Here is a 42,248-nt window from a genome sequence, read left to right as displayed (position 1 = left end):
CCTAGCTAAAAAACGTTAACCAATTGAATATTTTTTAAAACTGCGCATAACCTCGCGGTTATTTGTCGCACCATTATTCCGGCGTTTTGCAAAAATAATGATAATTTCTGTAATTTCATTTTGGAACGAAGCACTATTCCAGTTTTTATACACGTTAAACCGGTTCAATAAGTGCAACTCAAATCATGAATGAATAATTCAGGGTTTATTACATTTTGGAGAACAGAAATGATTACCATTAATATAATCAAAGGTAGTCATTCATAATCAAATGTCAACATCAAAGTCTCATAGTTAATCGACCTGATTTAGTGGTAAGTTTCTTTTGAATTTTTGAGCACGAAAGAAGACAAACACACATTCGATACGGTATCCTATAGAGTATAGGAGGTGGATCGAATGCCAGTCAAAACTCACAAGATCAGATGCTATCCCAATGCTGAAATGTGCACTATTATCGCCGAGCTGACAGACTATAATCGTTTCTGTTGGAACCAGGGTCTAACAACATGGAATGACATGTATGAAGCGTCTCTCATCATAGGTGACAAGAAAATACGGCCCAGTGAACGCAGCGTGCGCAACGAGTTAGTGTTGAACAAAGCTGACTGGCAGTATCAGCGCTCACCTCGCGTGCTTCAAACTGCTATCCACCGCTTACATCAGGCCTGGCAGAACTTCTTCAACCCCAACATGCCAGATGCCCACAAGCCTAAGTTTCACAGTAAGCGGGACCCAAAGCAAAGTTTTACAACAGATCGGGCAACAGTTCGTGGTAAGTTTCTGAGACTGGACCGCCCCCGTGAAAGCAAGCATCACTTCACTGATATCAGACTGGCTGAGACTTTACGTTTTTCTGGCGCCATCAAAACCGTGACGATAACCAAGCGCGGTGATAAGTTCTACGCCAGCATTGCTGTTTTAGTCGCAGATACCCCACGGCCAGCTTTTTACGAAAGTTGGGATATTGGTGGCATTGATCTCAATGTAGGTCATATTAGCTGGAATGGTGGCAAAGTCAGCACTTTTACACCACGGATGGCCGTGCTGCATCAACGGGTCAAGATCTATCAAAAACGCTTGGCCCGGAAACGGCGAGAGAATCCCAAGCATTTTCGGTCCAAGAACTACCAACGGACCCAGGCTAAGCTGAACCGGGCTTATCAAAAGATTAATGCTTTACAGGATGACCTGATCCACAAGTTCAGCCAGCAAATCACTCAAGCTTATGATGTGCTCTGTTTAGAGGACCTTAACGTTCGCGGCATGAAAATGGCCAAGAACAAGGTCAAAAACCTGCAGCGCAGTCTCTTTCGCCGCCTGCGAACGGCAATCGAGTATAAAGCTGCTTGGCAGCATCAGCACGTGGTGATTGCGGACCGTTTCTTTCCATCCACCCAGCGATGTTCAAACTGTGGTTTCATCAAAACTGCCGACAGTTATGGCGGTAAGATGACCCTTCGAGGCGACAGCATTTACCACGATCATGACACTTATCGCTGTTACGAGTGTGGCATGGTCATGAATCGTGATGAGAATGCCGTCCAAAATTTAATTACTTACGCGGCGGGGCTTCCGCCGGAACGGGAAACCGTTCATTGATGATTCTCCAGTCGGTCACTGTCCCAACTGACTTGTTCAGAAGGGGGAATATCGGCGTTTACGAAATCGACGAAAGACGTAGCTTAACGGTCTAAAATATGAAGTAATACCATAGACCGGATGTGATCACATTTGTATACGTTTTAGAGAGCAGGCTGTTTCATGCAAATTCGGGATTTGGAATATTTTGTAAAATTAGCGGAGCTGAAGAACTTTACCCAGGTGGCCCAGTTCTTTCAAGTGTCCCAGCCCACCATTACCTATGCCATCAAGCGGGTAGAACAAAGTGTCGATGGTAATTTGATCCACCGGGACCAGTCCCATCATTCAGTGGATTTGACCCCGGAAGGCCAGCAATTTGTCATCCACGCCCACAATATTTTAGAGGAGTTGGATTTAGCCATTCAAGAGGTAGCCCAGGATAAAATTCCTAAAATTAAATTAGGCCTGCCACCGATCATTGGCAGCCACTTCTTCCCCCGATTTGTCCCGGCATTAAACCAGGCCAACCTGATTCAAAGCTTAGTCAGTACTTCGGTGGGGTCCCAGGAATTATTGGACTTGTTGCTGGCGGGTAACTTGGACTTGGCGTTCATTGGCGCCAGTCAGCCTTTAGATAGTAGTCGGCTGCATTTGGATTTATTAGCGGCCTATGATTTTAACATCATTGCCAGTTCCGCTAATCCTTTGGGGGACAAATCGGTGGTGGATTACAAGACCTTGGTACGCCAACCCTTTGTGGTTTTCAACGAGAATTTCAGCCATGATAAAGTCTTCGCGGAAATGATCAGCCACCATCGCCACAAACCCCGGGTGATTTATCGGGCCAGTGATGTGAATATTTTAAAAAGCATGGTGGTCCAAAACGCCGGCGTGGCCTTGCTCACTAGCTTGGCTATCGACAGCAGTGACCAGTTGCAGGCTTTAACCTTAAAAGACTATGACCCGCCCAAGTTCAAGGTTTACTTGGCTTATCGCCAGGATTACTTGCTGTCAGAAGTGGAAAAGCAGTTTATTGCAATCGTCAAAGACGCTGGTCAAGTTGACTGACCGCGGGTGAATGGAGGCATTGTCGTGATTAAAATTGAGCCTTATGTATTTACCCCGGACCACTTGGCTCAGCTGGTGGATTTGATCAATTATTGCCAGAATATTGAGGCCGGGTTGGGGATGAAAATGGCCGACCAAGCTGATATTTTTGACATCGAAAACCACTACCAGCGTGCTGGGGGTCAGTTTTGGCTAGCTTTAGATCAAGGGCAAGTAGTGGGCAGTATCGGCTTAATGCCAGTGAATAGCCAGGCGGGTATTTTGAAAAAGTTCTTTACCCTACCGGCTTATCGAGGTGTTCCCCAGCACTTGGGGCGGCCTTTGATGGCGACCCTGTTGACCTTTGCCCAGACCCATGATTTTTCAGAAATCGCCCTGGATACCCCGGGGAGCCAAGTGCGAGCCCACCATTTTTATGAGAAACAAGGCTTTCAGCAGATTGCGGAAGACCAGCTGAAATTCCATTGGGATTTTCCGAAACGGGATTCATTGATTTATCTCAAAGAAATATAGCCCTTAGCTGTAGCCACGTTGACCACCAGCCCAGCTAAAAAAGCAATTCCCAATCGCGGCTGAAAATTCGAGCGTTGATGGGGAATTGCTTTTTTCAATTCAAGGTATCGCCTTTCGCTTCATTCACATAAGTGCTAAAGAGCTGTTGGTAAAGTTTTACGAAATTCAGATACATGTCTTGGTCCACGTACTCGTTGACCTTGTGGGAACTGAGATTGCCGGGGCCAAAGACGATGAAGGGAAAACTAGCTGGTTTGTCTTTTAAGAAGTTGGAAGCATCGGTGCCCCCTGCCGTGGCTTGCAGCGGGATGTCGGCTTTGGCGTAGGGTTTGCCGATGGCTACGGCTAATTGGGCCAGGCGGGAATCCTTGGGGGCCTTTACGGGTTCTAGGGACATCTCCACGGTGAGGCTCAAGCGGGCGCCTTGGTCGTTTTGGGCTTTGAGCAATTGTTGCAACAGGTCAATGACTTGCTGGTTGGTAAAAGCTGGGGTGGCCCGGACGTTGACCAGGGCATAGGCTAAGGCGGGGATGGTGTTGACTTGGTCGCCGGCATGGATCACGGTGGCGTTAAAAATCACTTTGCCCAGGGTGTCATCGGTTTGGGTCAAACTGCGAAATTCCCGGTTGGCGTTGTGTATTACTTCGATCAGCGGGTCAATGGCGTTATATCCCAGTTGGGGCCGGGAACTGTGGGCGGCTTCTCCCTTAGAAGTGATGCGGATATTCAAAGGTCCCTTGTGGGCGTAAGTAATGTTATAGCCAGAGGGTTCGCCGATTAGGAGGGCATCCACATCATCCAGGTAGCCTGCTTGATAAAGTTGGATAGCTCCAGGTTCGCCGATTTCCTCCCCGGCGGTGGCCAGCAGGCGAATGGTGCCTTTTTTCAACAAATGTTGATCTTGAATTTCAATCAGGGCAATGACCATGGCGGCTAAGCCGGACTTCATGTCTGAGGCGCCGCGACCATAGAGCTTACCGGCCTTTTCAGTCAGGGTGAAGGGGTCGGTGGCCCATTGGTCTAATTCCCCGGGAGCCACCACGTCTAGGTGCCCGGATACGGCAAAGATGGGTTTACCGGCGCCGATTTCGGCTACCAAGCTGGCGCGGCCTGGGGATAATTGCACGAGTTTAGCGGCGATGTTGTGTTTAGCTAACAGTTTCTGGAGATATTCGGCCACGGCTTGTTCCTGGTCATTGACCGAGGGAATGGCCACTAAATCCTTTAAAATTTGTAATTGTTCTGCTGTTGTGATAACTGTCATGATCGACCCTCCAATTTATTTAGGAATGTACCAATAACCTTGTTTGTTGTGATTTTTCACGTAATCTTTAAACGTCTTGGACTGATAAGCTTTCTTCACGGCTTTGGCCCAAGGTTTGTTGGCCTCACTCTTATTCACGGTAGCCACCAGGAGATATTGTTTCTGGAGTTTTTCCGTCTTCAAGGCTGATTTGGCAGGGATTTTGGCGTTATAGCTGATACTGCCAGGGATCACGGCGTAATTCACATCTTTGATGGCCCGGGGGATTTGGGCGGAACTCATTTCCACGAACTTCAAGCTATGGGGATTACTTTTAATATCATGTTGGGTCACGTTGCTGGCGGTAGCTTTAGATTTCAAAGTAATCAGCTTGGCTTGGGCTAACAGTTGATAGGCCCGGGATAGGTTGGAGGGGTCGTTGGGGATAGCCACTTTGGCGCCCTTTTTAATGTTTTTCAAAGATTTGCTGGACCCGGGGAAAATCCCAGCCGGTACTGTAGGAATTGGGGTCAAGGCCACAAAGTCCGAGTGCTTTTCTTTGTTAAAGTTCTCTAACCAGGCACTATGTTGTTCCACATTGAGGTCCACATCCCCTTGACTCAAGGCCAAGTCGGCGTGAATCAGATCAGAGAAGGATTGGGTGGTGACGGTATAGCCTTCTTTTTGCAAAATGGGTTTGACCCCATCTAAAAACAGTTGGCTGTAAGGGCCCGGGGATGTCCCTAGGCGGATAGTTTTCCCGCTTTGGGCGGCCTGGGCCGGGATACCGGGTCGTACTAAAACGAGCCCAGCCACCAGGGCGACGGCACTGAGGATCAAGGCGATGGGACGACGAAATTTGCTGTTCATTATGTAACCTCCAAGTATTTTTTTGATGCGTGTTTGCCTAATTTTGGGCAATAAAAAAGCCCCACCCCATGCACATCATGCACAGGGTGGAGCACCACTTTACCACCTGTAATTCCTTGATACCTCGCGATATCAAGCTTCATAAGTACCCGAAATTTTGAATACTTGGCGCAGATAACGGGCGCACCCGAATTCAGCAGCCGCTAGACCGCTAAATTAGCTCCGAGCTCATCTTCATGCCAGTCCCCTAGTCTTCTTCCACCACAACGAAGCTCTCTTTGGTTAGGTTCTCGGCATTACTCTTCTCATCAAAGCTTAATGCTAATTTAACCGTTTTAGGAAAGCTTGTCAAGACGGGGCCGAAATTAATTCGGCAGTAAGAGTTATTCTATTACCTTGTGATTAGGATCTAACCAATTGATTATCAAAACTAACACGATTATCACAACCACCACGAAGAACACCGTATGTAAGGCCGTTAAAATAATCGGATTGATCAAGGCTTGGTGTAAAATCGGGCCCCGATGTTTGGCACTGATGATATTATTCACTTGACCAAAGGTGACGCCGCTGTGTAAGTTGGCCCGGATCATCAGGTTAAAAATAGCCCCGTAAACGCCGGTCATCACGGTTTGCCCTAAGGACCGGCCCAGGGTTAGGACGGAAGTAGCTGACCCCACCATGTTCTCTGGCACCAGATGCTGACTTAAGATGATATTCATACTGATGATGATACCCATCCCCAAACCATTGAGCATGGCAATGACATAAAAAGTCCACACGGGGAAATTGAGTCCGGCAAATAATAGACTCACGTAAATCAATAACAACATCGTGATCAAAGTCAAGGCGATGCGTTTTGGCACGAAACGGGCAATCAGTGGGCCCACTAAAAACGACGCGGCCAACCAGACTACCGAGCTGGAGGTCACCACTAACCCGGCTTCCGTGGCGGACAATCGGTACAAGGACTGGAGCCAAATTGGGAAGTAAATTTGATAGGCCATTAAGACCCCACTTAAAATCGTGGCGGTGATAATTTGAATGGAAAAGGTATGATTGCGAAACATTTTTGGTGAAATCAAAGGATCACTGAAGCGCCGTTCCCGCCGGACCAACAACACAAAACTGATGATGGCGATGACGAACAGACCCAAGGCTAACCAAGTTTGATGGTCTAAAAATTGAATGGCCAACAATAACCCCACCAAGCCCACGGCCAGCCAAGCGATGCCGTACCAATCGGCTTGAATAGATACTTTTTCCGGCGCTTTTTCATGGTACCCAAACCAAACCAATAACAGCACTAAGATGCCCAAGGGTACATTGACGAAGAAGACCCAGTGCCAAGAAAGCTGGTCTACTAAAAAGCCCCCCAATAATGGCCCCACTAGTGCTGACAGGCCCCAGGCTGTATTGTTTAGCGCTAAGATATTGGCCCGTTGCTCAAAGTCAAAATTATCGGCAATGATGGTAAAGGTCAAAGGCATCACTGCCCCGGCCCCAATCCCTTGCAGTGCCCGGGATAAGACCAGCAGGAAAATCGTCGGGGATAAGCCGCTTAAAAAAGACCCCAAGGTAAAGACCAATACCCCCCATAAGAACACCCGGCGGCGCCCGAAGGCATCGGCCAATTTCCCATAAATCGGAGTGGTGATGGCCGTGGTCAATAAATATGCACTCATGATCCAGCTTTGATAAGCCAGGCCATGGAGCTCACTGATAATGGCCGGTAAAGCGGTGGTGACAATGGTCACTTCCACGGAGGTCATAAAGGTCGCAATAAATACAGCCGCCATCACGATCCAACGTTTGTTTTGGGGTGGCGTCTGTGACGTTTGTGCAGTAGACATGCGTTATCATTTCCTTATCTTAAAGTCTGGCAAGCGCTGATATTTAGACGCTTACAACTAAGGATAACACAAAAAGCCGCCCCGATGACGGCTCATCAAGACGACCTTGTGAATTATTTATTTTGTGGCGTGGTCATGGGCACACCAGCGGGGCCGCCGGAAACAGCGTAGAGCATCTGCAGGAACGGTGGTTGGATGCCTAATTCGGCGAGTTCTGCGTAAGAAATGGCGTAGCGAATGGACTTTTCGTCGTTTTGCTGCACTTTTTCCACCCATTGGGGTTCGCGGATGCTTTCATGACCCAAAGCCACGAAGTCAAAGCCGCTGGTTTTAACTTTTTCAGCTTCAGCTGGTGTGGCAATGCCCCCCACCACGATCAGTGGGAAAACCCCGTCGACTTGTTGTTGGATGCGTTTAGTGGTGGCCCTGGTCTCATTGCTATCCCGCATGGAGGTTTGCCACACATCCCCGGTGGAGACGTGGAGGTAGTCTAGGGGTTTGGTCTTTAAAACATCAATGAAGGCCAGTGTGTCTTCAATAGTGATCCCGGGTTGTTCCAGTTCTTCTGGAGAAATCCGGTAGCCTAGAATAAAGGGCTTTTTCGGATATTGTTCGATGATACGCTGAGCTTCATCGATAACTGCCAGTGGAAAGGTCATGCGCTTTTCCAAAGTGCCACCCCAGGCATCGGTCCGGCGGTTGGAATGGGGTGAGAAAAATTGTTGTAATAAGTAAGTGTTGGCGCCGTGGAGTTCCACCCCGTCAAAGCCGGCTTCAATGGCCCGGCGGACAGCCTGACCAAAGTCCTGGATAGTCTGTTCAATTTCGGCCTCACTTAAAGCCCGAGGCACTTCCGCATCGGGGCGTTCAGCGGCTACGGCACTGGCGCTAACGGGTTGTTGGCCCCGCAACACCGCCGAATTGCTCATCCGGCCGGCACTGAAGATTTGAATGATGGCCTTGGTGCCGTTACTTTTAATAGCTTGGGCTAGCCGGCGTAGGCCGGGGATAAAGCGGTCATCGGCAATACTGAGTTCGCCTTCAAAGCCTTTCCCCAAAGGATTCACGTTGGCCACGGCGGTGATAAACATCCCCACACCACCGCTATGTTTGGCATAATAAGCAAGCTCGTCGCTGGTGACGGAGCCATCTTCAAAAGCCATTTGTTCGGTCATTGGGGGAATAACAATGCGATTCTTAACAGTAATCGCTTTATGGGCAAACTCATATGGTTCTAAAAATTCATAGGCCATGTACATACGTCCCTTCTTAGTTGCGGTGAGCATCGTGATACGACTACAATTGTATGCCTTATTTTTCCAACCTGTCAATCGGTGGACCATCATGTTAGTCTTGCAAAAATAAAACGATGTTTCTAAAATAGCCCTTGACCTTCGAGTTGCCTCCAATGATATAACTTCACCATAAAGGAGCTGAGAAAAAATGAATATTCAACAATGTGCCAAAGCCACAGGGTGTAGTAAAGATACGCTGCGCTACTATGACCAAGAAGGGATTTTATCCCCAGAACGAGATGCTAATCAGTATCGTAATTATTCCACAGCAGATGTGACCCGCCTCAATATTATTCAGAATTTAAAATATGCCGGGCTAAGTCTGGTGGAAATCAAAATGATTACCAATTTGATGGATGCGCCTATTACTGAAGCTTGTAAGCAGGACACGATAGCTTTCTTGGCGGATAAACGCCAAATATTTCAAGCTAAAATCCAATTTTATCAAGCGCTAGATAAAATTGCGCAAGCTATTCAAACTGGCGCGGAAACACAAGATTTTGCGAATGTTAAAAATCTAATTCAAAGTATTAGCCAGTTGCCACTGCCTGATTTCGAGGTGCGGTAAGCCTATGAAAACATTGATTGTCTATGCGTATCCTAACCATACTGGCTTCAATCATGCCATTTTAACCACAGTGAAACAGCAGCTTCAACCTGATGCTGACGTTCAAGTGCTAGATCTTTACGCCGAACATTTTAACCCAGTTTTATATTTTGATAAGGCCCACCGGCGCCGTGATCTACAAAATGACCCAGAGACCGCTGCTTATCGGCAACTGATTACTTGGGCCGACCAGCTTATCTTTGTATTTCCGATTTGGTGGTCGGGGATGCCGGCGATTTTAAAGGGGTTTATTGACCGGGTCTTCGCCCTGGGTTTTGCCTACAAATATGAAGGCCGGCGCATGCTGGGTCTATTAGCTGGCAAACGGGCCTGGATTATCACTACCTGTAATTCACCGGTGATTTTCAAGCCTTTTCTAGGGGACTATGGCCATATTTTACAACGGCAAATTCTTAGACTTTGCGGCGTTAAACCAGTAAAACTCAATATCTTGTACAACGCAGAGAAGTGTTCGCTGAAAGCTAGAAATAATTTCTTAAAACGCATTGACCAACAAGCGGCACAACTCACAGAATGAATAATCAGATTATCGTTTGGTATCTCTAGCATTCATAAACTGGGCCACCAATTGACCCATATGGGCGGCGGATTCGGGCATCCCCTCAATTAACCAGCGCTGGGACATATTGATGGCCGCTCCCGCAATAAATTCACTGAAATATTTTTGGTGAACCCGGTCGTTTTGCGGGGCGTCAATAAAATCATGAGTCAATAAATAATTAAAGGCGGTTTGAAAAGCCAAAATCAAGCTCCGTTCTTGGCCCACTTGGAAAATGGTCAACTGCACGCTGCGCATGTTTTGGGCCAGTTGAAAATAGTTGCCGATAAAGGTGGCTGAATCCAGGTTTTCTTGGTGGGGCAAGTGACGCATGTAGTTCACAATGTTCAATAGGCTAGCCTGTTCAATGATATCTTCATAGGACTTAAACTTATGATAATAATAGGTCCGGGAAACCCCCGCCGCCCGGCACAAAGCGCTGACCGAAATGTCCGCCATCTTTTGGGTCTTCAGCGCTGTGATTAGCGCTTCAAAGATAGCCATCAATTTTTGATCTTGAATGTCTTTTGGTGTCATTGTTTACAAATACCCCCATTTCTGTTAACCATTTATTCCCCACTAGCAGTCACCGTGTTAGGCTACGGTTTGTCAATTAACAAATCATACCGAAAAGGTGGCTTTTATTTTGAAATCAAAACAAAAAATTATTATTTTGGCCATGGCCATTGGCATTTTCCTGTGCGTTTTGGATACCACGGTCATGAACATCGCCCTACCGGCCATTCAAACCGGCCTGCACGTGAGTTTAGATGATTTATCTTGGGCGTTAAATATTTATACCATTACTTTTGCTGTTTTTACAATCCCTTTGGGGCGCCTGGCCGATATTTTTGGTCGGCATAAACTTTACATTTTAGGTCTAGGGCTGTTCACCCTGGGGTCCGCCTTATCGGGCTTGGCGCCAAATCTAGCTCTGTTGATTGCTGGGCGGGGTATTCAAAGCCTAGGGGCTGCCACGATTTTCCCAGCGGGGATGACCATTGGTATCAGCGCCACCAGCATGGCTAACCGCACCAAGGTCGTGGCGGTTTTAGGCGTCATGCAAGGCTTGGCCGCTGCCCTGGGACCCACCATTGGGGGCATCATCACCCAATTTCTAGGCTGGCGCTGGGTCTTTATGATCAACGTCCCCGCCTGTCTGGTGATTGCCTTATTGGTGAGTCGGAGCTTAAGTTTCAAACACGAAGCCACCATCGCTGCCAAAATCGATTATCCGGGGATGGTACTGTCCATGGTGACTTTATTCACCTTGACATTAGCCTTGATCAAAGGCAACGACTGGCATTGGAACAGTCCGTTGATTCTTAGTTTGTGCGGATTGAGTTTATTAGCTTTGCTTGGTTTTATTTTGGTGGAGCGCCACAGCCAGCATCCGATGATTCCCTTAGATTTATTCAAAAACCGCCAGTTCACCGGGGCCTCGATTGCCATGATTATTACTGGTATTTTCCTAGTGGCCTTTATGGTCATCATGCCCACCTTCTTTACGAAGATCCAAGGCCATAGCGAGTTGGCGGCGGCTTTGATGATCACGCCCACGTCGGCGATGATTTTCCTATTTTCACCCATCAGTGGCTTTTTAGTGGCAAAATTGGGACCCCGCTTGGTGATTGCCAGTGGCTTTCTAGGCTTGATTGCCGGCTACTTGGTGCTTTACAACATGAACCCTAATAATTATCACCAAGTGGTCTGGGCCTGTCTGTTTATCGGGATGGGTTTTGGCATCATTGCCGGTCCCATTGTGGTACTAGGCGCCGCTGACTTTACTGGGGAATTGTTGACGGCTTCGCAAAGTGTCTTGGGACTGTTTCGCCAAATCGGCTCGGTTTTAGCGGTGGCCATCTTTGTTTCGGCCCTAACAGCCAATCTCAATACCGCTAAAGCTACGGCGACACAAACTGCCAACCAACAGATTGAACAATTGCATATCCCAAGAGCGGCTAAAACAACAATGCAACAACAAACTGATCGGCAAATCAATAATGCCAACAGTCAACCCAGTGGGACGACTACTCCTAAAAAACACGTTTCAGCTACTGAAATCAGTCAACTGATCGAAACGAATTACCAACAGGCCTTGGCTAAAATCGGCAACGCTGCCCTGTTGCCAACTGAGGTCAAAGCTCAGATCCACGCCCGAGTGGCGGCAGGCGTCCAGCGCAAAGTTCGCCAAGAAAATACCAGCATCAACCGCACGGTCAGCACCATCAAAGCTAACACCAAAGCTCAAATCACCCAGGCTTTTATGCGGCCTTACCGCCTGGCCCTGCCCTTTTTAATATTGGCTAGTTTGACTAGCTTGTTATTTTACCGAAAACAAGACTATCTACCGGCTTAATCGAGGCTAATAGTCCCGTTAAAAATTGCGGGCTTTGCTCAAGTCTATTCAAGCGAATTTTCCCAGGGAATCTGCTACAATGTGGTTGTCAAATTAGTCTTTATTTTGGGAACGCGCTTACCTATTTACTTGTAATTACTTCGTTTCGACATTGAGAAAGGAACGGGAGTTATCATGACGGGAACTAGATTAACGGGTAAAGTTGCAATTGTCACCGGCGGATCCATGGGGATTGGCCGGGCAGTCACCGAGCGCTTCGTGGCTGAAGGTGCGGAAGTTATTGTGGCTGATTTAAACGAAGAAACCGGTCGGGATTATATCGACAAACTGGCCAACGCTTATTTCTACCATCTGGATGTGGTGGATGAAACCAATTGGGAAGCGCTATTTAAATGGGCCATTGCTAAATTTGGCAAGGTTGATGTGTTGGTGAACAACGCTGGCATTGATATTATGGCCGATATTGCCCATGCCAAATTATCCGACTGGCAAAAAATCATCGGCATTGATTTGACCGGGACTTTTTTGGGCACCAAACATGCCGTTTTAAACATGACGGGCCAAAAGAGTGGTTCGATCATCAATATGTCCTCCACAGCGGGCTTGGTGGGCAATCCCATGGCCACGGCTTATTCCGCTGCCAAGGGTGGTGTGCGGATGTTAACGAAATCCGCTGCCATTTACGCCGCCCAATATAATATTCGGGTAAATTCCGTGCACCCCGGGGTCACAGCCACGCCACTGGTCAAAAGTATTGACCCGGCCAAAACTAAAAAAGCCCTGGCCAACACGCCCCTGGCCCGCATGGCTGATCCTTCAGAAGTTGCCAACTTGATTCTTTACTTGGCTTCGGATGAATCCGGGTATTCTACTGGTAGTGAATTTGTGGTGGACGGCGGGACCACGGCGCAATAATGGTTTAACGCCACTGTTTATTGAGTCACTTGGGCATAGGTTTGTTCAAATTCTGCTAAAATTTTATTTTCGTAACTCTGAAGCTGCTTCAGAGTTACTTTTTTTTTGGCTTTTTCAGTCAGTAACCCCGCCAATTGTAGGTGGAAAAACTGCCGCAGATAGTCTTCAGCCTGGGGGGTGGTCAGTGCTTGGCTTAAAACGGCTTTGAGAATAGTGTCAATGCCCATCTTTATTTCAAATAGGATAAACTTACTGTCAAAATCCGATTTTAAATAGCCCAAGTGTTGGGCTTGGGTGAGATACGTCGCCACGTGGGTAAAGTATACCGTCAGGGTGTGAGCCAGTTGCGTGGCTAATTGGGGAAAATCACTTTGCAGGTCATTTAAAAAAATATCGGTGGTGGACCCCACCAATAGGGCATAATCTAGCAAAACTTTGCCGAGACTATCTAAGGTCGGTTCCTTGGGGATGGGGTTACTTTTCACAAATTGTAAATGCCGGTCCACCACGGCAGTGACGATGTCGGCTTTGTCCTTGAAGCGCAAATACAGGCTGGCCCGGCTGATGCCCACACTTTTAGCCAGTTGGGTCATGGAAATGTTCTTAAAACCCTTGATTAAAATCACGTGATTTAAAGCGATGGCTAATTCTTTTTTATCGATCATTGCTGTTACCTCCTGGGCAAAGGATACTATATTTTTGATTTTTAGACAATATGTGCTATTATATGTCTAAATAATTAGACGAAGGGGACAGATAAATGTCTAAAAAAATCATTGTAACCGGTGGCACCGGCTTTGTGGCCAGCTGGGTCCTTTACGAATTTTTGAACCAGGGCTATGACGTCGCCACCAGCCTGCGGGACTTGACCAAACAAACCCAGGTATTGGCGGAATTAAAACCGTTATTGACCCCCGCACAGCTCAACCAGCTGACCTTTTTTGAAGCGGACTTAACCAGCGCTGAGAATTGGGCGGCCGCCATGGCCGGGGCCGTTGGGGTGATTCATGTGGCGTCGCCCTTGGGTCATGGGACTGAATCCACCGCCGAAATGGTGGCGATTGCTAAAAATGGGACCTTGAATGTGTTGCAAGCGGCCCATCGCGCGGGGGTCCAACGGGTGGTCATGACCAGCTCCCAAGCCGCTTCCACCCCCACTCGCGACAGCCGGGCTACCTTAGACGAAAGCTTTTGGAGCGACTTAAACAACCCTGATTTAGATCCCTATCGGATTTCTAAGATTGAAGCTGAAAAAGCGGCCTGGCAATTCGCGAAAACTCATGATTTAGCCTTGACCACGATTTTGCCTGGGGCTATTTTTGGTCCGGTGTTATCCCCAAAGAATTTAAGTTCCAATGGGATTTTGTTGCAATTGTTAAAGGGGATGCCACTGATTCCCCAGGTTCCCTTAGAAATCAGCGACGTCCGCAATTTAGCCACCTTGCACCGCTTGGCCTTTGAAAATCCCAAGGCCATTGGTAAACGCTACTTAGCCGCTTCGCAAACCTTGACCATGCCGGAAGTTGCCCAGATATATAAACAGGCTTTCCCAACATTAAAGCTAAAAGTTCGAAAAATGCCCAATTGGTTACCGCCGCTTCTAGCAAAATTTATCCCAGCTATGCGCTCATTGGTGCCCATGTTAAATCGGCAGTACCACCACACGACCCAGGCCGCCGCCACGGACTTGGGTTTGACCCAATATCCCCCTGAGACAACCGTCTTAGATGCGGCTGAGAAATTGCTGGCTTATCACCTGGTATCTTAAGTGCACGCGCTGGGCGTACAGTCAGTTATCAAGGCCAGTTGCGGGGAAATTTTAAACCAACTACTTTGAAAAACACTTGGGACTACTTTTTGGCGTATTTAGAAATAGAACGAATTGAAAGGAAGATTATATGCCAACGCCTAATATCAAAGTAGTTTCTTATCAAGTCCGCCAAGTGATTGCTGATGATTTCGGAGAAACCTTCACCGAAATTGAAACTCGGTATCGCGTGGTGGATGCTGACACCGGTGAAGTGTTAGACGATGCCCAGGGTTACGGCTACACCTCCGCCCAAAAGGCACACCGGGGTTTTGCTTACAAACAGAAACATCATCCCACTGGTCGAAAAAATGCGAACATCAAGCGGCGCAATCAACGTATCCGCGCCTGGCTCAAGACCCATATCGACATTGATTGGGACCAATTTTCCTTGACTTTAGCTAAAGACAACCCGGATTTATCCCCACAGGCCATCCGCCAATTAGCCACCACGCAACTGCAGTTGGCCCTGGCCCAATTGCCAGCTGATGACCAGCCCAAATGGGACCTAAAAACAATGATTACCGCCCTGGGTTTTTAGCGTTGCCACGGCGTTTGAAGCTAGGCTGGTTAGACATTGTAGCTGGAATATCAATTTTTTAGATGTAAATAAAAAAATTATTTTTGCTCATAATATAACTTGTTATTTATCGCTAGTACGCTATACTTAGGGTGTAGTGGTCGTAACCGTTTACAGGAATGTAAACCGCAAATAAGCAACAACCCCATTGGCAACCGGTCGTTACTTTTCTCAATAAATCACGACGTTAATTTTAAAATTTAAATTTTTTTATGAAAGCAGGTAATTTTTTATGGATCGTCTTAAAAACAAAGTCGCTTTAATTACAGGCGGCGTGGCTGGTATTGGCTTAGGAATCGCAAGATGCTTTATCCGTGAAGGTGCCAAAGTGGTGGTCACCGCCGATAAGAACGTGAATGGCGGTAAAAAGGCCGTTGCAGAATTTGGGGATGACAAAGCATTATTCGTCCAAATGAGCGTTAGCCAAGAAGCCGATTGGCAAAAAACCATCGATGCCACCATCGCGAAATTTGGCAAATTAGACATCTTAGTCAACAACGCTGGTGTGGGCGGTAGCGGTACGCCGGTGGATAAGATGAAATTAGAAGACTGGCATAAAACCATTGATATCAACTTAACCGGGACTTTTCTGGGTGAAAAATATGGTATCCAGGCCATGAAAGCCCACAATGATAATAATGGTTCCATCATCAACGTGTCTTCTGTAGCCGGCTTAGTGGGCTTACCCATGAGTCCGGATTATTCTGCCAGTAAAGGTGGTTCGCGCCTGTTGACCCATGCCACGGCCTTGTCTCTGGCTCGGGAAGGCAGCCATATTCGGGTCAACAGTGTTCACCCTGGCTGGGTCGATACTGGTATCATCCCTGATGCCTATAAGGAACAGATCATCAAGACGATTCCAGTGGGCCATTTAGGCAAACCGCAAGATATCGGGGAAATCTGTGTTTATTTAGGTAGTGATGAATCTACCTTCGCGGTTGGCGCCGAATTCGTTGTGGATGGCGGCCAGCGGGCTTAATAACTCCAATTAATCGCCTATTTTTAAAGGACAAAGTCAGTAATTTGGCTTTGTTTTTTTTGCGTCCAGCCTTTTCATTAACCGCTGGCTGCAACTTTCAAAACTGAGTATTTGTCTACAATCTGCAGCACCTATATAAGATAACTTAATGTATTACTACTTGCGGTTCCTAATAAAACTGGTACGCTTAGGTTATTAGAAATAATCATTTACGAATTCTGCTTGGGAGGCTTTTTTATGAAACGTAAGTATCTATTTTCAATTTTGTTACCTCTAATTGCCTTATTTAGTTTATGTGCATCTAATCAGAAGGTCAAAGCTGCAACTTTTAAAAATTATGATCAATTTTATGCCTATGACTCCGTAACCACCATCGATGGAACTTGGGGTGCCAATCTTTTTATTAATAATGACAGCAACAAACAATTTGACAAAATTCTGCCCAAAGATTCTCAGTGGCAGATTTACGGCTACACCAAACGTAAAGATGGCTTTTATTATTGGGCTGGCGGTGACCAATGGATTCAGGCCAATCAAGCTAGGGTACCTGTTGGTAATGAGTCGGATGCCGTTTTGAACGTCGTTGCCAAATTTGGCGAAGATGATAATCCAAAGACTTATTGGATACCTGTTCACATCTTTCCAGAGGCTAAAAATGGCTATCGTGGCGGTTATTGGGGCACAGATTACTGGTGGGTCAGAGATGCAGGCCCTGAATTTGGTTCATACAGAGATTCCTATATCATCTATCCAGATGGCAATACGACAAAACTTAAGATTGGTGATCCCACGGTTGGATGAAGTAGCTTAAGAATATCATTTGACTATCCTGCTTAGGAGGCATTCAAATGAAGCATAAACATCTATTTTTACTGTTGCTGCCCTTGACTATCCTGTTTGGCTTTTTATTGGTTAGTCAGACAGCTAAAGCTGAACCTTATAAAAATTACGATCAATTTTATGATTACAGCGCCGTAGCGACGATCAAGGGTACTTGGGGCGCCAATCTTTTCATTAACAATGACCACAACAAACAATTTGACAAAATTCTGCCCAAAGATTCTCAGTGGCAGATTTACGGCTACACCAAACGTAAAGATGGCTTTTATTATTGGGCTGGCGGTGACCAATGGATTCAGGCCAATCAAGCGATGGTACCCGTCGACAATGCGTCCGATGCCATCTTAAATGCCATTGCCCAATACAAAGACAGTGGTGATCCGGATACTTATTGGGTCCCAATCCATATTGTTGCAGATTATGGCAACGACTATCGCGGCGGTTACTGGGGTACGGATTACTGGTGGGTCAGAGACGAAGGCCCCAGAGCTGCTTCATTCAAACAATCCTTTGTTGTCTATCCAAACGGCAATGCCTTTAAACTCCCGGCCGGGGGGCCATATTAATAAAAGTAGTCTAAGGTCGAGAAACTTGTTTCAATATATTAATTATTAAAAAATAGGTATTCAACTGTGCGTTATCAGCGGTTGAATACCTATTTTTAATGTAACCTGTACTTATGCTTTAATTTAGAAAGTTAACTAGTTTCTCTAGTTTTCAAACCACTTAGTTTTAAGTCAGACCACACTGCCTTAAACTGAATCATTTTGATGTCGTTTCTTTAGATCAGCAATGATCATCGCATACTTGCTTTCTGTAATCGGGTAAAACAACATCAAACCCACCGTAAGTGCGGCCATCGCCACTGGATAAAGAAAAGTTATCCCACGGATTTCCATCAAAGCTTCGCCGGTTTGCTCATGGTTAGGCACATAGCCGACCATTGCCAGCTCAGACTGCAACAATCACCCCTTAATTGTTGCTGTATATGGCATAATTATGAACAGTAAACAGTTATCTTGTGATATTTCTTGGTATCTCATATACTTGCTATGTAGTGGTTAAAGCGTTTTCTAAATCGCAACGAACAAATCTTGTCCCTCATTGACAATCGGTCGTTACTTTCCCAAAAATCGTCACCCAATTTTTAAGAAGGTAGGTAATTTTTTATGGATCGTCTCAAAGATAAAGTTGCTCTAATTACCGGCGGTGTCGCTGGTATCGGCCTGGGCATCGCTAAAAGTTTTGTCAGAGAAGGCGCCAAAGTGGTGGTCACCGCTGATCGTAATATCGAAGGTGGTAAAAAGGCTGTCGCAGAATTCGGTGCGGATAAGGCGTTATTCGTGCAAATGAGTGTCACTAAAGAAGCTGATTGGCAAACTACCATTCAACAAGTTATCGATAAATTTGGCAAATTGGATATTTTAGTCAACAATGCCGGTATTTGGGGCAGTGGTGTGCCCGTGGATAAGATGGATCTAGCGGTTTGGCAAAAAACCATGGATATCAACTTAACTGGGACTTTCCTAGGTGAAAAATATGGCATCCAGGCCATGAAAGCCCACAATGATAATAACGGCTCCATCATTAACATTTCTTCTGTTGCTGGGTTAGTCGGTCTGCCTCTGAGCCCGGATTATTCCGCCAGTAAAGGTGGTACCCGCTTATTGACCCATGCCACAGCCTTGTCCTTGGCCCGGGAAGGCAGCCACATTCGGGTCAACAGTGTTCACCCTGGCTGGGTCGATACTGGTATCATCCCTGATGCCTATAAGGAACAGATCATCAAGACGATTCCAGTGGGCCATTTAGGCAAACCGCAAGATATCGGGGAAATCTGTGTTTATTTAGGTAGTGATGAATCTACCTTCGCGGTTGGCGCCGAATTCGTTGTGGATGGCGGCCAGCGGGCTTAATAACTCCAATTAATCGCCTATTTTTAAAGGACAAAGTCAGTAATTTGGCTTTGTTTTTTTTGCTGGCTTCAACACGCCGTGATTGTGCTATAGTGAGTTCTTGAAGGAAGGGATTTGAAAATGGTTAGAAATGTTAACTTGAAACGACTTATCTATAGCTTGTTGGGCTTATGCGCGGTGCTCCTATTGACGTTGACTGCCCCGCAAACCAGCCACGCTGATGATCAACGACCGACTTTTAGCTTTAAACCCATCAATACCTACAACGACTATGACGCCATGGCCACCGTTGATGGCACTTGGGGGGCTAATGTTTTTGAAGGCAATGACAGTCAAAAAGTCTTCAAGTGGATCCTGCCCCAGGGTTCCCAATGGCAAGTTTATGGTTATACCAAGCGCAGTGACGGATATTATTTTTATGCGGGTCATGACCTTTGGATTCAAGGCACACAGGTCAAAGTACCAGTCAACGATGCAAATGACGCCTTTTTAGATTATGTTATTAAGTATCCAGACAAAGATACCAGCAGTACCGATGAACAGGCCATCTCAAGATTGGCCATGGCTGATCTTCCTCACCTATTAACCGCTTACCATGAGTCAAGTAATTCAGGCTATTGGGGCGAAGACTATTATCATATCTACGAAGGCACACCAGATATTGGCCCAAATGGTACTGGCCTTTATTGGCGAGCTATTGACCTCGGCTATGTTGTCTACCCTGACGGCACCGTACTGCCTGCATCAACTAACCGGATTTAACTCCCAATTATTTTCCCAATTTATCCCTAAATGGGTTATAATAATTAGAATAAACTTAGAAAGTAGGTAGAATTTTGCGAAAAGATTTTAATGAAGTGGTCCAAAAGATTGCGGTATCCGACATTCGGCAATTCGACAACGAAGTCAGCCAAATCCCTGGCATGGTTAAATTAACCTTAGGAGAACCTGATTTCAATACCCCTGAACACGTGAAACAAGCCGCTATCAAGGCGATCAATGACGACCAATCCCATTACACCCCAAACCCTGGGATTCCGGCATTGCGCCAAGCTGCAGCTACATATTACAATGAAAAATTTGATTGGCACTACGAAGCTAAAAACGTAGTCACCACCGTTGGGGCCACGGAAGGTATCGCGGCGGCCTTGCAGGCAATTTTAAATCCCGACGATGTGGTCATCGTACCCACACCAATCTTCCCTATTTACATCCCTGATACGTTCTTAAGTCACGGCAAGGTGGTCTTCATTGATACCAGCGCCGACGGCTTTATCTTGACGCCGGAAAAATTGGCCGCTACTATGGCTGAATATCCCAATGCTAACTTCAAGGCCATCGTCTTGAACTACCCCAACAACCCCACTGGTGTCACTTATAACCACGAGGAATTGGCCGGCTTGGCCAAGGTCATCCAAAAAGAACAATTATGGGTGGTCAGCGACGAAGTTTACGCAGAATTGTCTTACAGTGAACCCCATGAATCCTTGGCCAACTTCATCCCCGACCAGGTCATCGTCATCAATGGCTTATCCAAGTCCCATGCCATGACTGGCTGGCGGGTAGGCTTCATCTTGGCCCCAGATGCTGTGATCGACCAAGTGGTGAAGACCCATCAATATATGGTCACAGCCCCAACCACTTTCGTGCAGTTCGCTGCTTTAGAAGCTTTGACCAATGGGAAAGAAGATAGCCAAGTAATGGCTAAAGAATACATTGAACGGCGGGATTACTTGATCGATGCCTTGAAACCATTAGGCTTTGAAATGGCCCGCCCCGATGGTGCCTTTTATCTCTTCGCGAAAATCCCCGCTAATTGTCCGCAAAATTCTTGGACCTTTGTCCGGGAATTAGCCCAAACTCAAAAATTAGCCCTCATCCCTGGTATTTCCTTTGGTCTAGGTGGCGAAGGTTACGTGCGCATCAGTTATGCGGCCAGTATGGACAACTTGCACAAGGCCGTTGAGCGCTTAAGTGCTTACGTTCAAAGTTATCAATAAACCAATTTAACCAAGCAAGCTGAAATTTAGGCTTGCTTTTTTATTTTGATTAACCTAATCTGTAGATGGAACCAATTAACAAGGCGGTACCAGATCAGGCAATGACCGGGTATAATCAAAGGAAGGGACTGTCAGGTTATGGATTTAATCACTATTTTGGTTTTCTGCGTATTAGGTATTTGTATTGGGCTGTTGGTGGAGACGTACACGTATTGCGTTGAACCCATGTTGCGGCTCCTTAAAAGCCGAGCGACTCACAGTGCTGAAGACGTGGCCAATCGAATGAATGATCATCTACATTATTAATTTTGAGTCACTTTTTGAGGTGACCAAACATATAGCACCGCCAGTTTTAGCACCCGCAAAACACGCCAATTTCGCTTTTAAAAGTTGAATTGGCGTGTTTTTTGGCCTATTTTTAAAGACTGATAAAGCGTATAATGGTTTTGTTAGGAATACCTAATATATTACTTAGAATTTTGAAACAATTACAGAACTTGGAGGTTTTTTATGTATACGCGCGCTGATATTTTGCAACTGGCAAAGAAACAAGCCATTGAATACTTACGAATGACCTTTACCGATTTGACTGGAACTTTAAAGAATGTGGAAATCCCTATTGAATTGTTGGATGAAGCTTTAAACAATCACATCAAAATCGATGGGTCCTCCATTACTGGCTTCACCGCCATTGAAAATTCGGATATGTATCTGCACCCTGATTTAGATTCCTGGACGGTTTATCCCTGGCTGACCCCCGCTGGTAAAACCGCGGCTTTAATTTGTGATGTCTATAATAATGATGGGACGCCCTTTGCTGGGGATCCCCGGGGGGTCTTGAAACATCTAGTGGCCCAACTGGCTGACCTGGGTGATGGGCAATTACAAGTGGGCGCTGAAATGGAATATTTTTTGTTTAAAGCCGACGAAAATGGTAAGCCAACTAAAATTTTAAATGATTCGGGGTCTTATTTTGACGCCTTTCCCAGTGACGCCTGTGAAAGCTGTCGCCGGGACACGGTAAATACCTTGGCAAAAATGGGTTTTCACATCGAAGCCAATCACCATGAGGTCGCCCCCGGGCAATGTGAAATCGATTTTCGCTATGATGACGCGGTGTTAACCGCCGATCGGGTGCAGTTATTAAAACTCACCACCCGTACCATTGCGGAGAAACATGGGCTGTGTGCCACTTTTATGCCCAAACCCATGACTGGGGTGAATGGGTCGGGGATGCATTTAAATATGTCCTTGTTTAAAGACGGGCAAAATCTCTTTGACGATCCTAAAGCCAGTAACGGCCTGTCCAGCACCGCCACCGCCTACTTAGCTGGGGTCTTGGCCCATGCCCAAGGCTTTACGGCCCTCACCAATCCCACCATCAACAGTTTCAAACGCTTAGTTGCTGGCTACGAAGCCCCCACTTATGTGGCCTGGGCCATGGCTAACCGCACCGCTTTGGTCCGGGTCCCTGATGGCCGTGGGGCCGCCACCCGTTTAGAATTGCGCAGTGGTGATACATCGGCCAATCCTTATCTGGCCATGGCAGCAGTTTTAGCGGCCGGGCTCGCTGGCTTACAGCACCAGTTGACCCCACCGGCAAACATTGAAGCCGATATTTTCAAAATGACCCCTGTTCAAAGAAAAGCCCAACACATCACTGAACTGCCCCGCTCTCTGGCCCAAGCCCTGGTCAATTTGCAAAATGACCCCGTGCTTGTTGCCGGCCTAGATGGCATTGTCCCGAAGTTTGTGGCTTATAAACAACGGGAATTAACCGATTATCAAATCAGTGTCACGGATTGGGAAAATAAGACTTATTTCAATGTTTAACCGTTAATACGCAAAATACCCATTTTCAGAAAATTACATTCTGGCAATGGGTATTTTTTTACAAAAAAATGAGACCAGGGTGTACTGGCCTCACTTACTTGCGGATTAAATTTAAATTGTTTAGCGAATAACAAAGACGGAGATTGGTGCGTATTTAGCCATGTAAGCGGCTTGGCTCCCGAAGTGACGGGCAAAACCCTTCTTAGACCGGGAACCGATGATTAACACATCGGCGTCCACATGGGGGATCACATTTTTAACAATGGTTTCCCCGGCTTCCCCTTCATCGATAACAGCGCGAACTTTTTCAATCCCGAAATTCATCGCTAATTTCACATAATCTTGAATATGTTTTTCCAGATCTGAACGTTGACCGTGGACATAGTCTTTGCTGAGTGCTTGATAGATATTCATTTCCTGGGATTCTAAGATTGAGCAGATGATCAAGGTTGCTTGATCTTCTTTAGCCCGATTTAACGCGTAACGAAAGGCTAACTGCGAATCGTCGGAATCATCTACGGCGACTAAAACACGGCTAAAATGTTTTACTTTGCTTGGTTGTGTATCACTCATTGGCTTTATCATTCCCATCCATCATAATTGTTGGTACTTTCAGTATGGCAAAATTCACCGGAAAACTCAATTAATCGCCGAGTTTGGCTGCCTCAAGTTTGTCAGCAGCGACTTTTTCTTCCAGCCGCTTGTTGCCCCGATGTAATTCTATGATCGTCCAAACTAACAGGGCCAAGACAGCGGCAATCAAAATGTAAGCAATGATATCAGCTGTTAGTGTTTGGCTCTTAGTGGGGTTATCCCCGAAGAAGCCTTCGATAGAATCTGGGAGACCCTTCATGTTTAAGAAGGTCAAACTAATAACTGAAACCCAACCAAAGAACTTCACTAAGATATTATTCTTGAAACGCTTACCCATTTCCAGCCGACTGTCAGTGAACATTAACAGCGGTAACATGGAGAATGGTAAGGCGAAAGCCAAGAATACCTGGGAATTGTTCATTAAATTATTTAACGCCTCATGTTGCTGGATTGCGGATTGCCCACTGGTTAGTGCCACACAAATCAAAACAGGGACAACGGAAATCAAACGAGTTACTAAGCGCCGGGCCCATAGTGGCATGCGCATGTGAATGAACCCTTCCATGATAACCTGCCCGGTTAACGTCCCAGTGATGGTGGAGTTTTGGCCTGATGCCAGTAAAGCAACGGCAAACAGGACAGACAATACCCCAGACTTGGCAACACTGATCAAGACGGGGTTGCTTAATGTTGACGTGTTAGACAAGGCATCAAACAAACCAAAGAATGATGGATCTTTGACGGCGCCGGTCTTGAAGACGGCCACACCCATGATCAACAGCAAAGAGTTGACCACAAAGGCAAAGGTCAATTGAATGTTGGAGTCCCAAGTGGTGAACCGGACAGTTTGGGCAACTGATTCTTCGTCATCATGATCGATGGCCCGGGTTTGGGATACGGCAGAGTGTAAGTACAAGTTATGGGGCATAACTGTGGCCCCAATGATTCCTAAAGCCCCGTTTAAAGGCGTCATGCCATTCACAGAATGGGCCCCGGAGAAAGTTTCCCCATTTGGAATCAAGCCCTTGAAAATCCCAGACCAACTAGGGTTAGATAAAGCAACTTGATAAACAAAGACTAACAAAATAACTAAAATTAAACACACAACGATGGCTTCGATTTTACGGAAACCAATTCGCGTTAATAAGAGCAGTAACAAAACATCAAATACGGTAATAAAGACTGCAATAACCAGGGGTATGTGGAATAATAAGTATAGTGCAATAGCTGCCCCAATAACTTCGGCGATATCTGTCGCCATAATAGCAAGTTCTGTCAATATCCAAAGTACAATTCCTAGCGTCTTACCGGTGCGGGCCCGAATCGCCTGCGCCAAGTCCATTCGAGTGACGATGCCGAGCTTAGCTGCCATATATTGCAATAACATGGCAATTAAGCTAGACATCAAGATTACGGACATTAAAAGATATTGAAAATTTTGACCACCGGTGATTGATGTAGACCAATTACCTGGATCCATGTAACCCACGGCTACTAACGCACCTGGGCCAGAGTAGGCAAACAAGGTCCGGAAGAACCCTTTGCCCTTTGGCACCTCTACTGTGCCGTTAATTTCTTCAAGCGAAGGGCCATTGGCATACTCTATAAGCTTATGGCGCTTAGGTTTTTCTTCTGACATGAAACTTTCATCTCCCATTTTTATTGATTCCAGAAAACACTATACACCCTTTCTTAGCTTTAGTAAAATAGTTTTTAAGGCTCGCCTAACTTATTAAAAATAAGTCTTTTCTATTTTCAATCCCATTAAAACTTGCTATGATAACCCTAATTATATTAATGATTTTTCCGGAGGCAGTTATTTTGTATATTTTCCGTAAGAGCCAACCCCGTGATTTAAAAGCTGTTATGGCCATCATTAACGGCGCTAAGTCGTTATTAAATGAACGCCACATTCCCCAATGGCAAAATGGGGATGGTCCCAGTGCGGCCATTATTGCCACCGATATCGCCCAAGGCCGCCATTATGTATTAGTAAAAAATCAGGAAATTTTAGCCATTGGCACTTTGATTGCTGACTTGGATCCAGCTTATGAAGCCATTGATGGCGCTTGGAGTCCTGCCAGCACAAAGCCTTATATGGCCATTCATCGCCTGGCCGTTTTACCCAATACTAAAAATCACGGCATCGCCACTATCATGCTGCAACATTTAATAGACCAATCGCTAAAATTGGGTTTTAAAGATATTCGCATTGATACCCATCGGGCTAATTTAGCCATGCAACACGTTATCGCCAAGACAAATTTCACCTATTGTGGCATCGTACACTTGGCAGTGGCCAACGGCGAGCGGTTGGCCTATCAACAAATTATGGCTTAATTTTTACAAACTTATGATGAGCCTTCGCTATTTGTAAAAGGAGGTTGAAGCCATCATGGATAAACAAGATTTACTCGATCCCAAAGCGGCTTTTGATGTGCATATGCTGGAGTGGATTTTTCACAAGCATGGGACGATTGCCAAATCAGAATTAATCACCAATTTGGATACCACCCCCCGAATGCTGTCGGACCACGTGGCGGCGTTAAACGACAATTTAAAGATTATTTGTGCTGACGACAACATTGAGTTGACGGAAAACCGCACCACGGTAGCCCTGAAGATGAAACCGGAATTAATCCTTGAAGAAATCACCAACCGCATCATCCGTAACTCTTTGGCTTACAAGATTTTATCCTACGTTTTTTGGCACAATAATTTCACCATGCAAAAAATGCAGCAGGACCTATTGATCAGCGAATCCACCTTGTTTCGGGCGATGAATCGTATCAATAACCTGCTGTCAGAATTTCAAATCTCTATCCGGAATAATCGCATCAATGGCAGTGAAATTAATATTCGCCATTTTTACTACAAACTCTATTTGACGCTAAACGCCCGCTCCTTGCGGCTGAACACTTTAGCAGAACCCCATGCTCAACAATTCTTAAAAGACTATGAAGCCTTGGTGGGCAGCCCCCTATCTGAAAAGAACCATACGGCTTTACGCATCTACTGGAACATGGTATTTCAACGGCTTAAAACCAAAGACCTGAAATACGAGTTTGATATTGTGAATATTCAGACTGTCAAAAACAAACCTTTTGGCCGCGAATTGATTCGTATTTTTGAAAAGAATTTTAATTTCTTTTTTCAATCCCAACTCAAGTCCGAAATTTTAGCTTTTATCATTTTTGTATCCTTCGAAAATACCGTTCCCATGGACAGCCCTTTTTTCAAGTTCTTATTTAGTTCGGAGTTTCCTTACATTCGCAATCTCCGTCAGGTGATTTCCGAGGTATTGGACGTCTTAAATGTGAAATTCCATTTTGGTACCCACTATCATTCCCTGCGTTATTCGCTATATCTGGAATTAGGCAGTATCATGTATATCCCTGGGGTCATGGGCAGTCGCTATCAACTGATCTATACAGCCATGCGGGGCGTTTATTGGCGGCCCAACAGTGGTCAGATCTTGTATCGTGATTATTTGATTAAGCGCTTGCAGATGATGAACCCAGTCTTTTCCCAGCCCACAGTAGTCCACTTTCTCGAGGGTTATTTGACGATGATTTTATTAATGCTTTTGAATAATACGGAAAAAACCTTTCAGATTGGCTTTTATGATATTCATGAACCTTCCACCAATTATTATTTAATTCAAGCTTTTAATGCCCAAATTGCGGCTAATTTCAATGTTAATGTCACTCCCTTTATTCGAGATACCCACTATGATTTAGTCTTGACCACCAATACCGCCCATTCGGTCATGGTCAATCGGGCGGTGGCTAGTCCGGACAATGTGATCAAGGTCAAAGACTTTGGAACTCCCAATGACTTCAGTAGCATTTTCGTCGTCTTAGATCGACTGGTCTCCGAATATCTCAAAGAAGGTTTAGATGAATTTATCTGAAGTTTCACTTTGATCGGCGCTGGCGGCGTAACCAGATTGCCCATCCCACAATGACCGCCATGACCCCCAGGATAATCCCAGCGATCCATTTCAACAGGCCACTGGCTTGTTGCACATCTAGCTTGTTGGCTTGCTGGTTAGCCGCTTTAGGGTAAGGAACGCGGCGACCAAAAACTAACAGGCGATGGGAGTTCACCATATAAGGCGTACAGGTCATCAACGTGACCAGATCTTTTTGGGGCTGAATTTGTAATTGCTCCACTTGATCTGGGGTAATGACTTGTTTTTTGAATACTTGATAGGCTAGCTTGTCCCCATTCGTATGGATGTAGAAAAGCTGGCCTTTTTTGACTTTTGGTAAATCAGAAAACAATTTAGCTTCTAACAAGCCCCGATGGGCGGAAATCACGGCGTGGGTATCTTGACCCCCACCAATCTTAGAGGTGCCAGGTAATACCGTGGCTCCTTGTTGTAGTAATAAGTCATTGGTCTTGCCAAAGACTGGCATACTGGCTTTAATGCTGGGTAAATAAAGGGTTCCCACCGTATTTTTCTCGTAATACGACAGCTTTCGAGGTGGTAGTTTGGTAGTGGTTTGTCGAGCTAAGGTATCTTTACCGGGATTATTGCCTTTTTTGGCTAATTTGGCATTGGCTTTTTTGATGGCCGCCCGCCGTTTGGCCATTTCAACAGCATGGGCTTGATCACTTTGGCGCTGATAATAATTGACTAACTGTTGATTCAAACTGCGATTGAGGGCGTCTTTGAAAAAGGGATAACTGAGACCAAAGATACCAGCCAACAATAACAGCACCATAATCCCGTCTAGTATGCGTCGGCGAATTTTCTTGGTGGTTGGCACCGGCCGTTGTCTTGTCCCCATTTTCAACGCCTCCTTTATTTTTATGTAGATCAAGGCTGGCTTGCGCCAGCCTGATTACTTAGGCCCGACGTTTCTTAAAGTACATTAATGCGCCGCCAACACCTAAGACACTGACAACAATTAAGCCAATGATTCCCAAGCCCCCGGTAATAGGTAGGCTGGATTTAGAGCCATTCTCGATTTTTTTCGGTTCCGTTTTCGTCGTGGTGAAACTGTCTTGGGTCACCTTAAATTCAGTTAACGCCCCGTCACCAGTGGGTAAGATATAACCATCCGGCGCTTGGGTTTCTTGGAGGGTATAATCGCCGGTAGCTAAGCCCTGAACACTGAGCTGGCCATCTTTATCAGAGGTATATTCATAAGCATTATCCATGGTTTCTACCCAATCCCATAAATTGGTTTTGTCATCAAAACTGCGGTACAGTTTCTGGCCATCGACCGTCTTATAAACCACAAACTTTGCCCCAGGTAAGACTTTGTCATTATGGGAATCGACTTTTAAGAAGTTATAACCATGGGTAGTCACAATTTCTTTATCAGTTTGGTTGGTAAAATTATTGTTAAAATCCACTCGGTTTTCAATATTGGTATCTAAGTCTGCCTCGGCTTTAATTTTCATTTTGAAATCAACCCGCAGCATTTTGCCAGGATGGGCTAGTAGGACTTCTTTGTCGCCAATTAAATCAAATTTGAAGCCGCCATCATCTGTGGCTGTGGCCGTAGCGTCTAAGGTAGCTACGACGTTATTCCCGTCTAACACCTGAACTTTCAACGTATCTAAGGCGCTTAATAACTGTAATCTGTTATCCGGCGTATCGATCAATTCAAATTGGGTGTAGCTGGTCATATCTAGGGGAATTGGCACTTCAATTTGGAAAGGAATTTCTTGGTTATAGTCAAAATCGGCCTTATCGCCATCAATTTTTTTGTCAACTTCTGGCACATCGTAGTTATAAACTTTGGCAGCGGTTTGCCCATTTTGGGGTTTCCCGGCTAAGTCGTAGTAATCGTAAGTAACAGTTTTGCCATCGACCGTGACCTTGACCATAGTGCCATCTTGGCCCCAGTTCACCATATGGAAGGGATCCACACTGGCGATTTCTCGGAATTGATATTCCCCATTTGGCAAGGCGATATTTTCAATTTGAACCAGCCCTTTGGCATCGGAGGTAAAGACGAATTGCTTAGCCGCATCGTTGGCGAAGACTGGGTGGCCATCTTTATCCAGGCCGGTGTAGTATTCCGTTGTGCCATCCACGCTTCTAGTTAGACTAAAGGTTGCTCCGGCTAATTCCTTGGTTGCCTTGTCGTGATGGGTATAAGCATATTTGGTAAATTCAATATTCTTGGTGGGCATGTAATTTTTTGGATACAAGTGCACGTTTTCCAGGGGCGTGGTGCCGGTGCCGGTAAAAGGCAGGCCAATGATAATTGGCACTGAAGTACTGTCAATGCCGGCTGGTGTTTTGGTTTCGGCAATCAGGTAAACCGCGTTCTTGTTGTTATTGTCAGCAGATTTGGTTGGTAAATCGGTGCTGGTGACCCCGTCGGCATCGGTAGCTTTAAACTTAAAACTCTTTTTATTTTGGTAATCTTCAGGTGCCGTCCCTTGCAGGGCAGTGAAGATTTGATCTGCCGTCCAAGTGGGATGCTGTTTTTTCAAAGCTACGAATAAGTCGGTGACATCGTAGGCCATAAATTCCACATCCGCCAGGGGTTTACCCGGTGCATTAGGTAGGATATTCCCATCGTTGGTGATACTGCCAGCTTCTGTTAACAAACGTTTATGCAGGGTCAAGGTTTGACTGGGTGGGGCCTCAGCGCCTTGGACGACACTGGCTTGAAATAGCCCCATAAATAATGGGAGACACAGCATTAGGGCCATTAAGAACTGGCCAATCTTGCGGTTGGTTGTGGCAATCATGATTATTTCCTCCTCTTATTTTTAACGTTTTGCAGTCTTGACTTTGCGATATACTGCCCAAGCTATTAATAATATCCCCACCAGGATCAGGCCATTTAACATGGCATTCCCCGTTTGAGGTAAAAAACCACCTAATTTAGGACTATCTTTGCCACTGGCTGTCTTCGTGGCCCCGGGGCCGTTGGTACTGCTGGTACCACTGCCACCGCCGCTGATAAGGTCTAGCAGGCTCTTTTTGGCGTTCACCACTTTTTGCGGGGTGCCGGCATAGCTGCTGCTATCGGCGATAAAGGTCACGGGGTTTTCATTTAATTGATAGCCATCTGGCGCTTTGATTTCCCGCAGGCGATAGGTGCCGGCTTCAAGATCTTTGACAGCGAAGTTACCCGCCGCATCACTGGTCAAAACGGTCAGGTCGGCCTTTTGCAACGCCTTGACATCATCAGCCACCGTCACCCAATTATTTTGACCCGCTTTTTGTTGCAAGTACTTACCGTCCGGATTTTCAATGACGAATTGGGCCCCGCTTAATTTTTGGTCGTGGTTATTGACAGCCACCTTTTGGAACTTCTTCCCCACCACATCGGGATTTTCTTTTAAGTTATAAACTAAGGGGACAAATTCATCCCCAATTTCCGGATTCTCTGGTTCCGGTTCCTTTAAAGGCTGGCCGTTAACTAATACCGGCTCTTCCCAGCTTCTGGGGACTTCGACTTTGACCTTTTGGGCGTTGGCATGGATGACATAGCCCGGGATACTGGCCATTTCTTCAAAGTAATAGGTCCCAGAGGCCAATAGGCGCCCTTCCATGGTCACTAACCCGTTTTTCTGGGACGTGAAAACCGTCACCCGCTGATCTTCTAAGGGACTACCCTGTAATTGGGACTGGGGGATCCATTTATTCTGCAGGGCACTTTCATAACTCATATCCAGGTACTGCTTTTCCCCATCAATTTCTTGCCACAAGACGAATTTAGCGCCCTGCAAGGGGATGGCATCACTGTCCGGGGCCTCTAGGGTATTTTTCCCAACCTTTAGGAAATAAGGGTCCCGGGCATACCCAATATTTTTGGGGTAAAGGTGTAGCGTGTCTTTGAAATTTAACCCCGTATCGGGATCAATCACGGGGAAAGTCAATACCATGTAGCGGGCCAGGCGTTCGTAATCGATGTTATCCGTCAAACCCACATCGATCTCACAGATCATGTACTTCGCCGGACGACTGACGCCATCAATGGTTACCGTCTTGGGTAAATCAAAGGCCAATAGTCCATCTTCGGAGTACTGTTGGCCATCACTACCGTTGAAATTCCCGGACTTGGTGACCCCTTGAAAAACAGTTTTGACTTGCCCGTTTTTATCTAGGAGAAAGGCATACTTAGCATCGTTTTTCACAGTATCGTGCCTCGGGTCGGTACGGTCCACCAAGGCTCTTAAATCCTTACGGGCTAAGTGAAGTTTGTTGAAATAAGTGGCCACCATCTTGTCATAACTGAGCCCATCGTTGGCCAATTCATCGTATTTCTCAGTGACGTCAAAGACCACGAAGGTGGCTTTGTTCAGGCCAAAAGTGGTTTGCATGAAGTCACTTTGTGTATCGGTAATGGCTTGGCCGGTGTTTTGAAATTGGTAGTCCTCCGATACATCCAAATCACGAAAGATCCGTTTATGCAACAAGATGTCTTGCGTGTCAGCGGCTTGGGCGGTGTTTGCTGGCAGCCAGGTGGCTAAACCACCCACCAGACAAACCAACACGGCGATTATCTTAGTTATCTTTACAAACATGTCAGCCCCCACCCTTTCTATTTTTGAAATAACGTAATGCTAGATAACAGCCACTCATGATGGCCATGGCTAAAGCCGAAGCCGTGATGATGTGTCGAACCTGTCCACCGGTGACAGGTAGGGCGTGTTTTTCCCGGTTTTCCAAATCAAAGCTGATTTGATTGGCTTGCTCGCCTTTGCCTAAGACCACCTGCAATGACTTCACGGCACCGTGTTCAATTTGAACTTGGCCTTGATCATTGATTTGAATAGTCACTGGTTCACTGAGGCCCAAGTAATTCCCTGGGGTCTTCAATTCCGTGAGGGTATATTGCCCAGGCTTTAAGCCTTCAAACTTAAATTCGCTTAGGGGATGGGCGGCGGTGCTGGTGATAATAACTTCATAATCATCAGGTCCGGTAAGTTTGAAACTGGCCCCGGTGAGTTTGTTGTCATATTCATCCTTTTTAGTGAGCAACAGTTCAAAATCCTTTAAGATATTGTCAAAAATCTTACCTGCAAAATCTGGGGTCACCACCAATTGACCGTCAACATCTTGAATGTCAAAGTCATGATCGGCAATTGCTTGATACCCTGCTGGTCGTTGGGTTTCCTTAAGACGATACTTACCCACCGGTAGATTTTTAAAACTGATGGTGCCGTTTTCAATATCGGTCATCTGATGGGCCACTTGCTCGTATTGATCCGACCCAGGATTCTGGCGATAGAGGGTAAACATGGCTTGTTTGCCAGTGTCGGCCCGGCCACTGAAGTGTTTGGTAAATTCAATCGCCGTGGTGAGCAGTTGATTGGTCACGCCTAATTGACTGCCATGATCCGTACTGGTCGGGTCATAAGCTGGTGGGGCATAGCCGGGCAAACGGTTTTCCGTGACTCGGTAGCTGACGGGCTGGCCGTCAATGACTTTGGGCAGGCCTTGGAAGACGTGGTTCCAATTGGTGGCATCCTTGGCAAAGGTCACCTGCTGATCGGACACATCCACCCAGGGACTATCTGGCCCAACTTGTTGTTGTAATTGCAAGGTCACGTCTTGGCGCAGGTGCCAATGGTTGTCCCGGTCATCCCAGTGTTTTTGCACCGGGATATCCACAGTTTCTGGGACAGTGCCCTTGTTGTTTTGAAACAGGAGTTGTTGGGTTTCGTGTTTGATAATGGGGATTTTGTGGGACTGATTCTCCGGGTAGACATCCCCATTGATGGTGGTTTCAAAGTCTTGCCCATTGGTCTCTTGAACCTGGGCATTAATTTCTTCAGGCAAGTCAATCACAATATGTTGACCATGTTTCAAGGTGAAGGTGGCCACCCCATCTTTAAAGGCCAAGCGATTATTCTCAACATTATGCTGGCCACTGACTTTGAAGGCTGCTGTCAGGGGGCGATCCAGGGTCACTTTAAACTCAAATAACCTGTCTTGGTCGGCGGGGTCTTGACTGCTGACATTTTTAGCCACCCACAGTTGGCCAATGGCTTTGGGGTGATAGGTCCAACTGTGGGTCTCAGCTCTGGAACCTTCGTAAATCTTAGCAATCAGGTTGCCTTCAAAGGCATGGCTGGCCCGCAGGCGTAACGTTGGTGCTAAAATGGCCCCGAAAAATTTGTGCTGCAGATTATAAACCAACTTATTCTCCGGATCATCTTGGACAGGGACAATGTTCCACAAAATCGGATTGCCAGGATAATAGGTTCCCTTGTTTTCCGAGTCCGGCACGATTTCGATGCCGTCCACGAAGACTTTGGTGCGCATGTTGGTTTCTTTCCCAATATTCACCACCCCATTCACCGGGGGACTGGGCAAGACGTTAAAAATCAACTGCTGGGTACTATTGGTCTTAATAATCAGGCCCTTATTTTGAAAGCGATTGGATAAAAAATCCGCCTGGGTGATATTCAAGTAAAATACCCCATTGGGATCCGCATCCACCCCGGTCAAGTCTAATATCACATCCCCGTTGGTCTCTGTCACATAAGGACTGCTGAAAAAGTCCACGGCTTCATGATTTTGATAGCTCTTTGACTGCTCATACAATTGGGCCAGGGTGGCCGTGATAGTAACATAGTCATCATTGATGGCTGCGCCTTGTTGCCTGCCTTTATCATAGTTGTAAATCAGCTGCTTGCCGTTAGGATTGGTAACTCGGCGTTGATTACCATCACCACTCAACACATGATCTAAGCCATAAATCGTGGCCCAGGCTTTCATGTGGCCATTTAAACTATCGCTAAAGGCCCGCACATAAGAGGTGCGTTGCCAGTCTGCGGGCCGATATTCATTCCCAAATTCCGCGTTGGTATTCAAAAAATTCGTGGCCACATTGCCCGCAGTATGGGCATTGCCGTAACTTTGATTAAATTCTTCGGTAAAAATATGAAAGTTAGCGGCTTCCAATAAAGGATTGGCACTGCGATCCGGTAATTTCGGAATAGTGATGTCATTTTTTGATTGTACCGGCGTATCTTGGGCAACTTCTTGGTGGTCTACGCCAATGGCCAGCTCAAAACGTTGAAATATCAGCACACTGAGGCTGAGGACAAATACAAAAATTAACAAGACCTGCATTTTATTCTGCCGCATAATTAGTCCTCCCTTCTCAAAAACTAGCTTTATCCTACAAATCCATCATAAAGAATTGCCGCAATTATTTATAATAATCATAAGTTTTTATAAACAGCACTTGTGAAATCGCCAACAATGCTTGAACTAATAGGCTTTCAAAGTAACCCAAAATCCTAAACGCTATGTTGGATTAAATAACTAGCTCTATTTTTCAATTTTGAGCCAAAAAAAAAGCATTCATGCCAACAACTGGCACAAACACTTCCATGTAAATCCTACTTATTCTTGATAAACCCCAATATCCACCGGTAATACTTCGCCAGCATAGGTAATGCCGTCATTTTCAGTTTGGCCGACTTTCTTGTAGGCCATGGTCACCGTGATATCGGCTTTAAAGGCTACCCCTAAAATGTCGCCGGTATCCGCATGAATGCCACTGGGCATATCCACGGCAAACTTTTCAGCTTGGGCATCATTGAGTTGGGTAATAACTTGGGCCAATTCGCCAGTGATGGGCCGGGATAAGCCGATGCCAAAAATAGCATCGACAATCATGGTAAACTCGGCCAAATTAGGTAACTTATCAAACACCGGAATTTCGTAATAGTTCACAATTTTTAATTGGGTTTTAGTTTGAGCAGAGGCCTTGTCAGGATCGCCCAATAAGACGGCAGTGACGTCATAGCCGGCCAAATACAATAAACGGGTCACGGCCAAGCCGTCGCCACCATTATTCCCGGTGCCACAGACCACTAATATTTTGTGGCCATCAGCGTGTTCTTGAATCACTTCGGCAGTTTTTAAAGCTGCCCGCTCCATCAATACCAGGGATGGTATCCCAATCACCTCAATGGTATGTTGATCACAGGCCGCCATTTGGGCCGCGGTTAATATTTTTTCGTTCATTTCATTCACCTCAAGTTCATTTTAGCCCACCCAACCTGATTTGAAAATGATAATTGTCTGAGAGTTTCTTAACAATCACCTAAAATAGGGACTATAATAGGTATTAGAGTCCAGTCGGATATCTTGAAAACGATTAGGCTATCTAGGAAGGGCTGATTATAGTGATTGATAAACCTGTTTCGACAGATTACCTGGCAATCTCTAAGGCATTATCTGCAGTATTTCCAAAGTATACAAATACAATCTTGTGGCATGAGGACAGTCGTCTGCAAGAACTGGACGTCAGTGGCTACTATGGCCTGCAAATTAACCGCCTCATCAATGACTTACCGGTTACTTTGTTCTTGTACCAAAAACCAATTGATGCCAGCTATGTGCTGACAGATCTGGGGTCGTTGATATTTACCAATGATATTATTGAACCCTTGGCTAAACGCCGGGAATTTCGGAATAATCTGCGTTATGAAGATTATGATATGTTTGCGTCAAATATGGTGCGGACCAAACGCTTCCAGCGCTTATTGGCCAGTTTCAATTTAAGTTTGAGCAACTCTATTGATATTACCCGCCAATTTCATGGCTTAACCGACTTGCCTAAAGCTTTAAAGTCCTTTAACAAATTATTTGATGATCTGAACACTACCGCTGAAGTTTCTGTTCAGGCTTAAACATTCGTACCAGCACAAAAAAGCAATAACGTTTGGAAACGATGGTCGTCGTGTCTAAACGTTATTGCTTTTTCATTTGCGAAAATTGCTGATTTTTAAAGTGCTAACCCCACATAATAGTGAATGATCATGGTAATGATCCCCACAATGACGTTACGAATGATAGCCCGTTTAGGAAAACCATGGCCAACTTTCGCACTCAAAAATCCTGTTAGTGCCACTGAGAAAGTCACTGCTAAAATCGTGCCCGGCCACTTAAAGGCCTCAGGTAAAAGCGTCATGGCGGCTAGTGGAAAAATACCCCCACTGGCTGCGGAAAACATGGAAGAAAAAGCAGCTGCCCAAGGATTCATGTAATGATTCAAGGCTAAATCATACTTGACTTGCACCACTGTAGCTAACGGTTTTTTAGCCATTAAATCCGCCGCAATCGCCTCTGACGTATGATGGGAAACGCCCTTATTAACATAATAAGCAACGACCGCATCGACTTCAGCTTGGAAATTGGTTTTTAATAGGGCTTGTTCTTTAGCAACCACCGCTTTTTCGGTATCCTTTTGGGAACTGACAGAGGCATACTCACCAGCGGCCATGGAAAAGGCACAGGCTAATAAGTCAGCTAACCCCGCAATGAAAATCGTAAAAGCATTGGTCGTGGCAACGGCCACTGAGAACAAAACCCCAACAACGGTTAAGATACCATCGTTGGATCCTAAAACGCCAGCTCTTAGGGTATTAGAGCGCTCTTGAATGGTCATATCTGATTTTTTGCGCGTTGATTTTGCATTAATCATGGTAAGCTCCTCCCCTTATCTGGCAAACAAACTGCCGATGAAGTACGTAATCAACATGGTTAAAGAACCGGAGATCACGTTACGAATCACTGCTTTGACCCGATTGGCATTGCCTAACACAGCAGCAGCATAACCGGTTAAGGACAAAGCGACAATCACTGCAATCACCGTGGCAATGACGCGAATCCCCCGGGGCATCAAGGTGATGGCCACCAAAGGTAAAATAGACCCAGTTGGAAAAGAAATCATGGATGCAATGGCTGCGGCCACAGCACTGGTGTGTTCCTTGGGATCAAAGCCGAAGCGTTCTCTAACCACAGTTTCCAAGGCATCTTTGGTCATCATTTCTTCAACGGCTTTTTTGGCTAATTCAGGTTTTAACCCAGTTTTTAAGTATTTTTTAGTTACAAAGTCAACTTCGTCATCATAATGATCATCCAATAGTTCAAGTTCTTCTTGCACGGCCCGACGTTCCATATCCCGTTGTGAATTCACGGAAACATATTCCCCCATGGCCATAGAGACCGTCCCGGCTAACATCCCGGCAATCCCGGCTAAGAAGATGGCATAACTATTACTTGTGGCCCCGGCAACCCCAATAACGATCCCGGCAATGGAAAGAATCCCATCATTGGCCCCCATCACGGAGGCCCGTAGGACATTAATTTTTTCGGCTAATGAGGATTTTTTGTGTCGGATCAATTTTGAAGCTTTTACTTTCTCCATAGTATCGCCTACTTAGTTTAGAATTATTACAATCTACCTCCACAAACCATTATAGTCGCTAACGATTATTAGGTCAACCTAAACATTATTTTGGTTTAAAGCTTCCACCAGCCAAATCTCGCTTCCTATTTTCATGATAAGCCTAACACTTCTCGTGAAAAAGTGAACATTTATTTTCAGCAATAACGCCGCAACCACAGTCACGGCGCCATAAAAATATTTTATTTATTAAGCCAGCCTAATATTTAGGTTGGGCTGGGGTCGAGTGTTTTGGTCATGTCCACACACTCGACCCCATCTTCGAGATAAGGTTTCGAACTGATTTTGTAACCATTTCTTTGATAGAACCCAATGGCGCTGTGTTCGGCGTGGATCAGAACATGGTACTTCTCAGCAGCAATACTGGCTTGTTCCATTTGGCGTAGTAATTGGGACCCTAAGTGGGCCTGGCGCTGAGTCTTCACCACACAGATGCGAGTGAAGCGGGCGAATTCTTCGGTGAAGAACAGGCGACTGGTGGCCACAGGTTCTTTGCCATCAAAAATCACCACATATTCAGCATTGGGAAATTGGTCGTCTTCAAACTCGTCAGCAATTGCGATACCCCGTTCTAACACGAACACTTGCATGCGTACATACATGCTGGCGGCTTTTTCCCAGGGTAAGTGGCCAAAGAATAAATCCATCAAATCAATCCCTTCTTAAGACGCTTTGATCAAACGGACCCGGGTAACGGTTGGGATCTGCTTGAGTTTGTCTAACAAGTAATATTGCTGATCTTGACTCATATCATTGGCATCTACCATGGTATAGGCAAAGCCATCTTTGGCCCGGTTAGCCAGGTTTTCAATATTGACCCCTTCGCCGGCAATAATGGTAGAGATTTGCCCTAACATGTTGGGCACATTTTTATGAATCAAGGTGAACCGATATTGGCTTTGGAAAGGTGAAATAATGTTGGGCATATTCACTGAGTTTTCAATATTGCCGGTTTCTAAGAAAGTCTGGACTTCTTGGGCGGCAATTCTGGCACAATTGATTTCGGCTTCAACGGTTGACCCGCCAATATGGGGCATCAAGATCACATTATCTTGGCCAATGAGTTCATCAGAACTAAAGTCAGTGATGTATTTGCGCAAAGTCCCCTTTTGCAAAAATTGCACGGCAGCAGCGTTATCCACAATACCTAAGCGGGAGAAGTTTAATAAGACGGCTTTGGGTTTCATGGCTTGGATGACATCCGCATTGATCAAGCCAATGGTTTCTTCGTTCTTCGGCACATGGACCGTGACAAAGTCGGCTTTGGCGATGGCATCTTCTAAGGTGCGAGCCCGTTTGACTTTGTCAGAGATGTGCCAAGCGGCATCAGCGCTTAAATAAGGATCGTAGCCAGTGACCCGCATGCCTAAATCTAACCCAGCGTTGGCTACCAAAGATCCCACGTGGCCTAAACCGATAACGGTCAAGCGTTTGCCCATTAATTCCACCCCATTAAAGGCGGTTTTTTCTTTTTCTGTCCGCAGGGTGATATCTGCGCCGCTGGCAGCTTTTGCTGCCCAGTTGGCGGCGTCAATAATGTTGCGGTTACAAATGATCATGTTGGCAATGATCAATTCTTTGACGGCATTGGCGTTGCCACCAGGTGTATTGAAGGCTACGGTGCCATTTTCCAACGCTTTATCTAAAGGAATATTGTTAAAACCAGCGCCACAACGGGCGATGGCTTTTAAATTTTCTGGGAAAACATGCTCATGTAAATCCACACTGCGAATTAAATAAGCATCGGGGTCAGCACTTTCATTAATGAGATAATCATCGCTAAATTCAGCTAATCCTTGGGGGGCAATGGCATTAAATGTTTTAATATTATACATATTCAAATTCTCCTCTATGATTTTATTGGTGTTGGGCTTCAAAGTCCATTAGGAAATTCACTAGTTTTTCAACGCCGGTAAAAGGCATGGCGTTATAAATGCTGGCCCGCAGACCACCTACGGAGCGGTGACCCTTGAGGTTTAAGAAACCGGCTGCCGTAGCGGCTTGGATCACTTTAGCATCGGTGGCTTTATCGGGGGTCAAGAACGGCACATTCATTAAGGAACGTTGGGCTGGCTTGACGGGGTTGTTAAATAATTTAGAGCTGTCCAAGAAGTTATATAACAACGCCGCTTTTTTTTGATTCAACTGGGCAATGCCAGCTACACCGCCTTGTGTTTCCAGCCACTGTAAAACCAGATTGGCCATATAAATTTGAAAAACTGGTGGGGTATTTAAAGCCGAATCCTTGTTGGCTAAAGCGGTGTAATCCAACATGGCTGGCAGATTTTTAGGATGGTTGGGATCAGTTAACAACTGCTTTTTCAACACCACAATGGTCAATCCTGCTGGGGCTAAATTCTTTTGAGCCCCAGCGTAGATTAAATCAAACTTGGTAAAGTCATATTGCTGCCCTAAGAAATTGGAGGACATATCCGCCACTAATGGGGTGGTGGTTTGGGGCAATTGCTGGTAAGCCGTACCTTCAATGGTATTGTTGGTGGTGATGTGCAGGTAATCATAGGTATCTTTTAACACATCTGGGAATTGCGGAATTTCAGTATAACCGCTGGCCTTGGATGTGGCCACGATATCGGCTTGGACCCCGGGGACTTTGCCCGCTTCTTCAATGGCCCGCACCGACCAATGGCCACTGTCAATGTAAGCGGCCCGGTGATGTTTGGTGGCAATGTTTAAAGGCACCATGGTAAACTGTAATGTCGCCCCACCTTGTAGGAATAAGACATCGTAATCATCCCCTAGGTTCATCAACTGTTTGAGCCGGGCTTTGGTGTCCGCATATAGATCAGTAAATAGTTGGGAGCGATGGGAAATTTCCAAAATACTCATGCCAGAATGATCGTAATCCAGCAATTCCTTTTGAACTTGTTCTAAAACGGGTTTAGGTAACACGGCGGGACCGGCAGCAAAATTGTAAATTGTCATGTTTGTGATGAACCTCCAAATAAGTTGAAAAATAATTTTTTGAGCTAATTAAAAATAAAAAGCACCCACAAGATAGATGTGAGTGCTTCAGGAAATTTCGGAATTGTCTCCCCTGGCCTCACATTGCTCTAGGCCAAGGACACGCGAAATTGGCCTACATCACAAGGATGAAGACCATGAGGATACTATTTGAATATTTTGTTTTCGCGTATAAATTTTTAGCATATTAGAATCCCCTTAGATTTATTAAATTGATATTAACAATAAATAAACAATGTGTCAACCCTTCTCAGAAATCTGCTACAATAAATTCTATACTATCTCCTGGAGGTTTTTCAATGACTGAATTTTATATCGTCCGGCACGGCAAGACTGACGCCAATTTGGCAGGTTTAAAACAAGGGGTGATCAACACGCCCAATACTTATTTAAATGATTTAGGCAAAGCCCAGGCCGAAAAGTTACATCGTGGCTTTGATTTAAGAGGCTTCACGCAAATTTATAGCTCGCCTTTAGTCCGTACCAAACAAACCACGGAAATTTTAAACCAGACCGCTCACTTACCCGTGACCTTTGACCCCCGCTTGTTAGAAATTTCTTACGGGGATTGGGATGGCCAAGTTAACGCCGATTTACAACAACGCTACCCTGAATACTTTGACCACACTATCAATGATGTCCGGCCAGAATATGTCACCATTGCCCATGGGGAGTCCTTTGAGCAAGTTGAAGCCCGGGTACGAGCCTTTACCAAGGCAGTAGCCAAAGCCCACCCAACGGGTAAAATATTGATCGTGACCCATGGCTTTACCGTACGCAGTTTTGCCATCAATGCCACCCAGTCCAGTGGCCTAACAATTTTAGAACCAGAAAACTGCAGTGTCACCAAAATCCTGGTGGACCCCACCAGTGCCAGCGAACATTTGGTATATTACAACCGGCTTTATTAGAACTGGACTTGTTTCAACAAACCCCATCTTGGTACAATGGAGATAGCAACTCTGAAAGCGTCATCAGAATGGAGGTTTTTCAATGAAAAAAGTCTTATGGCTCACGCTCTTAACCACCCTGACCTTAACCCTTGGCGCCTGTGGCAATAACCAAAATACTGCTCCTAAGTCTTCAAGCAGCAGCAGTTCTAAAACCAGCACGGCTCAACAAGTCAGCTCCAGCAGTACGGCCACGGCTACCAATGACACCAACTTTAAAGATGGGGTGCTGACGGTGCCTGAGGCCAAGCTGAAAATCACCAAGACCCAAGTGGCCCACAATAATGAGGACAATGAAGACGGGCTGATTGTTTGGTATACCATCACCAATCAAAGCCAACAAAATATTGAACCAGAGGATATTTTGAAACGCTTGGCTTTCCATCAAAATGATGGCAATGCCAGTTACACCTTAGAAGATGACTTTGACGCGGCTGAAGCCCTTTATAGTGATGAGGCCCAGCAGGATAAGTTTGAAAATGAGGTGGAAGATTTAGCGGATAATGACTTACAACCCGGTAAAACCGTGGAAACTGTAGCCGGGATCGAATTGCGTAATACCAACAATCCCGTCACCGTCATTAATCAAGCCCGGCAAGATCAAACCTTTACTATTAATCTAAAATAAGCCCTATTTAAAAATCGTTAGCCCGTGAAGTGCAATAGAAAAGTTAGACAAGTTTCAATTTAGTTCAAGCTACCATGGCTT

General features: G+C 45.7%; 40 protein-coding genes. 21 read left to right on the top strand and 19 right to left on the bottom strand.

Annotated features, from left to right (window positions below):
* Positions 1 to 399 precede the first annotated feature (399 nt).
* The 3 genes from FC83_RS11255 to FC83_RS11245 all read left to right on the top strand — a co-directional run bounded on the left by FC83_RS11255 (position 400) and on the right by FC83_RS11245 (position 3,165).
* Positions 400 to 1,602, top strand: coding sequence for an RNA-guided endonuclease InsQ/TnpB family protein (locus tag FC83_RS11255; protein ID WP_052005093.1), 1,203 nt, complete (start codon positions 400 to 402; stop codon positions 1,600 to 1,602).
* 162 nt (positions 1,603 to 1,764) lie between these two features.
* Positions 1,765 to 2,652 (top strand): LysR substrate-binding domain-containing protein, encoded by an 888-nt coding sequence (locus FC83_RS11250; protein WP_057002787.1) that lies wholly within the window; start codon positions 1,765 to 1,767, stop codon positions 2,650 to 2,652.
* 27 nt (positions 2,653 to 2,679) lie between these two features.
* Complete coding sequence (locus FC83_RS11245; RefSeq protein ID WP_035455984.1) at positions 2,680 to 3,165, top strand: GNAT family N-acetyltransferase; 486 nt, start codon at positions 2,680 to 2,682, stop codon at positions 3,163 to 3,165.
* Positions 3,166 to 3,259: 94 nt separating this feature from the next.
* Here FC83_RS11245 and FC83_RS11240 read toward each other — a convergent pair whose 3' ends face one another.
* From FC83_RS11240 to FC83_RS11225, 4 genes are all read right to left on the bottom strand, one after another.
* Positions 3,260 to 4,429 (bottom strand): ArgE/DapE family deacylase, encoded by a 1,170-nt coding sequence (locus FC83_RS11240; protein WP_035455958.1) that lies wholly within the window; start codon positions 4,427 to 4,429, stop codon positions 3,260 to 3,262.
* A 15-nt stretch (positions 4,430 to 4,444) separates the two neighbouring features.
* Positions 4,445 to 5,278 (bottom strand): MetQ/NlpA family ABC transporter substrate-binding protein, encoded by an 834-nt coding sequence (locus FC83_RS11235; RefSeq protein ID WP_035455960.1) that lies wholly within the window; start codon positions 5,276 to 5,278, stop codon positions 4,445 to 4,447.
* A 383-nt stretch (positions 5,279 to 5,661) separates the two neighbouring features.
* Positions 5,662 to 7,131, bottom strand: a complete 1,470-nt coding sequence (locus FC83_RS11230; protein ID WP_035455962.1) for an MFS transporter — start codon at positions 7,129 to 7,131, stop codon at positions 5,662 to 5,664.
* 113 nt (positions 7,132 to 7,244) lie between these two features.
* The gene (locus FC83_RS11225; protein WP_035455987.1) at positions 7,245 to 8,384 is read right to left on the bottom strand and encodes an NADH-dependent flavin oxidoreductase; all 1,140 of its coding nucleotides are present in this window, start codon (positions 8,382 to 8,384) and stop codon (positions 7,245 to 7,247) included.
* 190 nt (positions 8,385 to 8,574) lie between these two features.
* Between FC83_RS11225 and FC83_RS11220 the strand changes: the two genes are divergently transcribed.
* Positions 8,575 to 8,994 (top strand): MerR family transcriptional regulator, encoded by a 420-nt coding sequence (locus FC83_RS11220; RefSeq protein WP_052005098.1) that lies wholly within the window; start codon positions 8,575 to 8,577, stop codon positions 8,992 to 8,994.
* A gap of 4 nt (positions 8,995 to 8,998) precedes the next feature.
* On the top strand, positions 8,999 to 9,571 hold the full coding sequence (locus tag FC83_RS11215) for an NAD(P)H-dependent oxidoreductase (protein WP_035455965.1): 573 nt from the start codon (positions 8,999 to 9,001) through the stop codon (positions 9,569 to 9,571).
* Between the two features lie 9 nt (positions 9,572 to 9,580).
* Here the strand turns inward: FC83_RS11215 and FC83_RS11210 are convergent, their stop codons facing one another.
* Positions 9,581 to 10,129: a TetR/AcrR family transcriptional regulator gene (locus tag FC83_RS11210; protein ID WP_035455968.1), complete on the bottom strand. Its 549-nt coding sequence runs from the start codon at positions 10,127 to 10,129 to the stop codon at positions 9,581 to 9,583.
* A gap of 109 nt (positions 10,130 to 10,238) precedes the next feature.
* Between FC83_RS11210 and FC83_RS11205 the strand changes: the two genes are divergently transcribed.
* Positions 10,239 to 11,951 (top strand): MFS transporter, encoded by a 1,713-nt coding sequence (locus FC83_RS11205; RefSeq protein ID WP_057002786.1) that lies wholly within the window; start codon positions 10,239 to 10,241, stop codon positions 11,949 to 11,951.
* 174 nt (positions 11,952 to 12,125) lie between these two features.
* Positions 12,126 to 12,866 carry a glucose 1-dehydrogenase gene (locus FC83_RS11200; RefSeq protein WP_035455970.1) on the top strand — a complete coding sequence of 247 codons (741 nt, stop codon included), beginning with the start codon at positions 12,126 to 12,128 and terminating at the stop codon, positions 12,864 to 12,866.
* Between the two features lie 17 nt (positions 12,867 to 12,883).
* On the opposite strand, the gene FC83_RS11195 is transcribed toward FC83_RS11200, so the two are convergent.
* Positions 12,884 to 13,531, bottom strand: a complete 648-nt coding sequence (locus tag FC83_RS11195) for a TetR/AcrR family transcriptional regulator (RefSeq protein WP_057002785.1) — start codon at positions 13,529 to 13,531, stop codon at positions 12,884 to 12,886.
* A 95-nt stretch (positions 13,532 to 13,626) separates the two neighbouring features.
* Here FC83_RS11195 and FC83_RS11190 point away from each other — a divergent pair, with 95 nt between their 5' ends.
* From FC83_RS11190 to FC83_RS11170, 5 genes are all read left to right on the top strand, one after another.
* A complete protein-coding gene (locus FC83_RS11190) occupies positions 13,627 to 14,634 on the top strand; it encodes an NAD-dependent epimerase/dehydratase family protein (RefSeq protein ID WP_035455976.1) in 1,008 nt (335 codons plus the stop codon).
* A 130-nt stretch (positions 14,635 to 14,764) separates the two neighbouring features.
* Positions 14,765 to 15,214: a hypothetical protein gene (locus FC83_RS11185; protein ID WP_057002784.1), complete on the top strand. Its 450-nt coding sequence runs from the start codon at positions 14,765 to 14,767 to the stop codon at positions 15,212 to 15,214.
* Positions 15,215 to 15,485: 271 nt separating this feature from the next.
* Positions 15,486 to 16,232 (top strand): glucose 1-dehydrogenase, encoded by a 747-nt coding sequence (locus FC83_RS11180; protein WP_057002783.1) that lies wholly within the window; start codon positions 15,486 to 15,488, stop codon positions 16,230 to 16,232.
* Positions 16,233 to 16,469: 237 nt separating this feature from the next.
* Entirely contained in the window at positions 16,470 to 17,033 is a 564-nt protein-coding gene (locus tag FC83_RS11175) for a hypothetical protein (protein WP_035456389.1), read from the top strand.
* Positions 17,034 to 17,080: 47 nt separating this feature from the next.
* The gene (locus FC83_RS11170) at positions 17,081 to 17,638 is read left to right on the top strand and encodes a hypothetical protein (protein ID WP_035456386.1); all 558 of its coding nucleotides are present in this window, start codon (positions 17,081 to 17,083) and stop codon (positions 17,636 to 17,638) included.
* 186 nt (positions 17,639 to 17,824) lie between these two features.
* On the opposite strand, the gene FC83_RS11165 is transcribed toward FC83_RS11170, so the two are convergent.
* Complete coding sequence (locus tag FC83_RS11165) at positions 17,825 to 18,034, bottom strand: hypothetical protein (RefSeq protein ID WP_035456383.1); 210 nt, start codon at positions 18,032 to 18,034, stop codon at positions 17,825 to 17,827.
* A 207-nt stretch (positions 18,035 to 18,241) separates the two neighbouring features.
* On the opposite strand from FC83_RS11165, the gene FC83_RS11160 reads away from it, so the two are divergent.
* The 4 genes from FC83_RS11160 (at position 18,242) to glnA (ending at position 22,821) form a co-directional block, all read left to right on the top strand.
* Positions 18,242 to 18,988, top strand: a complete 747-nt coding sequence (locus FC83_RS11160; protein ID WP_057002782.1) for a glucose 1-dehydrogenase — start codon at positions 18,242 to 18,244, stop codon at positions 18,986 to 18,988.
* Between the two features lie 120 nt (positions 18,989 to 19,108).
* Positions 19,109 to 19,750, top strand: a complete 642-nt coding sequence (locus FC83_RS11155; protein WP_035455623.1) for a hypothetical protein — start codon at positions 19,109 to 19,111, stop codon at positions 19,748 to 19,750.
* A 74-nt stretch (positions 19,751 to 19,824) separates the two neighbouring features.
* Positions 19,825 to 20,988 (top strand): pyridoxal phosphate-dependent aminotransferase, encoded by a 1,164-nt coding sequence (locus tag FC83_RS11150; RefSeq protein ID WP_057002781.1) that lies wholly within the window; start codon positions 19,825 to 19,827, stop codon positions 20,986 to 20,988.
* A gap of 510 nt (positions 20,989 to 21,498) precedes the next feature.
* The gene (gene glnA, locus FC83_RS11145; protein ID WP_035455625.1) at positions 21,499 to 22,821 is read left to right on the top strand and encodes a type I glutamate--ammonia ligase; all 1,323 of its coding nucleotides are present in this window, start codon (positions 21,499 to 21,501) and stop codon (positions 22,819 to 22,821) included.
* Between the two features lie 120 nt (positions 22,822 to 22,941).
* On the opposite strand, the gene FC83_RS11140 is transcribed toward glnA, so the two are convergent.
* Together FC83_RS11140 and FC83_RS11135 are read right to left on the bottom strand one after the other, a co-directional pair.
* Positions 22,942 to 23,394 carry a universal stress protein gene (locus tag FC83_RS11140; protein ID WP_035455628.1) on the bottom strand — a complete coding sequence of 151 codons (453 nt, stop codon included), beginning with the start codon at positions 23,392 to 23,394 and terminating at the stop codon, positions 22,942 to 22,944.
* A gap of 70 nt (positions 23,395 to 23,464) precedes the next feature.
* A complete protein-coding gene (locus FC83_RS11135) occupies positions 23,465 to 25,054 on the bottom strand; it encodes an Nramp family divalent metal transporter (RefSeq protein ID WP_035455657.1) in 1,590 nt (529 codons plus the stop codon).
* A gap of 182 nt (positions 25,055 to 25,236) precedes the next feature.
* On the opposite strand from FC83_RS11135, the gene FC83_RS11130 reads away from it, so the two are divergent.
* Both FC83_RS11130 and FC83_RS11125 read left to right on the top strand, forming a co-directional pair.
* The gene (locus FC83_RS11130; RefSeq protein ID WP_052005045.1) at positions 25,237 to 25,755 is read left to right on the top strand and encodes a GNAT family N-acetyltransferase; all 519 of its coding nucleotides are present in this window, start codon (positions 25,237 to 25,239) and stop codon (positions 25,753 to 25,755) included.
* A 55-nt stretch (positions 25,756 to 25,810) separates the two neighbouring features.
* Positions 25,811 to 27,328 carry an AcpB/EbpR/MafR family transcriptional regulator gene (locus FC83_RS11125; protein WP_035455633.1) on the top strand — a complete coding sequence of 506 codons (1,518 nt, stop codon included), beginning with the start codon at positions 25,811 to 25,813 and terminating at the stop codon, positions 27,326 to 27,328.
* A 4-nt stretch (positions 27,329 to 27,332) separates the two neighbouring features.
* On the opposite strand, the gene FC83_RS11120 is transcribed toward FC83_RS11125, so the two are convergent.
* From FC83_RS11120 to FC83_RS11100, 5 genes are all read right to left on the bottom strand, one after another.
* Entirely contained in the window at positions 27,333 to 28,211 is an 879-nt protein-coding gene (locus tag FC83_RS11120; RefSeq protein ID WP_052005047.1) for a class C sortase, read from the bottom strand.
* Positions 28,212 to 28,269: 58 nt separating this feature from the next.
* Complete coding sequence (locus tag FC83_RS11115; protein WP_057002780.1) at positions 28,270 to 30,135, bottom strand: SpaH/EbpB family LPXTG-anchored major pilin; 1,866 nt, start codon at positions 30,133 to 30,135, stop codon at positions 28,270 to 28,272.
* Positions 30,136 to 30,156: 21 nt separating this feature from the next.
* Positions 30,157 to 31,920: a SpaA isopeptide-forming pilin-related protein gene (locus tag FC83_RS11110; protein ID WP_057002779.1), complete on the bottom strand. Its 1,764-nt coding sequence runs from the start codon at positions 31,918 to 31,920 to the stop codon at positions 30,157 to 30,159.
* Position 31,921: 1 nt separating this feature from the next.
* A complete protein-coding gene (locus tag FC83_RS11105) occupies positions 31,922 to 34,492 on the bottom strand; it encodes a SpaA isopeptide-forming pilin-related protein (RefSeq protein ID WP_035455639.1) in 2,571 nt (856 codons plus the stop codon).
* 261 nt (positions 34,493 to 34,753) lie between these two features.
* On the bottom strand, positions 34,754 to 35,380 hold the full coding sequence (locus tag FC83_RS11100) for an NAD(P)H-hydrate epimerase (protein WP_035455641.1): 627 nt from the start codon (positions 35,378 to 35,380) through the stop codon (positions 34,754 to 34,756).
* 161 nt (positions 35,381 to 35,541) lie between these two features.
* On the opposite strand from FC83_RS11100, the gene FC83_RS11095 reads away from it, so the two are divergent.
* Positions 35,542 to 36,048: a hypothetical protein gene (locus FC83_RS11095; RefSeq protein WP_035455643.1), complete on the top strand. Its 507-nt coding sequence runs from the start codon at positions 35,542 to 35,544 to the stop codon at positions 36,046 to 36,048.
* A gap of 95 nt (positions 36,049 to 36,143) precedes the next feature.
* Here FC83_RS11095 and FC83_RS11090 read toward each other — a convergent pair whose 3' ends face one another.
* From FC83_RS11090 to serC, 5 genes are all read right to left on the bottom strand, one after another.
* Positions 36,144 to 36,842: a VIT1/CCC1 transporter family protein gene (locus FC83_RS11090; protein WP_035455645.1), complete on the bottom strand. Its 699-nt coding sequence runs from the start codon at positions 36,840 to 36,842 to the stop codon at positions 36,144 to 36,146.
* 15 nt (positions 36,843 to 36,857) lie between these two features.
* Positions 36,858 to 37,568: a VIT1/CCC1 transporter family protein gene (locus FC83_RS11085; protein WP_035455647.1), complete on the bottom strand. Its 711-nt coding sequence runs from the start codon at positions 37,566 to 37,568 to the stop codon at positions 36,858 to 36,860.
* A gap of 245 nt (positions 37,569 to 37,813) precedes the next feature.
* Complete coding sequence (locus FC83_RS11080; RefSeq protein WP_035455648.1) at positions 37,814 to 38,254, bottom strand: GNAT family N-acetyltransferase; 441 nt, start codon at positions 38,252 to 38,254, stop codon at positions 37,814 to 37,816.
* A gap of 15 nt (positions 38,255 to 38,269) precedes the next feature.
* Positions 38,270 to 39,442 carry a 3-phosphoglycerate dehydrogenase family protein gene (locus tag FC83_RS11075; RefSeq protein WP_035455650.1) on the bottom strand — a complete coding sequence of 391 codons (1,173 nt, stop codon included), beginning with the start codon at positions 39,440 to 39,442 and terminating at the stop codon, positions 38,270 to 38,272.
* Positions 39,443 to 39,464: 22 nt separating this feature from the next.
* Positions 39,465 to 40,550, bottom strand: coding sequence for a 3-phosphoserine/phosphohydroxythreonine transaminase (gene serC / locus FC83_RS11070; RefSeq protein ID WP_035455652.1), 1,086 nt, complete (start codon positions 40,548 to 40,550; stop codon positions 39,465 to 39,467).
* 338 nt (positions 40,551 to 40,888) lie between these two features.
* Here serC and FC83_RS11065 point away from each other — a divergent pair, with 338 nt between their 5' ends.
* Together FC83_RS11065 and FC83_RS11060 are read left to right on the top strand one after the other, a co-directional pair.
* Entirely contained in the window at positions 40,889 to 41,500 is a 612-nt protein-coding gene (locus tag FC83_RS11065) for a histidine phosphatase family protein (RefSeq protein ID WP_057002778.1), read from the top strand.
* 82 nt (positions 41,501 to 41,582) lie between these two features.
* On the top strand, positions 41,583 to 42,167 hold the full coding sequence (locus FC83_RS11060; RefSeq protein WP_035455654.1) for a DUF5067 domain-containing protein: 585 nt from the start codon (positions 41,583 to 41,585) through the stop codon (positions 42,165 to 42,167).
* The last annotated feature ends 81 nt before the right edge of the window (positions 42,168 to 42,248 follow it).

The organism is Agrilactobacillus composti DSM 18527 = JCM 14202 (assembly GCF_001436375.1).
GTDB lineage: Bacteria > Bacillota > Bacilli > Lactobacillales > Lactobacillaceae > Agrilactobacillus > Agrilactobacillus composti.
This window is presented reverse-complemented; position numbering and strand designations above follow the sequence as displayed.

What these genes read in the sequence shown, in the direction of transcription:
- FC83_RS11225 (WP_035455987.1), bottom strand. Translation starts at nt 8,384, where the DNA reads ATGGCCTATGAATTTTTAGAACCATATGAGTTTGCCCATAAAGCGATT.
- FC83_RS11160 (WP_057002782.1), top strand. Translation starts at nt 18,242, where the DNA reads ATGGATCGTCTCAAAGATAAAGTTGCTCTAATTACCGGCGGTGTCGCT.
- FC83_RS11180 (WP_057002783.1), top strand. Translation starts at nt 15,486, where the DNA reads ATGGATCGTCTTAAAAACAAAGTCGCTTTAATTACAGGCGGCGTGGCT.
- FC83_RS11185 (WP_057002784.1), top strand. Translation starts at nt 14,765, where the DNA reads ATGCCAACGCCTAATATCAAAGTAGTTTCTTATCAAGTCCGCCAAGTG.
- FC83_RS11220 (WP_052005098.1), top strand. Translation starts at nt 8,575, where the DNA reads ATGAATATTCAACAATGTGCCAAAGCCACAGGGTGTAGTAAAGATACG.
- FC83_RS11140 (WP_035455628.1), bottom strand. Translation starts at nt 23,394, where the DNA reads ATGAGTGATACACAACCAAGCAAAGTAAAACATTTTAGCCGTGTTTTA.
- FC83_RS11240 (WP_035455958.1), bottom strand. Translation starts at nt 4,429, where the DNA reads ATGACAGTTATCACAACAGCAGAACAATTACAAATTTTAAAGGATTTA.
- FC83_RS11105 (WP_035455639.1), bottom strand. Translation starts at nt 34,492, where the DNA reads ATGCGGCAGAATAAAATGCAGGTCTTGTTAATTTTTGTATTTGTCCTC.
- FC83_RS11175 (WP_035456389.1), top strand. Translation starts at nt 16,470, where the DNA reads ATGAAACGTAAGTATCTATTTTCAATTTTGTTACCTCTAATTGCCTTA.
- FC83_RS11100 (WP_035455641.1), bottom strand. Translation starts at nt 35,380, where the DNA reads ATGAACGAAAAAATATTAACCGCGGCCCAAATGGCGGCCTGTGATCAA.
- FC83_RS11215 (WP_035455965.1), top strand. Translation starts at nt 8,999, where the DNA reads ATGAAAACATTGATTGTCTATGCGTATCCTAACCATACTGGCTTCAAT.
- FC83_RS11120 (WP_052005047.1), bottom strand. Translation starts at nt 28,211, where the DNA reads ATGGGGACAAGACAACGGCCGGTGCCAACCACCAAGAAAATTCGCCGA.
- FC83_RS11080 (WP_035455648.1), bottom strand. Translation starts at nt 38,254, where the DNA reads ATGGATTTATTCTTTGGCCACTTACCCTGGGAAAAAGCCGCCAGCATG.
- FC83_RS11250 (WP_057002787.1), top strand. Translation starts at nt 1,765, where the DNA reads ATGCAAATTCGGGATTTGGAATATTTTGTAAAATTAGCGGAGCTGAAG.
- FC83_RS11190 (WP_035455976.1), top strand. Translation starts at nt 13,627, where the DNA reads ATGTCTAAAAAAATCATTGTAACCGGTGGCACCGGCTTTGTGGCCAGC.
- FC83_RS11075 (WP_035455650.1), bottom strand. Translation starts at nt 39,442, where the DNA reads ATGTATAATATTAAAACATTTAATGCCATTGCCCCCCAAGGATTAGCT.
- FC83_RS11170 (WP_035456386.1), top strand. Translation starts at nt 17,081, where the DNA reads ATGAAGCATAAACATCTATTTTTACTGTTGCTGCCCTTGACTATCCTG.
- FC83_RS11210 (WP_035455968.1), bottom strand. Translation starts at nt 10,129, where the DNA reads ATGACACCAAAAGACATTCAAGATCAAAAATTGATGGCTATCTTTGAA.
- FC83_RS11110 (WP_057002779.1), bottom strand. Translation starts at nt 31,920, where the DNA reads ATGTTTGTAAAGATAACTAAGATAATCGCCGTGTTGGTTTGTCTGGTG.
- FC83_RS11235 (WP_035455960.1), bottom strand. Translation starts at nt 5,278, where the DNA reads ATGAACAGCAAATTTCGTCGTCCCATCGCCTTGATCCTCAGTGCCGTC.
- FC83_RS11085 (WP_035455647.1), bottom strand. Translation starts at nt 37,568, where the DNA reads ATGGAGAAAGTAAAAGCTTCAAAATTGATCCGACACAAAAAATCCTCA.
- FC83_RS11200 (WP_035455970.1), top strand. Translation starts at nt 12,126, where the DNA reads ATGACGGGAACTAGATTAACGGGTAAAGTTGCAATTGTCACCGGCGGA.
- glnA (WP_035455625.1), top strand. Translation starts at nt 21,499, where the DNA reads ATGTATACGCGCGCTGATATTTTGCAACTGGCAAAGAAACAAGCCATT.
- serC (WP_035455652.1), bottom strand. Translation starts at nt 40,550, where the DNA reads ATGACAATTTACAATTTTGCTGCCGGTCCCGCCGTGTTACCTAAACCC.
- FC83_RS11195 (WP_057002785.1), bottom strand. Translation starts at nt 13,531, where the DNA reads ATGATCGATAAAAAAGAATTAGCCATCGCTTTAAATCACGTGATTTTA.
- FC83_RS11060 (WP_035455654.1), top strand. Translation starts at nt 41,583, where the DNA reads ATGAAAAAAGTCTTATGGCTCACGCTCTTAACCACCCTGACCTTAACC.
- FC83_RS11125 (WP_035455633.1), top strand. Translation starts at nt 25,811, where the DNA reads ATGGATAAACAAGATTTACTCGATCCCAAAGCGGCTTTTGATGTGCAT.
- FC83_RS11090 (WP_035455645.1), bottom strand. Translation starts at nt 36,842, where the DNA reads ATGATTAATGCAAAATCAACGCGCAAAAAATCAGATATGACCATTCAA.
- FC83_RS11230 (WP_035455962.1), bottom strand. Translation starts at nt 7,131, where the DNA reads ATGTCTACTGCACAAACGTCACAGACGCCACCCCAAAACAAACGTTGG.
- FC83_RS11255 (WP_052005093.1), top strand. Translation starts at nt 400, where the DNA reads ATGCCAGTCAAAACTCACAAGATCAGATGCTATCCCAATGCTGAAATG.
- FC83_RS11065 (WP_057002778.1), top strand. Translation starts at nt 40,889, where the DNA reads ATGACTGAATTTTATATCGTCCGGCACGGCAAGACTGACGCCAATTTG.
- FC83_RS11115 (WP_057002780.1), bottom strand. Translation starts at nt 30,135, where the DNA reads ATGATTGCCACAACCAACCGCAAGATTGGCCAGTTCTTAATGGCCCTA.
- FC83_RS11135 (WP_035455657.1), bottom strand. Translation starts at nt 25,054, where the DNA reads ATGTCAGAAGAAAAACCTAAGCGCCATAAGCTTATAGAGTATGCCAAT.
- FC83_RS11155 (WP_035455623.1), top strand. Translation starts at nt 19,109, where the DNA reads ATGGTTAGAAATGTTAACTTGAAACGACTTATCTATAGCTTGTTGGGC.